This window comes from Streptomyces sp. NRRL S-455 (assembly GCF_000717875.1).
Classification (GTDB): Bacteria; Actinomycetota; Actinomycetes; order Streptomycetales; family Streptomycetaceae; genus Streptomyces.
This window is the reverse complement of sequence record NZ_JOCT01000026.1, coordinates 1-56,457: the sequence shown is the minus strand read 5'-3', so window position 1 is coordinate 56,457 and position 56,457 is coordinate 1. Positions and strand designations below refer to the sequence as shown.

At 71.9% G+C, this 56,457-nt stretch carries 52 protein-coding genes and 3 pseudogenes (1 of these 55 only partly in view); 26 read left to right on the top strand and 29 right to left on the bottom strand.

The annotated features are described in order from the left end of the window. The 3 genes from IE97_RS0129985 to IE97_RS0129975 all read left to right on the top strand — a co-directional run. On the top strand, positions 1-205 hold the end of the coding sequence (locus tag IE97_RS0129985; RefSeq protein ID WP_030247330.1) for an SCO0930 family lipoprotein. It extends 785 nt beyond the left edge of the window; the window shows 205 of its 990 coding nt (coding positions 786-990); its start codon lies off the left edge, out of view; it ends in the stop codon at positions 203-205. A 332-nt stretch (positions 206-537) separates the two neighbouring features. Further along, on the top strand, positions 538-1,350 hold the full coding sequence (locus IE97_RS0129980) for an SAM-dependent methyltransferase (protein ID WP_030247328.1): 813 nt from the start codon (positions 538-540) through the stop codon (positions 1,348-1,350). Next, entirely contained in the window at positions 1,347-3,491 is a 2,145-nt protein-coding gene (locus IE97_RS0129975; protein ID WP_030247326.1) for a putative bifunctional diguanylate cyclase/phosphodiesterase, read from the top strand. The genes IE97_RS0129980 and IE97_RS0129975 overlap by 4 nt, the downstream gene beginning before the upstream one ends. Before the next feature lie 238 nt (positions 3,492-3,729). Here the strand turns inward: IE97_RS0129975 and IE97_RS0129970 are convergent, their stop codons facing one another. After that, entirely contained in the window at positions 3,730-4,614 is an 885-nt protein-coding gene (locus IE97_RS0129970; RefSeq protein ID WP_030247323.1) for a LysR family transcriptional regulator, read from the bottom strand. A gap of 119 nt (positions 4,615-4,733) precedes the next feature. On the opposite strand from IE97_RS0129970, the gene IE97_RS0129965 reads away from it, so the two are divergent. The 5 genes from IE97_RS0129965 to IE97_RS0129945 all read left to right on the top strand — a co-directional run bounded on the left by IE97_RS0129965 (position 4,734) and on the right by IE97_RS0129945 (position 9,883). Next, positions 4,734-5,402 (top strand): succinate dehydrogenase, encoded by a 669-nt coding sequence (locus IE97_RS0129965; protein WP_030247321.1) that lies wholly within the window; start codon positions 4,734-4,736, stop codon positions 5,400-5,402. Between the two features lies 1 nt (position 5,403). Next, the gene (locus tag IE97_RS0129960) at positions 5,404-7,350 is read left to right on the top strand and encodes a fumarate reductase/succinate dehydrogenase flavoprotein subunit (protein ID WP_030247318.1); all 1,947 of its coding nucleotides are present in this window, start codon (positions 5,404-5,406) and stop codon (positions 7,348-7,350) included. Beyond that, complete coding sequence (locus tag IE97_RS0129955) at positions 7,347-8,096, top strand: succinate dehydrogenase/fumarate reductase iron-sulfur subunit (RefSeq protein ID WP_030247315.1); 750 nt, start codon at positions 7,347-7,349, stop codon at positions 8,094-8,096. Before IE97_RS0129960 ends, IE97_RS0129955 begins: the two co-directional genes overlap by 4 nt. Positions 8,097-8,303: 207 nt before the next feature. Further along, positions 8,304-9,071 (top strand): GNAT family N-acetyltransferase, encoded by a 768-nt coding sequence (locus IE97_RS0129950; RefSeq protein WP_030247311.1) that lies wholly within the window; start codon positions 8,304-8,306, stop codon positions 9,069-9,071. Then, a complete protein-coding gene (locus tag IE97_RS0129945; RefSeq protein ID WP_030247309.1) occupies positions 9,071-9,883 on the top strand; it encodes a lysophospholipid acyltransferase family protein in 813 nt (270 codons plus the stop codon). The genes IE97_RS0129950 and IE97_RS0129945 overlap by 1 nt, the downstream gene beginning before the upstream one ends. 235 nt (positions 9,884-10,118) lie before the next feature. On the opposite strand, the gene IE97_RS0129940 is transcribed toward IE97_RS0129945, so the two are convergent. Continuing rightward, positions 10,119-12,467 (bottom strand): ATP-binding cassette domain-containing protein, encoded by a 2,349-nt coding sequence (locus IE97_RS0129940; protein WP_030247308.1) that lies wholly within the window; start codon positions 12,465-12,467, stop codon positions 10,119-10,121. Positions 12,468-12,478: 11 nt separating this feature from the next. Further along, complete coding sequence (locus IE97_RS0129935; protein ID WP_030247305.1) at positions 12,479-13,465, bottom strand: LLM class flavin-dependent oxidoreductase; 987 nt, start codon at positions 13,463-13,465, stop codon at positions 12,479-12,481. Positions 13,466-13,596: 131 nt separating this feature from the next. Here IE97_RS0129935 and IE97_RS0129930 point away from each other — a divergent pair, with 131 nt between their 5' ends. Continuing rightward, positions 13,597-14,322 (top strand): DNA polymerase beta superfamily protein, encoded by a 726-nt coding sequence (locus IE97_RS0129930; protein ID WP_051705171.1) that lies wholly within the window; start codon positions 13,597-13,599, stop codon positions 14,320-14,322. Here the strand turns inward: IE97_RS0129930 and rpmF are convergent. From rpmF to IE97_RS0129915, 3 genes are all read right to left on the bottom strand, one after another. After that, entirely contained in the window at positions 14,289-14,459 is a 171-nt protein-coding gene (rpmF, locus tag IE97_RS0129925) for a 50S ribosomal protein L32 (RefSeq protein WP_030247300.1), read from the bottom strand. The genes IE97_RS0129930 and rpmF overlap by 34 nt on opposite strands. A 101-nt stretch (positions 14,460-14,560) precedes the next feature. Beyond that, positions 14,561-16,156 (bottom strand): cation acetate symporter, encoded by a 1,596-nt coding sequence (locus tag IE97_RS0129920; RefSeq protein ID WP_030247298.1) that lies wholly within the window; start codon positions 16,154-16,156, stop codon positions 14,561-14,563. Next, on the bottom strand, positions 16,150-16,596 hold the full coding sequence (locus IE97_RS0129915) for a DUF485 domain-containing protein (RefSeq protein WP_030247296.1): 447 nt from the start codon (positions 16,594-16,596) through the stop codon (positions 16,150-16,152). The genes IE97_RS0129920 and IE97_RS0129915 overlap by 7 nt, the downstream gene beginning before the upstream one ends. Before the next feature lie 515 nt (positions 16,597-17,111). Between IE97_RS0129915 and IE97_RS0129910 the strand changes: the two genes are divergently transcribed. After that, positions 17,112-17,606: a nucleotidase gene (locus tag IE97_RS0129910; protein WP_030247293.1), complete on the top strand. Its 495-nt coding sequence runs from the start codon at positions 17,112-17,114 to the stop codon at positions 17,604-17,606. An 11-nt stretch (positions 17,607-17,617) separates the two neighbouring features. Here the strand turns inward: IE97_RS0129910 and IE97_RS0129905 are convergent, their stop codons facing one another. The 5 genes from IE97_RS0129905 to egtA all read right to left on the bottom strand — a co-directional run bounded on the left by IE97_RS0129905 (position 17,618) and on the right by egtA (position 22,385). Then, positions 17,618-17,833, bottom strand: coding sequence for a dodecin (locus IE97_RS0129905; RefSeq protein WP_030247290.1), 216 nt, complete (start codon positions 17,831-17,833; stop codon positions 17,618-17,620). A 115-nt stretch (positions 17,834-17,948) separates the two neighbouring features. Then, entirely contained in the window at positions 17,949-18,911 is a 963-nt protein-coding gene (gene egtD, locus IE97_RS0129900; RefSeq protein WP_030247287.1) for an L-histidine N(alpha)-methyltransferase, read from the bottom strand. After that, positions 18,908-19,735, bottom strand: a complete 828-nt coding sequence (egtC, locus tag IE97_RS0129895; RefSeq protein ID WP_030247285.1) for an ergothioneine biosynthesis protein EgtC — start codon at positions 19,733-19,735, stop codon at positions 18,908-18,910. Before egtC ends, egtD begins: the two co-directional genes overlap by 4 nt. Continuing rightward, the gene (gene egtB, locus IE97_RS0129890) at positions 19,735-21,072 is read right to left on the bottom strand and encodes an ergothioneine biosynthesis protein EgtB (protein WP_030247283.1); all 1,338 of its coding nucleotides are present in this window, start codon (positions 21,070-21,072) and stop codon (positions 19,735-19,737) included. The genes egtC and egtB overlap by 1 nt, the downstream gene beginning before the upstream one ends. Beyond that, positions 21,069-22,385, bottom strand: coding sequence for an ergothioneine biosynthesis glutamate--cysteine ligase EgtA (egtA, locus tag IE97_RS0129885; protein ID WP_030247280.1), 1,317 nt, complete (start codon positions 22,383-22,385; stop codon positions 21,069-21,071). The genes egtB and egtA overlap by 4 nt, the downstream gene beginning before the upstream one ends. A gap of 291 nt (positions 22,386-22,676) precedes the next feature. Here egtA and IE97_RS0129880 point away from each other — a divergent pair, with 291 nt between their 5' ends. After that, on the top strand, positions 22,677-23,513 hold the full coding sequence (locus IE97_RS0129880; protein ID WP_030247277.1) for a TIGR02452 family protein: 837 nt from the start codon (positions 22,677-22,679) through the stop codon (positions 23,511-23,513). Here IE97_RS0129880 and IE97_RS0129875 read toward each other — a convergent pair. Next, a complete protein-coding gene (locus IE97_RS0129875; RefSeq protein WP_030247276.1) occupies positions 23,476-23,922 on the bottom strand; it encodes a type II toxin-antitoxin system PemK/MazF family toxin in 447 nt (148 codons plus the stop codon). The two genes, IE97_RS0129880 and IE97_RS0129875, sit on opposite strands and share 38 nt — an antisense overlap. Positions 23,923-24,022: 100 nt before the next feature. Next, on the bottom strand, positions 24,023-25,444 hold the full coding sequence (locus IE97_RS0129870) for an amidase (RefSeq protein WP_030247272.1): 1,422 nt from the start codon (positions 25,442-25,444) through the stop codon (positions 24,023-24,025). A gap of 285 nt (positions 25,445-25,729) precedes the next feature. Between IE97_RS0129870 and IE97_RS0129865 the strand changes: the two genes are divergently transcribed. The 4 genes from IE97_RS0129865 to IE97_RS0129850 all read left to right on the top strand — a co-directional run bounded on the left by IE97_RS0129865 (position 25,730) and on the right by IE97_RS0129850 (position 30,960). Continuing rightward, positions 25,730-27,070 (top strand): glycoside hydrolase family 43 protein, encoded by a 1,341-nt coding sequence (locus IE97_RS0129865; RefSeq protein WP_106975460.1) that lies wholly within the window; start codon positions 25,730-25,732, stop codon positions 27,068-27,070. Positions 27,071-27,247: 177 nt separating this feature from the next. Further along, positions 27,248-28,690, top strand: a complete 1,443-nt coding sequence (locus IE97_RS0129860) for an MFS transporter (RefSeq protein WP_037844991.1) — start codon at positions 27,248-27,250, stop codon at positions 28,688-28,690. 143 nt (positions 28,691-28,833) lie between these two features. Continuing rightward, positions 28,834-29,037, top strand: a complete 204-nt coding sequence (locus tag IE97_RS0129855; RefSeq protein WP_030247264.1) for a hypothetical protein — start codon at positions 28,834-28,836, stop codon at positions 29,035-29,037. A 342-nt stretch (positions 29,038-29,379) separates the two neighbouring features. Beyond that, positions 29,380-30,960, top strand: a complete 1,581-nt coding sequence (locus IE97_RS0129850) for a class I tRNA ligase family protein (RefSeq protein ID WP_030247260.1) — start codon at positions 29,380-29,382, stop codon at positions 30,958-30,960. 151 nt (positions 30,961-31,111) lie between these two features. Here the strand turns inward: IE97_RS0129850 and IE97_RS0129845 are convergent, their stop codons facing one another. From IE97_RS0129845 to IE97_RS0129825, 5 genes are all read right to left on the bottom strand, one after another. Then, positions 31,112-32,059, bottom strand: coding sequence for a helix-turn-helix transcriptional regulator (locus tag IE97_RS0129845; protein WP_234310571.1), 948 nt, complete (start codon positions 32,057-32,059; stop codon positions 31,112-31,114). 328 nt (positions 32,060-32,387) lie between these two features. Further along, the gene (locus tag IE97_RS0129840; RefSeq protein ID WP_234331872.1) at positions 32,388-33,374 is read right to left on the bottom strand and encodes a M56 family metallopeptidase; all 987 of its coding nucleotides are present in this window, start codon (positions 33,372-33,374) and stop codon (positions 32,388-32,390) included. After that, a complete protein-coding gene (locus IE97_RS0129835; protein WP_030247252.1) occupies positions 33,371-33,763 on the bottom strand; it encodes a BlaI/MecI/CopY family transcriptional regulator in 393 nt (130 codons plus the stop codon). The genes IE97_RS0129840 and IE97_RS0129835 overlap by 4 nt, the downstream gene beginning before the upstream one ends. Positions 33,764-34,115: 352 nt before the next feature. Beyond that, positions 34,116-36,392: a heavy metal translocating P-type ATPase gene (locus tag IE97_RS0129830; protein WP_030247249.1), complete on the bottom strand. Its 2,277-nt coding sequence runs from the start codon at positions 36,390-36,392 to the stop codon at positions 34,116-34,118. 92 nt (positions 36,393-36,484) lie between these two features. After that, complete coding sequence (locus tag IE97_RS0129825; RefSeq protein WP_030247247.1) at positions 36,485-36,757, bottom strand: heavy-metal-associated domain-containing protein; 273 nt, start codon at positions 36,755-36,757, stop codon at positions 36,485-36,487. A 172-nt stretch (positions 36,758-36,929) separates the two neighbouring features. On the opposite strand from IE97_RS0129825, the gene IE97_RS0129820 reads away from it, so the two are divergent. Both IE97_RS0129820 and IE97_RS0129815 read left to right on the top strand, forming a co-directional pair. After that, positions 36,930-37,919: a hypothetical protein gene (locus IE97_RS0129820; protein WP_030247244.1), complete on the top strand. Its 990-nt coding sequence runs from the start codon at positions 36,930-36,932 to the stop codon at positions 37,917-37,919. A gap of 204 nt (positions 37,920-38,123) precedes the next feature. After that, positions 38,124-39,491: an APC family permease gene (locus IE97_RS0129815; RefSeq protein ID WP_030247242.1), complete on the top strand. Its 1,368-nt coding sequence runs from the start codon at positions 38,124-38,126 to the stop codon at positions 39,489-39,491. Positions 39,492-39,576: 85 nt separating this feature from the next. Here IE97_RS0129815 and IE97_RS0129810 read toward each other — a convergent pair whose 3' ends face one another. Further along, positions 39,577-40,026: a hypothetical protein gene (locus IE97_RS0129810; protein WP_030247240.1), complete on the bottom strand. Its 450-nt coding sequence runs from the start codon at positions 40,024-40,026 to the stop codon at positions 39,577-39,579. Between the two features lie 370 nt (positions 40,027-40,396). Here IE97_RS0129810 and IE97_RS0129805 point away from each other — a divergent pair, with 370 nt between their 5' ends. The 5 genes from IE97_RS0129805 (at position 40,397) to IE97_RS0129785 (ending at position 45,211) form a co-directional block, all read left to right on the top strand. Then, the gene (locus tag IE97_RS0129805; RefSeq protein WP_030247239.1) at positions 40,397-41,317 is read left to right on the top strand and encodes an SCO2400 family protein; all 921 of its coding nucleotides are present in this window, start codon (positions 40,397-40,399) and stop codon (positions 41,315-41,317) included. A gap of 66 nt (positions 41,318-41,383) precedes the next feature. Continuing rightward, positions 41,384-42,124: a class I SAM-dependent methyltransferase gene (locus IE97_RS0129800; RefSeq protein WP_030247236.1), complete on the top strand. Its 741-nt coding sequence runs from the start codon at positions 41,384-41,386 to the stop codon at positions 42,122-42,124. A gap of 88 nt (positions 42,125-42,212) precedes the next feature. After that, the gene (locus IE97_RS0129795; protein WP_030247232.1) at positions 42,213-43,016 is read left to right on the top strand and encodes a hypothetical protein; all 804 of its coding nucleotides are present in this window, start codon (positions 42,213-42,215) and stop codon (positions 43,014-43,016) included. Then, positions 43,013-44,569 (top strand): serine/threonine-protein kinase, encoded by a 1,557-nt coding sequence (locus IE97_RS0129790; RefSeq protein ID WP_030247230.1) that lies wholly within the window; start codon positions 43,013-43,015, stop codon positions 44,567-44,569. Before IE97_RS0129795 ends, IE97_RS0129790 begins: the two co-directional genes overlap by 4 nt. 192 nt (positions 44,570-44,761) lie before the next feature. Beyond that, positions 44,762-45,211 carry a hypothetical protein gene (locus IE97_RS0129785; RefSeq protein ID WP_030247226.1) on the top strand — a complete coding sequence of 150 codons (450 nt, stop codon included), beginning with the start codon at positions 44,762-44,764 and terminating at the stop codon, positions 45,209-45,211. Between the two features lie 111 nt (positions 45,212-45,322). On the opposite strand, the gene IE97_RS0129780 is transcribed toward IE97_RS0129785, so the two are convergent. Both IE97_RS0129780 and IE97_RS0129775 read right to left on the bottom strand, forming a co-directional pair. Beyond that, complete coding sequence (locus IE97_RS0129780; RefSeq protein WP_030247223.1) at positions 45,323-45,700, bottom strand: hypothetical protein; 378 nt, start codon at positions 45,698-45,700, stop codon at positions 45,323-45,325. A 50-nt stretch (positions 45,701-45,750) separates the two neighbouring features. Beyond that, a complete protein-coding gene (locus IE97_RS0129775; protein WP_030247221.1) occupies positions 45,751-46,125 on the bottom strand; it encodes an SH3 domain-containing protein in 375 nt (124 codons plus the stop codon). Between the two features lie 258 nt (positions 46,126-46,383). On the opposite strand from IE97_RS0129775, the gene IE97_RS0129770 reads away from it, so the two are divergent. Beyond that, positions 46,384-46,812, top strand: a complete 429-nt coding sequence (locus IE97_RS0129770; protein ID WP_030247220.1) for a VOC family protein — start codon at positions 46,384-46,386, stop codon at positions 46,810-46,812. A 121-nt stretch (positions 46,813-46,933) separates the two neighbouring features. Here the strand turns inward: IE97_RS0129770 and IE97_RS0129765 are convergent, their stop codons facing one another. The 5 genes and pseudogenes from IE97_RS0129765 to IE97_RS40880 all read right to left on the bottom strand — a co-directional run. Then, on the bottom strand, positions 46,934-48,199 hold the full coding sequence (locus IE97_RS0129765; RefSeq protein WP_037844989.1) for an MFS transporter: 1,266 nt from the start codon (positions 48,197-48,199) through the stop codon (positions 46,934-46,936). A 161-nt stretch (positions 48,200-48,360) separates the two neighbouring features. After that, the gene (locus IE97_RS0129760) at positions 48,361-48,813 is read right to left on the bottom strand and encodes a YbhB/YbcL family Raf kinase inhibitor-like protein (protein WP_030247215.1); all 453 of its coding nucleotides are present in this window, start codon (positions 48,811-48,813) and stop codon (positions 48,361-48,363) included. A gap of 96 nt (positions 48,814-48,909) precedes the next feature. Continuing rightward, a complete protein-coding gene (locus tag IE97_RS0129755; protein ID WP_030247212.1) occupies positions 48,910-50,016 on the bottom strand; it encodes a CapA family protein in 1,107 nt (368 codons plus the stop codon). 39 nt (positions 50,017-50,055) lie between these two features. Then, positions 50,056-50,511 carry an archease gene (locus IE97_RS0129750; protein ID WP_030247209.1) on the bottom strand — a complete coding sequence of 152 codons (456 nt, stop codon included), beginning with the start codon at positions 50,509-50,511 and terminating at the stop codon, positions 50,056-50,058. Between the two features lie 58 nt (positions 50,512-50,569). Beyond that, positions 50,570-50,853 (bottom strand): annotated as a pseudogene (locus IE97_RS40880) (DJ-1/PfpI family protein); the annotation flags it as partial. Between the two features lie 88 nt (positions 50,854-50,941). Here IE97_RS40880 and IE97_RS0129745 point away from each other — a divergent pair. Next, complete coding sequence (locus IE97_RS0129745; protein ID WP_030247207.1) at positions 50,942-51,598, top strand: dienelactone hydrolase family protein; 657 nt, start codon at positions 50,942-50,944, stop codon at positions 51,596-51,598. Between the two features lie 222 nt (positions 51,599-51,820). Continuing rightward, positions 51,821-52,465, top strand: a complete 645-nt coding sequence (locus IE97_RS0129740; protein WP_030247204.1) for a phosphoribosyltransferase — start codon at positions 51,821-51,823, stop codon at positions 52,463-52,465. A 48-nt stretch (positions 52,466-52,513) separates the two neighbouring features. Here the strand turns inward: IE97_RS0129740 and IE97_RS0129735 are convergent, their stop codons facing one another. From IE97_RS0129735 to IE97_RS40875, 3 genes and pseudogenes are all read right to left on the bottom strand, one after another. Beyond that, positions 52,514-53,704: a CaiB/BaiF CoA transferase family protein gene (locus IE97_RS0129735; protein ID WP_030247202.1), complete on the bottom strand. Its 1,191-nt coding sequence runs from the start codon at positions 53,702-53,704 to the stop codon at positions 52,514-52,516. Positions 53,705-53,832: 128 nt separating this feature from the next. After that, a pseudogene (locus IE97_RS39425) lies at positions 53,833-54,207 on the bottom strand (helix-turn-helix domain-containing protein); the annotation flags it as partial. A gap of 44 nt (positions 54,208-54,251) precedes the next feature. Next, positions 54,252-54,926, bottom strand: a pseudogene (locus IE97_RS40875) (alpha/beta hydrolase fold domain-containing protein); the annotation flags it as partial. A 177-nt stretch (positions 54,927-55,103) separates the two neighbouring features. On the opposite strand from IE97_RS40875, the gene IE97_RS0129725 reads away from it, so the two are divergent. Beyond that, a partial coding sequence (locus IE97_RS0129725) for a serine/threonine-protein kinase (protein ID WP_030247198.1) occupies positions 55,104-56,457 on the top strand: 1,354 nt, incomplete at its 3' end.

Below are 56,457 nucleotides of genomic sequence, written 5' to 3'. Positions count from 1 at the left end.
CTTCGCCGACACCAAGGGCATCCAGGAGAAGGGCTACATGATCTTCGAGCGGACCGACGGGAAGGGCAAGCAGCAGACGATCAACTGCTCGCCCATCTACACCTTCGCCGGTGACAAGGCTCCCGGTGACACCAACGGCCAGGGCGTCGGCGGCACCTGGTACGCGGTCCGGCCCGACGGAAAGCTGGTCGGCGCGTCGGAGTAACAGAGAAACCTCCCCAGGGTTGATCATCTCGTCCACCGACGACGCCGACCCGGTCCGCCCCTCCGTGCCCCACGGAGGGGCGGACCGTTTGCCGTGCTTCACCTGAACTCATCGATTTCCTGACACTCCTCCCCTTGTGCTCCGGAACTCTCCGGAATGCATCGAACACAGCTCGTCATGTGTTCGAAGGTGATGCGGGCGGGTATCAATTCGGCACGTGCCGCAGGCAGTGACCGGGAACGGATGGTCAATTTCCGTTTCCGGTCGCTCCATTGGCGGGCGATCAGTAGCCTCTGCTCGAACACCGGATCGCCTACGCCTTGGAGAGATAGATGGAGCGTCCCGCCTGGGCTCCACGGAGCATCGACATCTCGGTGCCCAGCGTTTCCCGGATGTACGACCACTACCTGGGTGGATCGCACAACTTCGAGGTCGACCGGAAAGCGGCCCGCAGGGCCATGGAGTTCATGCCGGGACTCCCCAAGATCGCGCAGGCGAACCGGGCGTTCATGCGCCGGGCCGTGCGTTACGCGGTCGACCAGGGCATCTCCCAGTTCCTGGACATCGGCTCCGGCATCCCCACCTTCGGCAACGTGCACGAGGTGGCCCAGGCCGCCCGCCCCGGCGCGCGCGTGGTGTACGTCGACCACGACCCGGTGGCCGTCGCCCACAGCCAGGCGGTCCTGGAGGGCAACGACGACGCGGACGTCCTCGCGGCCGACCTCCGCAAGCCCCAGGACATCCTGGGCAGCACGCAGGTGGAGCGGCTGATCGACCTGAATCGGCCAGTGGCCCTGCTCCTCGTTGCCATACTGCACTTCGTGGAAGACGAGGACGACCCGTACGGCGCGGTGGCCGAGCTGGGCGAGGCACTCGCGCCCGGCAGCCTGCTCGTGCTCACCCATGCCTCCTACGAGGGCATCCCGCTGCCGCCCGAGCGGGCCGGGGGCGCGGTGAACGTGTACGAGGACATACGCAACCCGCTGATCATGCGCTCGCGCGAGGAGATCACGCGGTTCTTCGAGGGGTACGACATGGTGGAACCCGGACTGGTGGCGATGCCGCGCTGGCGGCCCGACACCGCACCGGAGGACGAGGATCCGTACGCGTTCTCCGGTTTCGCGGGCGTGGGGCGTACGGCGTGATCGCGGAACCGGACGGGCCGGAGGACAGACTGCGCCGGTTCGCGACGATCTGGAGCCGGGCGGTCTTCCCGGTGACCTCGACGTCGTCGACCCGGCTGGAGTTCGAGCAGCAACTGCTGCCCCTGGCCCGGCGGTTGAGTGAGGCGCTAGTGGCCCGGACCTTCGACGCCGAAGCGGGCAAGGCCGTCGGCGCCGCCCTCGTGGACGCCCACTGCACCGACCCGGAGGCGCTCAGCCGCACGCTGGACTGCGTGGACGCCTACCTGGTCCTGTACTGCGGCGGCGACGGCGACCAGGAGGGCCTGCGTGCCCGGTGCGCGCGACTGCAGCACGCGATGGCCGCCGGCTTCGCGCGGGCGCTGCGCGAGCGGACGCTGGCCGAGCAGGAGGCCATCGCCCAGGCCGCGCTGAAGGCACAGGGTGTGGTCGCGCAGGCCCTGCACGCGAGCGAGGCCCGCTTCCGCGCCGTTTTCGAGGGCGCGGCCATAGGCATCGGCATGGCCGACCTCGAGGGCAACATCCTCCAGGTCAACGGCGCGCTGCTGCGCATGTTCGGAATGTCCGAGCAGGCCCTGCGAAGCCGCAACGTCAGGGAGTGGACCCACCCCGACGACGCGCCGCAGACCTGGCGGCTCTACGACGAACTCGTACGCGGCGAGCGGGAGCACTACCACCTGGAGAAGGCGTTCTACCGCCCTGACGGAACGGTCCTGTGGACCAACCTGACGGTCTCCCTGCTGCGCGACGCCGACGGCAACCCGCAGTTCCAGCTGGCCCTGATGGAGGACACCACCGAGCGCCGCCTGCTCAACCTGCGGCTGCGCTACGAGGCCACGCACGACGCCCTCACCGGCCTGCCCAACCGCACCTTCTTCTTCGAGCGCCTGGAGAAGGCACTCGGCGCCGGAAAGGGCCAGCGGTTCGGGCTGTGCTACCTCGACCTGGACGGCTTCAAGACCATCAACGACAGCCTCGGTCACGCGGCCGGCGACCGGCTGCTGGTGGAGGTCGCCGACCGGCTCCAGTCCTGCGCCACCGTGCCCGGCGAGATGGTCGCCCGGCTCGGCGGCGACGAGTTCGTGGCCCTGACCACGGGGCCCGACACCCAGCGCGAGGTCGACGAGCTCGCCGCGCGCATCATGAACGCGCTGCTCGCCCCGGTCAGTGTCGACGGCCGGGAGCTGACCGTGCGCGGCAGCATCGGCATCGTCGAGGGCCCGGCCGGGGAGCGCAGCCCGGCGGAGGTGCTGCGCAGCGCCGACATCACGATGTACCGGGCCAAGTCGGCCGGCGGCAACCGCTTCGAACTCGCGGACCCGGAGGCGGACGCCCGCGCCATCACCCGGCATGGACTCACCACCGCGCTGCCGACGGCCCTGGAGCGGGGCGAGTTCTTCATCGAGTACCAGCCGCTGGTGCACCTCGGCGACGGCAGTGTGCGAGGCGCCGAGGCCCTGGTGCGCTGGCTGCACCCGCAGCACGGCGTCCTCGGCCCGGACCGGTTCATCCCGCTCGCCGAGCACACGGGCCTGATCGTGCCCCTGGGCCGCTGGGTGCTGGAACAGTCGGTACGCCAGGCCCGCGAGTGGCGGGAACTGCAGGGCGGTGCGGAGGCCGCGGGCCCCCTGCGGATCAACGTGAACCTCTCGCCCTGTCAGCTGACCCACCCGGGTCTGGTCCAGGACACCGTCGACATCCTGGAACGCACGGGCATCGAACCGGACGCGCTCTGCCTCGAGGTCACGGAGTCGGCCCTGATCGGCGCGGACGACGATCTGCTGAAGCCGCTGCGCCGGCTGGCGGAGATGGGCGTCGACATCGCCCTGGACGACTTCGGCACGGGCTACTCCAACCTCGCCAACCTCCGCCGGCTCCCCGTCAGCATCCTGAAGCTGGACCGCTCCTTCACCCAGAGCATGCAGCAGTTCCCGGTGGATCCGGTCGATCTGAAGATCGTCGAGGGAATCGTCTCCCTGGCCCACACGCTGGATCTCGCGGTGACGGTGGAGGGCGTGGAGACCGGGGCCCAGGCGGAACAACTCCGCATACTGGGCTGCGACACCGCCCAGGGCTGGTACTACGCCCGCCCGGGCCCGCCGGAGAGACTGCACGAACTGGCCCTGGCGGACGCGACGGGATGAGGGACGGGCCCGGGGAACCGTGAACGGGCCGGCCCCGGCCCGGCGGCGGGGCCCCGGTGCGACGAGCCGGCTGACGTCCACCGGCTCGCCTCCGGCAGGCCCGGCGGGGGCGCGGCTTCAGCCCGAGAAGCGTGCCGGGTACGCAGTGTTCCGGGAGTGGTCTTCGGTAACCTGAAAGTCCCCCTGCGGGCCCCTGATTGCCGCCAAGAGGGTACTGACCCCGGACGCCGGCCGCCGCTCACCGTTCCAGCAGCATGCGCTGGAGTTCTCTGGCCGCCCGGGGCGGCGCCACGTCGCTGCGGTGGGCCAGGGCGATCGTGCGATGCAGACCGGGCCGGGCCAGCGGGGTGACGCGCAGGCCGCTGCCCGATCTCGCCGCCACCATGCGCGGCACGACGGCCACCCCCAGCCCGGCCCGCACGAACCCCAGCACCGCGTCCATCTCCCCGCCCTCCACCGCGAAGTCCGGCTCGAACCCCTCCGTGCGGCACGCCGCCACGGTCAGCTCGCGCAGGTCGTAGCCGTGCCGGAACATCACCAGACGCTCGCCCTCCAGGTCGGCGATGCGTACGGTGCGCCGGCCCCGGCCGGGTCTCGGCGCGTCCGGTGAGGAGACCACGACCAGGTCCTCGCGCAGCAGCTCCACCGTCGTCAGCGCCGGGGACGGCGTCGGCAGGGGCAGTACCACGAGGGCGAGATCCAGCGCGCCGCGTGCCAGCTCCCGCACCAGGTCGTGCGAACCGCCCTCCTCGATCAGCAGCCGGATGCCCGGGTAGCGGTCGTGGAAGGCGCGCAGTACGTCCGGCAGCAGGCCCGTGCACAGGCTGGGCGTGGCACCGAGCCGCACCCGCCCTCGCCGTAGCTGCACCAGCTCCAGCACCTCGTGCCGGGCCGTGTCCGCGTCGGCCAGGATGCGCCGGGCCAGGGGGAGCAGGGCCTCCCCGGCGTCCGTGAGCGAGATGTTGCCCCGGGCCCGCAGGAACAGATCCGCGCCCAGCTCCCGCTCCAGCGCCTTGATCTGCTGCGACAGCGACGGCTGCGCGACATGGACCAGATCGGCGGCCCGGGTGAAGTGCCGGGTCTCGGCGACGGCCACGAAGTACTGGAGTTGCTGGAACTGCATGCTCGTACGATAGCCCCAGGCTATGGAATCAAGCTGGACCATGTCTTGGACCGATCGGCTCCGTGTCCGTAGCGTGCTGTGCCATGGCACTGGCAACGCGGACGGGCCGACGACCGTCCATGGCACGCACCGTGTGGGACTCCACCCTCGGCAAGAAGACCGTGATGGCGGTCAGCGGGCTGATCATGCTGCTGTACCTGGTCGTCCACATGATCGGTAACCTGAAGATCTTCTTCGGGGCCGGCGAGTTCAACCACTACGGCCACTGGCTGCGCACCGTCGGCGAGCCCTTCATGCACTACGAGTGGACGCTCTGGCTGGTCCGGATCGTGCTGGTGGCCGCCGTCGTCGCCCACGCCGTGTCCGCGTACCAGCTCAGCCGCCGCGACATCAGGGCACGGCCCAGCAAGTACGTGCACAAGAGGCCGCGGGCGAGCTACGCGACGCGGACCATGCGGTGGGGCGGGGTCATCCTCGGGCTGTTCATCGTCTGGCACATCCTGGACATCACGACCGGCACCGTGCACCCCGGCTTCCGGCCCGGACATCCCTACCAGAACGTCGTGGACACCTTCTCCACCTGGTACGGCAACGTCATCTACATCGTCGCGATGCTCGCGCTCGGCCTGCACGTACGGCACGGCTTCTGGAGCGCCGCCCAGACCCTCGGCGCCGGCAGCCGCACCCGCGACCGTGCCCTCAAGACCGTCGCCGACGTCCTCGCGCTGCTGCTCACGGCCGGGTTCATCGCCGTACCCGTGGGCGTCATGACCGGAGTGGTGAGCTGACATGACCTACACCGACTACGCGACCGGTGAACCGGTCGTCGACACCAAGGCCCCGAAGGGCCCCGTCCACGAGCGCTGGGACAAGCGCCGCTTCGAGGCCAAGCTGGTCAACCCCGCCAACCGGCGCAAGCACACCGTCATCGTTGTCGGTACCGGCCTGGCCGGCGGCTCCGCCGGAGCCACCCTCGCCGAACAGGGCTACCACGTCGTTCAGTTCTGCTACCAGGACTCCCCGCGCCGCGCCCACTCCATCGCCGCGCAGGGCGGCATCAACGCCGCGAAGAACTACCGCAACGACGGCGACTCCGTCCACCGGCTGTTCTACGACACCGTCAAGGGCGGCGACTTCCGGGCCCGCGAGTCCAACGTCCACCGCCTCGCACAGATCTCCGTCGAGATCATCGACCAGTGCGTGGCACAGGGCGTGCCGTTCGCCCGCGAGTACGGCGGTCTGCTCGACACCCGTTCCTTCGGCGGCGTCCAGGTGTCGCGGACCTTCTACGCCCGTGGCCAGACGGGACAGCAGCTGCTGCTCGGCGCCTACCAGGCCCTCAGCCGGCAGATCGCCGCGGGGAACATCGAGATGCACCCGCGTACGGAGATGCTCGACCTGATCGTCGTCGACGGGCGGGCGCGCGGGATCGTGGCCCGGGACCTCATCACCGGGAAGATCGACACGTACTTCGCGGACGCCGTCGTACTCGCCAGCGGCGGCTACGGCAACGTCTTCTACCTGTCGACGAACGCCATGAACTCCAACGCCACCGCGATCTGGCGGGCGCACCGGCGCGGCGCCTACTTCGCCAACCCCTGCTTCACGCAGATCCACCCCACCTGCATCCCGCGCACCGGGGAGCACCAGTCCAAGCTGACGCTGATGAGCGAGTCGCTGCGCAACGACGGTCGCATCTGGGTGCCGAAGGCCAAGGGCGACGACCGCCCGCCGAACGAGATCCCCGAGGACGAGCGCGACTACTACCTGGAGCGCATCTACCCGTCCTTCGGCAACCTGGTGCCGCGTGACATCGCCTCCCGCGCCGCGAAGAACGTCTGCGACGAGGGGCGGGGCGTCGGGCCCGGCGGGCAGGGCGTCTACCTCGACTTCGCCGACGCCATCAAGCGCATGGCCCGCGAGGCCGTCGAAGCCAAGTACGGCAACCTCTTCGACATGTACCAGCGGATCACCGACGAGGATCCGTACCGGGTACCCATGCGGATCTATCCCGCCGTGCACTACACGATGGGCGGCCTGTGGGTCGACTACGACCTCCAGACCACCATCCCCGGCCTGTTCGCGATCGGCGAGGCCAACTTCTCCGACCACGGGGCCAACCGGCTCGGCGCCTCCGCGCTGATGCAGGGACTGGCCGACGGCTACTTCGTGCTCCCGGCGACCATCAACGACTACCTCGCCCGCACCCCGCACGAGAACCAGGTCGAAGCGGGCCACCCGGTCGTCCAGGAGGTGCTGGCCGAGACCGAGGACCGGCTGAACCTGCTGCTGTCCGTCGACGGCGACCGCACGCCCGACTCCTTCCACCGCGAGGTGGGCGAGCTCATGTGGGAGTTCTGCGGCATGGCCCGCACCGACTCGGGGCTGCGCAAGGCGCTGGAGCGCATCCCGCAGATCCGTGAGGAGTTCTGGCGGCGCATCAAGGTGCCCGGCACCGGCGAGGAGTTCAACCAGTCGCTGGAGAAAGCCAATCGCATCGTCGACTACCTGGAGCTGGCCGAGCTGATGTGCCTCGACGCGCTGCACCGCAGCGAGTCCTGCGGCGGCCACTTCCGCGAGGAGTCCCAGACGCCCGACGGCGAGGCAGAGCGGAAGGACGAGGAGTTCGCGTACGCGGCCGCCTGGGAGTTCAACGGCACCGGCGAGGCTCCGACCCTGCACAAGGAAGACCTGGTCTTCGAGTACGTCCACCCCACCCAGCGGAGCTACGCATGAAGCTCACCCTGCGCGTCTGGCGGCAGAAGAACGCCGACGCCGAAGGCGCCATGTCCACGTACGAGGTGGACCGGATCTCCTCCGACATGTCGTTCCTGGAGATGCTCGACACCCTCAACGAGGAACTCATCCTCAAGGGCGAGGACCCGGTCGCCTTCGACCACGACTGCCGCGAGGGCATCTGCGGAGCGTGCTCGCTCGTGATCAACGGCGATGCGCACGGGCCCGAGCGGACGACCACGTGCCAGCTGCACATGAGGTCGTTCAAGGACGGCGACACGATCGACATCGAGCCGTGGCGGGCGTCCGCGTTCCCGGTGATCAAGGACCTGGTCGTCGACCGCTCGGCGTTCGACCGGATCATCCAGGCCGGCGGGTACATCACCGCGCCGACGGGTGCGGCTCCGGAAGCACATGCCACGCCGGTGCCGAAGCCGGATGCCGACTTCGCCTTCGAACACGCCGAGTGCATCGGATGCGGTGCATGTGTCGCCGCGTGCCCGAACGGGGCGGCGATGCTGTTCACGTCCGCCAAGATCAACCATCTGAACGTGCTGCCGCAGGGGGCGCCCGAGCGCGAGACGCGGGTGCTGGACATGGTGGCGCAGATGGACGAGGAGGGCTTCGGCGGATGCACCCTCACCGGAGAGTGCGCCACGGCCTGCCCCAAGGGCATTCCGCTCATGTCCATCACCGGCATGAACAAGGAGTGGCTGCGGGCCACGCGGAAGGTGAGCAAGCGGTAGGGCCGGGCAGGTAAAGCGTTCGCCGTCTCGTGCGGACGGGCGGGGCCGGTCGGTGCTCACCGGCCCCGTCTCGCTTTTCCGGGCCCCTGGCATTCAACATCCCGGCATCCACGCTCCTGGCACTGGTCACGCGAAGGTCAGGCGGCATGGGCACAACAGTGGCGGCGGCACCGCTCGCCGCCCCCGGCCCGTGACCAGGAGAGAGCCATGACCGGCGTACTGACCGTCGACCGCCCCGCGCAGCCCGCGGCCCCCACCCGCTACACCGTCGCCCTCGCCCGGAACGAGGAGGACGTGCGTGCCGCGCAGCGGCTGCGGCACGACGTCTTCGCCGGGGAGCTGGGCGCCCTGCTGGCCGGCTCGCAACCGGGGCTGGACGTCGACCCGTTCGACGCGTACTGCGACCACCTCCTCGTCCGCGAGGAGACGACCGGCCAGGTCGTCGGCACCTACCGGCTGCTGCCGCCGGAGCGCGCGGCGGTCGCCGGGCGGCTGTACTCCGAGAGCGAGTTCGACCTGAGCTCCCTCGCCGGAATCCGGCCCGAGCTCGTCGAGGTCGGCCGCTCCTGCGTGCACCCCGACCACCGCGACGGCGCGGTCATCAGCCTCATCTGGGCCGGTATCGCCCGCTACATGGTCGACCGGGGCCACGAGTGGCTCGCCGGCTGCTGCTCCGTCCCGCTCGCCGACGGCGGCACCCTGGCCTCCGCCACCTGGGACCGGGTGAGCGCCAAGCACCTGTCGCCGCAGGAGTACCGCGTCCAGCCGCTGCTGCCATGGGTCCCGGGCCCCGCGCCCGCCGCCCGCGTCGAACTGCCCGCCCTGCTTCGCGGCTACCTGCGCCTGGGCGCCTGGGTGTGCGGCGAACCGGCCCACGACCCGGACTTCGGCGTCGCCGACCTGTACGTGCTGCTGCCGATGAACCGGGTCAACGCGCGGTACCTGCGGCACTTCCTGTCCCTCGTCCCCGCCTGATGAGTGCCTGGCTGCCCACCGCGCCCTGCACGCCGCGGGCCTGTGTCGAGGCGTCGGCGGGGCTGAGAGCGCGGGCCGTGCCGCGTGCCGTGCTGCGGCTCACCGGGGTCTTCCTGCTGCTGCTCGCGGGGATCGCGCTGTCGCCGCTCGGCGCCCGGATACCGGCGTCCCCGATCCGGCGGTGGTGCCGGTGGATCGTGCGGGCCGCAGGGGTCCGGGTCCGCGTCACCGGCGCCGCCGTCCCCACCGGCGGACTGCTGCTCGTCGCCAACCACATCTCCTGGCTGGACATACCGCTGATCGCCGCCGTGCGCCCCGCCCGGATGCTGGCCAAGACCGAGGTACGGCGGTGGCCCGTCGCCGGGCCGCTGGCCGCCCGCGGCGCCCTTTTCATCGACCGGGACCGGCTGCGGGCGCTCCCGGACACCGTCGCCCTGATCGCCCGGGCCCTGCGCGAGGGCGCCGCCGTCGCGGCCTTTCCCGAGGGCAGCACCTGGTGCGGCCGGGCCCAGGGCACCTACCGTCGGGCCGTCTTCCAGGCCGCCCTCGACGCCGGGGTACCGGTCCAGCCGGTCCGGATCCGCTACCGGCTCACCGGCGGAACCACCACCACCGCCCCCGCGTTCGTCGGCGACGACACCCTGCTCGCCTCCCTGTGGCGGGTGGCGACGGCCCGCGGCCTGGTCGCCGAGGTCGAGGTACGGGACGCCATCTCCCCGGGCACCCACCCCGACCGCCGCGCCCTGGCGTGCGCCGCACAGCGCCAGGAGACGGCCGCGCCCGCTTGGACGCACACTCTGCTGGTGGCGTAGGGCGGTAGACGCACGGCGGGTGACGACACGGTGTGGTGCCCGGCGGAGGGCAGGACCGGGGGAGGGCAGGGGCGCCCGGGGCGGGGCCCGCCCCCCCTCACCGGCCCGCCATCGATACCCGGCTACGCGTGCCCGCCACGCCCCGGACCGCTCGCCGCTGCCTCGTGCGGGCGGCCCCCGGCCCCGCCTGCCGCCGGGCGGCCTGCCACGGACCGGCCGGCTCCACCGACCCGCCTCAGCCGTTCCCCGCCAGCGCGCGGGCGAGGTACGGCGCCGTCCGGCTCTCCGCCGAGCGCGCCACGTCCGCCGGCGGTCCTGCCGCCACGATCCGGCCGCCCGCGTCGCCGCCGCCCGGACCGAGGTCGACGACCCAGTCCGCGCCCGCGACGACGGACATGTCGTGCTCGACGACGATCACGGTGTGCCCGGCGTCGACGAGGCCGTGCAACTGGCGCATCAGGACGTCCACGTCGGCCGGGTGGAGGCCGGTCGTGGGTTCGTCGAGGAGGTAGAGCGTGTGGCCGCGCCGGCCGCGCTGGAGTTCGCTCGCCAGTTTGATGCGCTGGGCCTCGCCGCCGGAGAGTTCCGTCGCGGGCTGGCCGAGACGGAGGTAGCCCAGGCCGACGTCGAGCAGGGTGCCGAGGCTGCGGGCGACGGCCGGGGTGTCCGCGAAGAACGCCGCTGCGCTCTCCACCGTCAGATCCAGCACCTGCGCGATGCTCCGCCCCCGGTACGTCACCTCCAGGGTCTCCGGGTTGTACCGGGCCCCGCCGCAGTCCGGGCAGGGCGCGTACGTGCTCGGCAGGAACAGCAGCTCCACACTGACGAACCCCTCGCCCTGACAGGTCTCGCAGCGCCCGCCCGCCACGTTGAAGGAGAACCGGCCGACACCGAAGCCCCGCGCGCGTGCCCCGTCGGTGGCCGCGAACACCTTGCGCACGACATCGAAGAGACCGGTGTACGTCGCGAGGTTCGAGCGCGGAGTGCGCCCGATCGGCTTCTGGTCGACCGAGACCAGCCGGCCCACTCCGGCTGTGTCCTGTGTGATCTCCCCGATGAGCGTGGACTTGCCCGAGCCGGACACCCCGGTGACCGCGGTGAACACGCCGAGCGGGAACCCGGCGGTCACTCCGCGCAGGTTGTGCCGGGTGACCGGGCCGGTCTTCAGCCACCCGCTCGGTTCGCGCACCTCGCGGGCAGGGGCGGGGGAGTCGTCGAACAGGTAGCGGGCCGTCGCCGACTCCTCGACGGCGGCCAGCCCGGCGACCGGGCCGCTGTGCAGCACCCGCCCGCCGTGCTCGCCCGCCTGCGGACCCACGTCGACCAGCCAGTCGGCACCGCGTACGACATCGAGGTGGTGCTCCACCACGAACACCGAGTTCCCGGCCGCCTTCAGCCGCTCCAGCACGACGAGCAGCGCCTCGGTGTCCGCCGGGTGCAGCCCCGCCGACGGCTCGTCGAGGACGTAGACGACACCGAACAGGCCGGAGCGCAGCTGGGTGGCGAGGCGCAGGCGTTGCAGCTCGCCCGCGGAGAGGGTGGGGGTGGACCGGTCGAGGCTGAGGTAGCCGAGGCCGAGTTCGAGGACCGGCGCGATGCGTGAGGTGAGATCGGCGGTGAGGACCCGGGCGGTCTCCGACGTCGCGTGGAGCGCGGCAGCCAGCTCAACCAGCGGCAGCGCCGCCAGCTCGGCGATGGTCCGGCCGCCGAACGTCACCGCCAGCGCTTCGGGCCGCAGCCGGCTGCCACCGCAAGAGGGGCAGGGCGTGCTGGTGAGGAACCGCTCGGCCTTCGCTCGCAGGGTCGGGCTCTTGGAGTCCGAGAAGGTCTTCATCACGTACCGCCGGGCACTCATGTACGTGCCCTGGTACGGCCGCTGGATCCGGTCCGCGTCCCGCACCGGGTGCACGGTCACCACCGGCTGCTCGTCCGTGAACAGGATCCACTCACGCTCGCCGGCGGGCAGGTCCCGCCACGGCCGGTCCACCTCGTACCCGAGTGCGTCGAGGACGTCCCGCAGGTTCTTGCCCTGCCAGGCGCCCGGCCACGCGGCGATCGCGCCTCCGCGGATCGACAGTGACGGGTCGGGGACCAGCAGTTCCTCGGTCGTCCGGTGCACCTGTCCGAGCCCGTGGCACTCCGGGCAGGCCCCGGCCGCCGTGTTGGGCGAGAAGGCGTCGGAGTCGAGACGCTCGGCGCCGGGCGGGTAGGTGCCGGCTCGGGAGAACAGCATGCGCAGCGAGTTCGAGAGATTGGTGACGGTGCCGACCGAGGAGCGCGAGGTGGGAGCCGCCCGGCGCTGCTGGAGCGAGACGGCCGGCGGCAGACCGGTGATCTCCCCGACCTTCGGCGCGCCCACCTGGTGGATCAGCCGGCGCGCGTACGGCGCGACCGACTCGAAGTAGCGCCGCTGCGCCTCCGCGTAGATCGTGCCGAACGCCAGCGACGACTTGCCCGAGCCGGACACGCCGGTGAACACGGCCAGCACGTCCCGGGGAATGTCGACGTCGACGCCCTGGAGGTTGTGCTCGCGGGCACCGCGGACACGGACGTACGGGTCGTGGGGGCCGTGAGGGTCGTGCATGGGCAACGACTCTAACCGGAGGCGATCGTGGCCAGCCGCCGGTAGGAGTCCAGCAGTGCCTCGCGGTCGTACGTGCTGGTGGTGACCAGGACCTCCTGCGCGCCCGTCTCCTTCACCACCGTCTCCAGCTCGTGCGCGACCTGCTCCTCGGTGCCCGCGATGTGACCGGCGAGCCCGGACTCGTAGAAGCCGCGCTCCTTGCCGGTCATGGTGAGCGCCTCCACGCGCTCGGCGGGCGGCAGGGGCGGAAAGGTGCCGTGGGTACGCGAGTGGGCCATCGACCAGGCCTCGGGGATCAGCAGCCGCCGGGCCTCCTCGGGGGTCCCGGCCACCGCGACCGTGCCGGAGATGACGACGTAGGGTTCGCTCGCCCAGGCGGAGGGGCGGAAGTGCTCGCGGTAGTGGTCGATGCCGCGCCGCATCCTGTCCCGGTTCCGGAGGTCGCCGATGACCATGGGCAGCCCCAGCCGGGCCGCGATGCCGGCGCCCTCGCCCATGGCCAGGACGAACGGCGGCACGGTCAGGCCTTCCGCGGGACGGGCGTGTACTCCGGTGGGGGAGGTGCCCCGGAACCAGCCGAGCAGTTCCCGGACCTGGGCCTCGAAGTCCTCGGCGTCTCCCTTGTCGCGGCCCAGGGCCTTGCGCACCCCGTCCGTGAAGCCGACCGACCGGCCCAGCCCCATGTCGATGCGACCGGGGAACAGCGACTCCAGCACCCCGAACTGCTCGGCCACGACCAGTGGCCGGTGGTTGGGCAGCATCACCCCGCCCGTACCGACCCGGATCGTCCGGGTGGCGCCCGCGACGGCGGCGGCCAGCACGGTCGGCGCGGAGCCCGCGACCCCGGGGACGCCGTGGTGCTCCGACACCCAGAGCCGGTGGTATCCGAGCTGTTCCAGCTCTTGAGCCAGCCGCACCGTGTCGCGCAGCGCCTCGGGGTGGGTGTGCCCCTCGCGGGTGCGGGAGCGGTCGAGGACGGACAGGCGCACGGGTTCCATACGAGGTTCTACGCCGCACGGGGCCGCCGGTATTCCGCCGCCGCCCAGGAGGCACCGCCGGAAAACCGGATGCCCGCGTCGTCGCACGTCAGGACAATGTCCCGGTATCCAGAAGCGAAAGGCGGCCGACCGTGACCGTCCCCAACGTCCTGCTCTCCGGCATCGTCGGATCGACCGCGTACGGCCTCGCCCGCGAGGGCTCCGACATCGACCGCCTCGGGCTGTTCGCCGCTCCCACCGCGGAACTGCACGGACTGCGCCGACCCAAGGAGTCCCACGTCAGCACCGCACCGGACCGCACGCTGCACGAGGCCGCCAAGTGGTGCCGACTGGCCCTGGGCGGCAATCCGACCGTGATGGAGCTGGTGTGGCTCCCGGACGAGCTGTACGAGGTGCGGACCCCGCTCGGAGACGAACTCATCTCCATCCGGACGGCGTTCCTGAGCGCCCGGCGCGTCAGGGACGCCTATCTCGGCTACGCCACCCAGCAGTTCCGCCGGCTGGAGGCGCGCGGTGACCGTTCGTTCTCCGCGGACACCCGGGGACGCACCGCGAAGCACGCCCGGCATCTCAAACGGCTGTGTGCGCAGGGCCTGGAGCTGTACACCACGGGACGGCTGACGATCCGCGTCGAGGACCCGGAGGAGTATCACGCCTTCGGGGAGCGGGCCGCCGCCGACCCGTCGGCCGCGCTGCCCCTGCTCGGGCACTACGAGAAGGCCTTCGACTCGGGCCCCACGGTACTGCCGGACGAGCCCGACGAGGCACCGGTCGAGGCCTGGCTGCGCCGGGTCCGCGCGGACTTCTACACGGAGACCGTGAGTCAGCCCTCGGGGCGCAGCAGCCCGCGCTCGTAGGCCCTGACCAGGTGCTGCGGGACGAGCTGACGGACGCCGTCGACGGTGACGGGGACCAGCGCCGGCGTGGCGGCCTTCCACTGGGCGCGGCGGTGACGGGTGTTGCTGCGGGACATCTTCCGCTTCGGGACAGCCATGGGACTCCTCCTTGGTAGGCCGGTCACCGGGGACGCTACATGAAAATGGATCCCATTAACAATGTGCGTCCCCGGGGCCGGCCCGATGCGCGGAGGCCCCGTCAGTCGTCGGCGCCCACGAGCATCCGTACCTCGAACTCCTCGTGCACGCTGCTCTCCTCGGGCGGGTCCTTGTCCAGCACCGTGCCGAGCCAGCCGAGGAAGAAGCCCGCGGGGATGGAGACGATGCCGGGGTTCTGCAGCGGGAACCAGGCGAAGTCCGCGTCCGGGTAGATCGACACCGCGGTGGAGGAGACCACGGGCGAGAACACGACGAGCAGAATCGAGCACGCCAGGCCGCCGTAGAGGCTGAGCAGGGCCCCCTTCGCCGAGAAGCGCCGCCAGAACAGGGTGTAGATGATCGTCGGCAGGATCGCGGACGCCGCCATGGCGAAGGCGAGGAAGGCCAGCGTCGCGGTGTTCGCGCCCCAGGCGACGAGGGCGAGCAGGATACCGAGCACGCCGATGACCGCGCCGGACAGCCGGGCGACGGTCAGTTCCTCCGTCTCGCTCGCCCGGCCCTTGCGGATCACCTCGCCGTACAGGTCGTGAGCGAGCGACGAGGCGGCGGCCAGCGTGAGGCCGACGGCCACGGCGAGCAGCGTCAGGTAAGCCAGGCAGGTCAGCAGCGCGGTGAGCAGGCTGCCGCCCAGTGCTTGGGCGAGGAGCAGGACGGAGGCGTTGCCGGTGCGGTCCGTGCCGACGATGGTGTCCTGTCCGACGACCGCGGTGGCGCCGAGGCCGAGGATGCCGGCCCCGAAACAGACCGCGCCGACCAGGCCGATGGCCCACAGGACGGAGGAGCGCAGTACGCCGCTGCTGCGCGGGGCGAGCAGCCGCATCAGCACATGGGGGAGGGCGGCGAGGCCGAGGACGATGGCCAGTTCGAGGCTGAGGAAGTCCAGCTTGTTGCTGACGGTGCCGCCGTAGCGCAGCCCGGGCTCGAGGAACCGCGGTCCGCTTCCGCTGCGGTCGGCCGCCGCGGCGAGCAGGGCGTTGGGGTTCCAGTCGTAGTGGTGCAGCACCCAGCCCGCCGTGAACAGCACGCCCACCACCAGCATCACGGCCTTGATGATCTGGATGACCGTGGCCCCGGGCATGCCGCCGAGGGAGGCGTACAGGATCACGAACGTGCCGATCACGGCCACGCACAGGGTGCGTGTGGTGGCGCTCGGCACTCCGGTGAACTGCGTCAGCAGGGCCACGCCGCCGACGAGCTGGGCCACGAGGTACAGCGTCGCGATGGCCAGGACGCACACCGACAGGGCGAGCCGCACCGATCGCTGCCGCCGGGGCAGGCGCAGTGCGATCGTGTCGCCCAGCGTGAACTTGCCGGTGCGGTGCAGGGGTTCGGCGATCAGCAGCAGCACCATCATCCAGGCGACGGTGGTGCCGCCGAGGTACATCAGCCCGTCGTAGCCGGTCAGGGCGACCAGTCCGGTACTGCCCAGCAGTGTGGCGGCGGACAGGTAGTCACCGCACATGGCCAGGCCGTTGCGCAGGGGCGACATGGCACGGTTGCCGAGGTAGAACTCGCTGATCTCGTCGCGCTGGGGGGCCGTCAGCAGTGCCGTGAACAGGGTGATCACGACGACGGTCAGGAACAGCACGAACGTCAGCTGGAGGCTGCTGTCGTCGATGGCGGCGACGGTCACCACGCGCGGAACCCCCTCGCGCCCTGCTGGAAGAACTGACCGGCCTCGGACCGCGGCGCGGCCGGACGTGCGCGACGGCTCTCGTCCTCCCGCATCCGGACCCTGAGGCCGTGGGCGAGCGGATCGACCCGGGTGCGCATGTGCCGGACATAGCACCACGCGGTCACGCCCATGACGGCGAACTGTCCGAGTCCGAGGGTGAGTCCGATCGTGAGACGTCCGAACAGCGGCTGGTTCATCACCACGGGCGCGAAGAACGACAACAGCACATACAGCAGGAATCCGCCCACCGACAGGATCGTCGCCCGGATGCCGAAGCGGCGCTGCGCGCGGCGCAGCGACCGGAATTCGGCATGATGGGATATCCGGGACGGCTGGGTGTGTTCGATGTGCGGAAGCGGAAATGTGGGAGTGTCCTCCCGCCGTGGTGAAAATTCGGGCACAGTCGCACCTTCTTCGCTGCTTCGTGCCCCGCACTCGACCCCGTTGCGTCAAGGGCGCGTCCGGCGTTCGCGCAGGGTGGGGGACGCCGAAAACGCAGTGGGGGTGCGGGCTCTGTGGGGGCGCGTGAAACCGGAAAACTCGCTGCTCGGAATCACGCGGACGGCCTCGGGGCTCTGTGCGGAGATCCCCGACCAGCCCGGCCACGGGTGGTGGCGAGGCTGAATGCGGAGTATGTCAGTGCCGTGCTTGAGCCATCAACTGTAGTGGTGAACTGGCCGTTGCGTATGGCTCGTTCACGTCCCCGTGGAAGGGACGGCGGTGCGGCGGACGGCCTGCGTGAAAGCATCCGCCGGTGAAGAGTCCGGACCACTTCTCCGGCCGGGCTGTCTCAAAATGCGCGGCACCTCGCGACAGCCCGGTGCGCACGCGGTCTCCCGCCTCCGCCTGTACGGATGTCGCAGAGCAGTGGCCGCACGGGCGGTGAAGGTGGCCGGCAGGCCCTAATGTGGGCAGCGTGAGTGACGACCGCAGCAAGGCCCCGCTGGCCGTGTTCGACCTGGACAACACGCTCGCCGACACCGCGCACCGGCAGCGGTTCCTGGAGCGCAGGCCGCGCGACTGGGACGGCTTCTTCTCGGCGGCGCCGCAGGACCCGCCGCTCGCGGAGGGCATCGCGCTGGTCAAGGAGAGCGCCCGGGAGTGCGAGATCGTCTACCTCACCGGGCGTCCTGAGCGCTGCCGGCGGGACACACTCGACTGGCTGGCCGCGCAGGAGCTGCCCGAGGGGCGGGTGTACATGCGGCGCGATGCGGACCGTAGGCCCGCCAGGTTCACCAAGCTGGAGATTCTTCGACGGCTCGCCCGCACCCGCGAGATCCGCGTCCTCGTGGACGACGACGAACTGGTCTGCGAGGGCGCCCGGCGCGCGGGCTTCACCGTCCTGCGGGCCGACTGGGCGGCCGGGTCGGCCGAGCTGAAGGTGGCGCAGGAGCGCGAAGGGCGGACCTGAAGGCCCGCGCTCTACTCGGTCCCCTCCAGCCGGAAGCCCACCTTGAGCCCCACCTGCCAGTGTGCGATCACCCCGTTCTCCAACTGGCCGCGCACCTGGGTCACCTCGAACCAGTCCAGGTTGCGCAGGGTCTGCGAGGCCCGGTCGATGCCGTTGCGGATGGCCTGGTCGACGCCGTCGGGGGAGGTGCCGACAATCTCCGTGACCCGGTAGATGTGGTCCGACATGCCGCTGCTCCTGTTCAGGGACGGATGTGTCACGCGTTACTCCACCGTGCCCCAAGCGGCGGCGAAGCGCGAGACGTCGCCCCGCTCCTCGCCGCCGTCGAGGCACGCACCGGTGTCAGCGCGCCACGCTCAGCGACAGCGCGAACCGGCCCTCACTGTCCGTCCACCAGTGCGCCAGGTCCAGTCCCGCCGCGAACAGTTCGGCGCGCACGCCCTCCTGCCGGAACTTCGCCGACACCTCGGTGCGCAGCTCCTCGCCCGCCACGAAGTCGACGGCGAGGCCGAGCGCCGGAACCTTCACCGTTTGCGCCGTACGGGAGCGCAACCGCATCTCGATCCACTCGTGCCCGGCGTCCCACCGGGCCACGTGGTCGAAAGCGGAGGGCTCGAAGTCGGCGCCGAGCTCACGGTTGATCACGGTCAGTACGTTCTTGTTGAACGCGGCCGTCACCCCGGCCGCGTCGTCGTACGCCCGGACCAGCACCCCCTCGTCCTTGACCAGGTCCGTGCCCAGCAGCAGGGCGTCACCCTGGGCGAGCAGGGCACGCACCGAGGACAGGAACGCGGCCCGTTCGGCGGGCAGCAGGTTGCCGATCGTGCCGCCGAGGAACGCCACCAGCCGGGGCCCGGGCGTGTCCGGCAGCGTCAGTTCCGCGGTGAAGTCGGCGATCAGCGCGTGCACGTCGAGCCCCGGCCGCTCTGCCGCGAGCGCCTGACCGGCCTGCGTGAGGGCGCTCTCACTGACGTCGACGGGGACGTAGGTGTGCAGGTCCGTGAGGGCGTCGAGCAGGTGCCGGGTCTTCTCGGAGGAGCCGGAGCCGAGCTCCACCAGGGTGCGGGCCCGGGTCGCGGTGGCGATGTCGCCCGAGTGCGCGAGAAGAATCTCCCGCTCGGCGCGCGTGGGGTAGTACTCGGGCAGTTCGGTGATCTTCTCGAAGAGGTCGCTGCCGTGCGCGTCGTAGAACCACTTCGGCGGCAGCGTCTTGGGGTTGCCGGTCAGGCCCCGGTGGACGTCGGCGCGCAGCGCGGCGTCCGTGGCGTCCTCGGGCAGGGTGCGGGTGAGGTGGAACGGGCTCACGTACGGGGCTCCTTCGGCGATGGGGGTCCCCCCGCTCGAGCGGAGCCGGGAGTGGGGGAGGGAACGAAGGTGTCGGCCGGCTCCTTCAGCGGCGTCAGCAGCACGTCCGTGCGGCTCGCCGCCAGCAGGGTGCGGTCCGGGACTTCCTTCCAGTGCGGGTCGTCGTCGTAGGGCTCGGAGGCCACGACGGTGCCGCCGCCGGGCCGGGTGAGGTACCAGAGGGTGTCGCCCCAGGCGGTCGCGGTGATGGTGTCGCCGTCGGTGAGCAGGAGGTTGAGCCGCGAACCGGGTGCCGCGGCGGCGACCTCCAGGACGGTGTCGGCCATGGCCTGGCCCTGCTCGTCGCCGCTCCGCAGCCGGGCCAGGACCAGTGCCCACACGAGTGCCGAGTCGTTGCGGGCCTCCAGTGACAGCAGGTCCTCCGGCGGCAGGGTGCGGGACACCGGCGCGAGCGAGCCGGGCCAGCCCCTGACCGCGCCGTTGTGGCTGAACAGCCAGGTCCCCGCGGCGAACGGGGCGGCCGCGGCCTCCGCGTCCGCGCCCGACAGGGTCGCGTCCCGGACCGCGGCGAGCAGCGCGGTGGTGCGTACGACGCGGGCGAGGTCGGCGAAGGACAGGTCGGCCCAGATCGGCCCGGCCCTGCGGTAGCGGGCCGGCACCGGGTCGCCCTCGGCGTACCAGCCGACGCCGAACCCGTCGGCGTTGACGGTGCCGTACCGCTGCCGCCGGGGCGCCCACGACTGCCGGTACAGCCCGTGCGGGGGCTCCACGAGGAGCCCGCCGAGCGGCTCCCCGGGACCCACGTACGCCACATGACGGCACATCAGAGGTCCTCCGAGCGGGCCGTGCGGAACCCGGAGAAGATCTGCCGCCGGATCGGGTAGTCCCAGTTGCGGAACGTGCCCCGGCAGGCCACCGGGTCCACGGCGAACGAACCGCCGCGCAGCACCTTGTGGTCGGACCCGAAGAAGACCTCCGAGTACTCCTTGTACGGGAACGCCCTGAAGCCCGGGTAGGGCAGGAAGTCGCTGGCCGTCCACTCCCACACGTCGCCGATCAACTGCCGTACGCCGAGCGGTGACTCGCCGGCCGGATAGCTCCCGGCGGGCGCCGGACGCAGGTGCCGCTGGCCGAGGTTGGCGTGTTCGGGCCCCGGATCGGTGTCACCCCACGGGTAGCGCATCGAGCGGTCACCCGCCGGGTCGTACCGGGCGGCCTTCTCCCACTCGGTCTCGGTGGGCAGCCGGCGTCCGGCCCAGCGGGCGTAGGCGTCCGCCTCGTACCAGCACACGTGCAGTACCGGTTCGTTCCGCGGGACGACCTCGGTGACACCGAAGCGCCGCCGCAGCCACTGGCTGCCGTCCCGCCGCCAGAACAGCGGGTGCGCGATGGAGTTCCGGCGGATGTGGGCCCAGCCGTCCGGTGCCCACCAGCGTGGGTCGTCGTAGCCGCCGTCCTCGATGAACGCCTGGTACGCGCCGTTCGTCACCGGGGTGGTGTCGATCCAGAACGCCGGCACCTCACGCCGGTGCGCGGGGCGTTCGTTGTCCAGGGCCCACGGTTCGCCGGAGGTGCCCATGGTGAACGGGCCGCCCGGGACGAGGACTTCGGACGGACCGGTGAACAGCGGCGCCGGCTCCGGGTCCGGGGCGGTGAGCGCCTGCGGTCCCCGGCGCAGCTGATGAGTGATCAGCATGGTCTCGTCGTGCTGCTGTTCGTGCTGCGCGATCATCCCGAAGGCGAACCCGGCCTCCGTCAGCCGTGTCCCGTGGAACGAGGCCTTCTCCAGCACGTCCAGGGCCCGGCCGCGTACGTCGGCCGCGTAGCCGCGTGCCTCGGCGGGCGCCAGCAGGGGCAGCTTCGGGCGGTCGGCCCGCGGGTGCTCGAAGGCGTCGTAGAGGCTGTCGATCTCGGGCCGGATCGCCTCCTGCCCGTCGACGGCCCGCAGCAGCCACTGCTCCTCCTGGTTGCCGATGTGCGCGAGGTCCCACACCAGGGGCGACATCAGCGGTGAGTGCTGTGCGGTCAGGTCGGGGTCCTCGACGCAGCTCGTCAGCAGCGTGGTGCGGTCACGGGCGACGACCAGCGAGGCGACCGCGCGCTCGCGCAGAACCTCGGGGTCGGCGCTCCCGGTGTCGACGGCGGGGCTGGTCTCGGTCATGGGCGGATGTCCTTCCCGTGGGCGCGACCGTCCGTGGCGCGCTGCCGGTCGAGCAAGTCGTCCGCGGGGCAGCGGCCCCGGACGACGTAGCGGTCCAGATGGGCCGTGACCGCGGCCGTCACCTCGGGCGAGGCGCCGAGCCGCGGCAGGGCGTCCAGCGCGGCCGTGAAGCAGGAGACGGCCACCTCGCGCAGTTCGGTGTCGGCCAGGCCGGTGCGGGCCGCGTCGAGCCACAGCGGGTTGTGCGGCGCGGGCAGCCCCAGCGTGCGTTCGCTCAGCGGCTTCACGGCCCGGTAGGCGGTCTCGGTGGCCTCCGGGTCGTCGAACAGCGCCGCCGTCACGGCCAGCGGCACGATCCAGCCGTCGTCGCCGGGCTGCGCGTCGATCATGCGCAGTTCGAGGTGGCCGCGCGGCCTGACCGGCGGGAACAGCGTGGTGACGTGGTAGTCGAGGTCCTCGCGGGTGGGCGGCCTGGGGCGCCCCTTCCGGGTCCACTCCCGGAAGGTGAGCCCCTCCGGGACGTGCCAGGGCCCGTCGCCCTGCTGCCGTACGCACATCACGGGGGAGTCGAGCACATGCCGGGCCCAGGCGCCGCGCGGATCGGTGTCGAGGGGCGGCCCGCCCGCCCGGCCTGCGCCGATCCGCGTCCACAGCAGCTGCCGGGTGGACACCCAGCCGGTCGGCCGGTGACCGGCGAGGGGGGAGTTGGCGAACGCGGCCAGCAGGACCGGGCCCAGGTGATGGGCCAGCCACCAGCGCCGCACGAAGCCGAGGGGCCCCGGCTCCTCGTGGCCGGCGTCCAGGCACACCTGCACGGAGGCGGAGGTGCACATCATGGCGCGGCCGGCCGGGCCGGTGCGGTCCAGGCAGGTCTCCATGGCGTCGTAGCGCGGTTCGCGCAGGAACCGGCGGGGCTCGTGCCAGGGATCGTGGCCGAGGCCGACGAGCGTGAGGCCGTCGTCGCGCAGGGCGGCGCGGACGGCGTCGAGGTCGGCGGAGACGGTGGCGACGCATTCCGTCAGCGAGGCGGCGGGGGGCGAGCTCAGCTCCAGCTGGCCGCCGGGCTCCACGGTGAGCGCCGACCTCAGGGGCAGGGTCCGCAGTGCGGCATAGGCCGCTTCGAGTCGTTCGAGTGTGACGGGGAGCTGCGGTGCGCGCAGCTCGTGGACGAGCCATTCCACCTCGACGCCGATGCGGCGCGGAGGGCCGGTCTTGAAGCAGATGCCGCGTACCAGGGCCTCGACCTCGGCTTCGGACAGGGCGGTGTCTGGCTGGGTACAGCCACCCGCCGGGGCAGTGGACGCATCGGACATGTCTGGATCCTCCTGAGACTCCACCATGCCATCGGTCCGGGCTTCACGTCGGCCCGAGCCGGGATCACTCGTCCCACCCAAGTCCTTCGTGCGGCTCGGCACAAGGGGGCCAACCGGGACGTTCCGGGGCGGTCATCCGGGTCGGCCCGGCGTTTCCCCGCGCTTTCCCCGGTGTTCTCCGGCCGCGAAAACCCCGTTGCGCCGTGGATCCGGCATCACCCACGATGCCTGCGTGAGCACGACAAGAACGGCCGCGCGGCACGCGGTCACGGCGCACACGGGGGTGGCGCCGTGAGCGCGCGCCTGCGCGGTATCGCGCGGCAGACCGAGGAGATCGCGGCGGCGGGTGTCTACCGGGCCCCGGAGGGGCACGAGGTGTCGATCGCGGCGGCGCTGCGGGCGGCGCGCGAGGGCACCCGCGTGTACGGACCGCAACCGGTGCCGGTGTCCGCCGTACGGGTGACCGAGACGCTGGTCGAGGTCACGGGCGAGAGCAGCCTGGAGGCCGCCCGCCGGCTCGGCGGGAACGTGGCGGTGCTGAACTTCGCCTCCGCCCGGAATCCCGGCGGCGGTTACCTCAACGGCGCCCAGGCGCAGGAGGAAGCCCTGTGCCGGGCCTCGGCGCTGTACACCTGCCTGCGGGAGGCCCCCGGGTTCTACGCCCACCACCGTGCCCACCGCGACCCGTTCTACACCGACCGGGTCATCCACTCACCCGCCGTGCCCGTCTTCCGCGACGACCGGGGCCGCCTGCTCGCCGAGCCGTACACGGCCGGGTTCCTGACCTCGGCGGCACCCAACGCGGGTGTGGTGCTGCGCACGGCGCCGCAGCGGGCCGCCGAACTGCCCCGGGCGCTGGCAGCCCGGGCCGAGCGCGTGCTGGAGACGGCCACGGCCCACGGCTACCCGCGGCTGGTGCTGGGTGCCTGGGGGTGCGGCGTCTTCCGCAACGACCCGGCACAGGTGGCGGAGGCGTTCCGGGCGCTGCTGGGAGCCGGCGGACGGTTCGCGGGCGTCTTCGAGCACGTGGTGTTCGGGATCCTGGACCGGACGCCGGGCGGGGTGGTGCGGGGAGCCTTCGAGAGGGTCCTCAGCTCCAGCCGTACCGCTCCCGCAGCCGGTGCCTGACCGCGTTGAAGCGCATGCGGTCCAGCGCGCAGGCCTCCCGGCGCATGCCCTGTTCGTGCAGGCGCAGGACGCGGTCCACGGCGACCCACGAGTCGCGGCCCGACCGGTCCCACGGGCCGCTGCCGATCGGTACCCACTCCCGGTCGCCCACGTGGCTCTTGCTGGACAGCTGGACCGCGAGGAACGTACCGCCCGCCTCGCGTGCGACGACGAGCACCGGGCGGTCCTTGCCCCGGCCGTCGTTCTCCTCGAACGGCACCCACGTCCACACGATCTCCCCTGGGTCGGGATCGCCGTCGTGCGCGGGCGAGTACTCGGTGCGGACCCGGCCCACTTCGCACGGGTCGGCCTGGGTGGTGGCGGTGGGGCCGTACCGGCCCGGGACGTGTCCGTCGGCAATCGTGCTCACGGGGGCACCTTAGGGGGTGTCCCCGTGAGCCCCGTGCGAAGGGTCGCTCGCCGTCCGCCGGCACCTTCACGGCCCGGCCCGTGGGGCGGCGGGGTCTGTTTCAGGCGGCGGAACGGGCGGTGACCGGCGGCTCCGGCCACTTCTCGGACCAGCGCAGCTCGGACTCCAGCCGCGCGGCCACCTGCAGCAGCAGCGGCTCGCTGTTCGCCGGGCCGAGCAACTGCGCGCCGACCGGCAGGCCGTCCGTCGTGAAACCGGCGGGCACGTTGACGCCCGGCCAGCCCAGTACGTTCCACGGCCAGGCGTACGGGCAGGCGGCGATCATCGCCCGGTCGGTGGCGAATCCGCTGAGTTCGAGCAGGGCGCCGATCCGGGGCGGGGGAGCGGCGGTGGTGGGCGCGAGGACCACGTCGTACTTGGTGAAGAAGGCGCCGATACGGCGGTGCAGCACGGCCTCCGCCCGCCGGGCCACCCGCAGTGGCGCCCCGCCGAGCAGCCGGCCCAGCCGGGCCGCGTCCCGGGTGCGCCGGTCCAGCAGCGCCGGGAAGGGGGCCTCGTCCACCCGCTCGGCGATCCCGGCCGTCGCGCGGGGCACGAAGGTCAGCCCGATCTGTCCGTACGGCGGGTCCGCCTCCTCGACCGTGTGCCCCGCCGCCGCGAGGCGCTCGGCGAGCGCGACGACCCGGGCCCGCACCTCGGGCAGGAGCCGGGCGGGCACGGCGGTGAACGGCGGCTTGAGGGACAGCGCGATGCGCAGCCGCCCGGGGTCACGGCCGATGGCCGACAGCAGGTCGACGGCCGGGGGCCGGTGCGGATCCCGCGGGTGGTTGCCGCTCGCCGCGTCCAGCAGCAGGGCCGCGTCGGCGACCGTACGGGCCAGGGTGCCGTTGACGGTGATGCCCTGGAAGGACTCGCCGCGCGGCCAGGTGGAGATGCGGCCGCGCTGCGGTTTGACGCCGACCAGATGGGTCCAGGCGGCCGGGATCCGCACCGAGCCGGCCCCGTCCGAGCCGAGCGCGGCGGGTACCAGACCGGCGGCGACCGCGGCGGCCGAGCCGCCCGAGGATCCGCCGGGTGTGTGGTCCGTGCTCCACGGATTGCGGGTCGCCCCGAACGCGGGCCCCTCGGTGAAGGGCCACTGCCCGAACTCGCAGGTGTTGGTCTTGCCGATGATCACGGCACCGGCGGCGCGCAGCCGCCGTACCGCCTCGCCGTCCTCGGTGACCGGCGGGAACTCCCCGCAGCAGCCGAAAGCGGTCGGCTCGCCGGCCACGTCCATGTCGTCCTTCACCGCCACGGGCACCCCGAGCAGCGGCTTGCGCTCGCCCGCGGCCAGTTCGCGGTCGGCCGCCTCGGCCTCGGCGAGCGCCGCTTCGGCCCGGACGATCCGGAAGGCGTTGATGCTGTCCTGCGTGGCCTCGATCCGCGCCAGGGTCCGCTCGACCAGCACCCGGGACGTCACTTCCCCGGCGGCCAGCGCACGGGCGGTCTCCGCCAGGCCTGCCGAACGGTCGAGCGTCATACGGGCACCTCCGCGAGCAATTGTCTACCGAACGGTAACGTCCGGTGGCCGGTGACGGAACGCCTACGGCCCAAGTGGAAATTCACCCACTGCTCACCTTCTACCCCACTGGGCTCATCCGCTCCTGTTCAAACCATTGACGCCTCGCGGCCTCGCCCTTACTTTCTGTGCCCCACCGATGATCGGCTTTCCGAACCTCGTTCGGTATATCGATCCCGTGTCCCTGGAGAGACGCCCGTGACCCCACACCCCGCCGTCCCGTCCCGGCGTACCCTGCTGCGCGCCATGGCCGTCCTCCCCGCCTCGGTGGTGCTGCTGGGTGAAGCGCCCGGGCTGCTCGGCGGTGCCCTGGCCGCCGCACCCCCGAACGGCTCGGCCACCCGCTACACGATCGTGCCGTTCCTCAACAGCGACGACGGCACGGTCAACGTCTACCAGTCGGACGACGCCACCGACTTCCGGCTGGTACGGGCCTCTGCGTACACCCCGCCCGCGGGCCGGATCCGGGACGCGAGCATCCTCAGACACACCGACGGCTCCTACTACGTCACCTACACGACGCGCACCTGGCAGGACCCCAGCACGACCATCGGCTTCGCCCGCAGCTCCGACCGCGTCAACTGGACGTTCCTCTACGACTACACCGTCCCCGTCGCGAACCTCTCCCGCGCCTGGGCGCCGGAGTGGTTCGTCGACAGCGACGGCAGCGTCAACATCATCGTGTCCTGCTCCACCACGAACGACGAGTGGATCTTCACGCCGTACCGGCTGAGGGCCACCAACTCCGCCCTGACCGCGTGGAGTTCACCGGTGCCGCTGTCCGGTATCGGCGCCAACCACATCGACACGTTCATCGTGAAGACCGGCTCGACGTACCACGCCTTCCCGAAGAACGAGACGACGAAGTACATCGAGTACGCCACCGCCTCGAACCTCAACGGCCCATACACGATCCGCAGAACGGGCGACTGGGCGGGCTGGGGCAGCTACCGCGAGGGCCCCGCGCTGGTGCAGCTCGACAACGGCGGCTGGCGCATGTTCTTCGACGGCTACGGCGACGGGAACTACTACTACAGCGACAGCTACGACACCTTCGCCACCTGGTCCGCCCCGGCCGCGCTGCCCGCGATCTCCGGTACGGCACGGCACTTCACGGTGGTCAAGGAGACGGTGACGGGAGGCCCGAGCCTGGCGAGGAACGTCACCCGTTCCTTCCGCTCGGCCAACTACTCCACCCGCTACTGGCAGCAGCAGTCCGCTCTCCTCAACCTGCCCGTGGTCAGCGGCTCCAGCACCACCGCCGAGAAGCAGGCCGCCACCTTCACGGTCGTCGCCGGCCTGGCCGACGCGAACGGCTGCTCCTTCCGCGACGCGGCCGGCAACTACCTGCGCCACTGGGACTTCCGCGCCCGCTTCGACCCGAACGACGGCACGAGCACGTTCGCCAAGGACGCCACGTTCCTCCTCCGAGCCGGGGCGGCCTCGGGCTCCGTCCGCTTCGAGTCGTACAACTACCCCGGGTCCTACCTGCGCCACTACGCCTACCAGCTCCGCGTGGAGCGCTCCGACGGAACGGACCTCTTCCGGCAGGACAGCTCGTTCGTGCCGGTCACGTCCTGGGCCTGACACGCCGGACCTCGGTGCGCAGCCCCGTGCTCGGCTGCCCGCCGGCGTTACCCGGGGGTGGGGCGGCCACCCACACGCCAGCGATGCGGCACTTTCTCTCTTACATACCCCCCAGGGGTATGGTACCTTCGCAGCCGAAGGTACCCCCCTGGGGTATGTAAGAGGAGGGATGAACCCATGTCTGCCGTCAATCCCCGGCGCTGGTGGGCACTGGTCGTGCTCGCCGCCGCTCAGTTCATGGTCATCATGGACACGTCGATCATCGGGGTGGCGCTCCCCGAGATGCAGAAGGACCTCGGCTTCTCGCAGGGTGAGTTGCAGTGGGTCTTCAACGCGTACGTCATCGCCTTCGGCGGGCTGCTGCTCCTCGGCGGCCGCCTCTCCGACCTGATCGGTGCCCGCAAGATCTTCAACACCGGCTGGGTCGTGCTGATCGCCGGCTCGGTCGTCGCGGCCGCCGCGCAGACGGCGTGGGTGGAGGTCGTCGGCCGTGCCGTTCAGGGCGTGGGCGGCGCGCTGATCGCCCCGTCGGCCATGACGCTGCTGATGATGCTCTTCGCGCACGACCCGAAGGAGCTCGGCAAGGCGATGGCGCTCTACGGTGCCGCCGCCCCCGCGGGCGGCACGGCCGGTGTGTTCCTCGGCGGAGTGTTCACCGAGTGGCTGAGCTGGCCGTGGATCTTCATCATCTACGTCCCGATCGGCGTCGCCACGCTCTTGGCCACCAAGCTCCTGCCCGCCGTCGGCAGCCGTCGCGGTTCCGTCGACGTGCTGGGCGCGGCCGCGGTCACCGCCGGTCTGGCGCTCGCGGTCTTCGCCATCGTCCGCGCGCCGGAGGTCGGCTGGGCCTCCACCGGGACCGTGCTTCAGCTGGCCGGTGCCGTCGCGCTGCTCGTGCTGTTCTTCGTGATCCAGAAGACGGTGCGCGAGCCACTGATGCCGCTCGGCATCTGGCGTGTCCCGCGGCTCGGCTCGGCCAACCTCGCGATGACCCTGCTCGGCGCCGCGTGGATCCCCATGTGGTACTTCCTCAACCTGTACCTCCAGCAGGTCCTCGGCTACGGGGCGTTCGCGTCCGGTGCCGCGCTGCTGCCGATGACCGGTCTGCTGATGATCTTCATGACGGCGATCACGGCGAAGCTGATGGCCAGGTTCGGCGCCAAGTCGATGATCGGCGGTGGTCTGCTGGTCCTCGCCGCCGGACTGCTGTGGCTGTCCGCCGTCGAGCCCACCGGCACCTTCGTGGTGGACGTCCTGCCTGCCTCGCTGGTCGCCGCGCTCGGCATGTCGCTCGCCTACATCCCGGCGATGATGGCCGCCATGTCCGGGGCTCCGCAGGAGCAGGCGGGTCTGGCGTCCGGCATCGTCAACACCACCTACCAGGTGGGCTCCGCCCTGGGGCTCGCGGCGCTGACCGCGGTGGCCACGTCACAGGGCGCCGGCCAACTGGGCAACCTGCCCGCGCTGACGGACGGCTTCAGTGCCGCGTTCATCTGGGCCGCCGTCATCGCCGCTGCGGGCGGGCTGATCACTCTGCTGGTGATGCGCAGCGACAAGGCGGCTGCCGCACCGCAGGCCGACGCCGCCTCCGCGGCGCGGGGCGAGCGGGTCGGCGTCTAGCGGGCCGGCCGCTCAGTGGGCAGGTGGAGGAATCGCACAACGCCACCGTCCACCAGGACAGGAGAACCTCCGAAGGGCCGTCCGGCACCGGGCAACCGGGGCACCGGGCGGCCCTGAGTTCTGTGGAGAGAGGAGCTCCCACCTTGGACATGCAGACCCGTGCCGTGCACATCCTGAACGAGCCTCTGCCGGGCGGCAGTCAGCCCTTGAGCGTTCCCATCGTCCAGTCCTCGGCCTTCGCCTTGAACTGGCCTTGGCTGACCGGCCATCCGTCGTACGACCTGGCCCCGCAAGATGCTGCCGAACGCGCCGTGCCCCTTCCCTGGCGTATTCGCGTCACGGCGTGAACGCGCACCTGCTCAGGGGCTGGATGCGGGGTACCTCTCTGCCACCCTGGTGACCGGTCAGCAATTCCCGCCAGGCATTCCCGCCAGGACAAGGGGATTCTTCTCTGCTGTGTCCCGACCGGGGGGAGTGATCTCCAGGATGAAAACCGAGAATCCGCGTGTCGCGGTGACCGGGGCGTCCCGGTGTTTCGGGCGTGCGATCGCCATTGGGTCGCGCACCTGGGTGCCGAGGTGGGCCGGACTCGCCGACATTCTCGCGCGTCGACTCCACCCTTCCGGCGTGCGTGTCTTCTCCCTTTGTCCGCCGGCAGCGCTCACCTGACCGCCAAGGAGCCTTCGTCCATGAGCACCCCACTCTGGATCACCGCGACCCCGCCCGACAGCGACGGCGAGCTGCACATCGGGCACCTCGCCGGCCCGTACGTCGCCGCCGACGTGCTCAGCCGCCATCTGCGCGCCGACGGGCAGCCCGTGCTGTTCACCACCGGCACCGCCGATCACGCCGACTCGGTCGAGGTACGGGCGCTGCGCGGTGGACGCAAGCCCGAGGAGGTCGCGGAGGGCTTCCGCACGGCGATCACCGCCGACTGGCTGCGCTGCGGCGTCGAGTTCGACCACATTGTCCAGCCCCGTCGTGACCGTGGCTACCAGCGCTGGCTCCAGGAGCTGTTCCTGGACCTGTACGCACAGGACATCATCGCCCCCCGCACCCGGTTGCTGCCGTACTGCGAACCCTGTGACCGCTGGCTGTACGGCGCCCATGTCACCGGCGCCTGTCCGCACTGCGGCACGCGCGGTGACGGCGGCCTGTGCCACACCTGTGCCAGGCCGAACGACGGCGCCCTCATCGACCCGGTGTGCTCCCTGTGCGGCTCGCCGGGGCGGCCGCGCCGCTGCCGTCGCCTCTGTCTTCCCTTGGAGCCGCTGCGCGAACCGCTCGCCGACTATTGGGGCTCCGCCGGGCTGCCGCCGCGCCTGGCCGTGCTGTGCGAGAGCCTCCTCGAGGACGGCCTGCCGGACGTGGCCGTCGGCCATCCGGGGGACTGGGGTGTTCCGATCCCGGTGGACGGCTTCTCCGGGCACCGCATCGACGCCTGCTTCGAAGCCGCCGCGATGCACCTGTTCGGCTATGGCTACGACAAGAAGCCCCTGCCCGAACGCACCATCCACTTCTGCGGGTTCGGGCACTCCTTCTGCCACGCCGTCCTGCTGCCCGCGATCCTCGTGGCCCGCGGCGTCAAACTGCCGCAGGAGATCTACGTCAACGAGACCTACCGCATCGACGTCGAGGACGCGAGGGGGCCCGACGGCAAGCCCATGGTGTGGGCTCTCGACCTACTCACCGAGTTCGGTTCCGACACGCTGCGCCGTCACGTCCTTCAGGCCAGGCCGCTCGGCCGCCGCACCGACTTCCGCCGCGACGAGCTCGACCGCACCCGGCAGATGCTGCACGGCACCTGGAACAGCTGGCTCACCCGGTTGTTCGCCGCGGTACGCGAGGAATGCGCGGGGCGGGTGCCCGACGTGGAGCCGGGGGGCGACGGGTGGGAGGCGCTGCGGCGCCGGCTGCACCGGGCCGCGGAGGATGTGCGCGAAGCGTACGGCCCCGAGGCCTTCGATCCTCGCCGCGCGGTCGCGATCCTGGATGAAGTGGTGCGGTGCGCCACGGACTTCGGCTACGTCAACGTTTTCGAACGCCGCCGTCCGAGCGGAACCGGACGTCATCTGCCGCCCCTGATGGCTCAGTTGGCAGTGGCCTCGGCGCTGACGTCCTGGGCATGGCCCGTCATGCCCGAAGGTGCGGGGCGGCTGGCACAAGCCCTCCGGCTGTCACCCGGAGGGCCGGTGGTGCCGGAAGCGCTTGTCCCACCGGCTCCGGGTACGCGGCTGGCTCCGCCGTCCGGACCCGTCTTCGGCTTCTGATCACCCGGCAAGCCGTCTCCGTGCCGTGCCCACGACCGCCATGCCGGTCGACAACTCCGTCTCGCAACAACTGCCCGACGACTCATACCTCTTGCCCCCACCGGACTGCAGAGGGCCGACACCTTGCTCCGGGGGTAGCCGCTTGCGGCGGTCAGTCGAGCCAGCCCAGCCGGGTGGCGCGCACTCCTGCTTCAAAACGGCTGGACGCGCCCAGCTCTTGCATCAACTCGGAGATCATCCTGCTGACGGTGCGCAGGGAGACGCCGAGGCTGCGGGCGACCTTCTCGTCCTTCATGCCCGAGGCGAGCAGGCGCAGGGCCGCTCGCTGCTGTTCCGTGAGTCCGTCGCCCCCGCACGCGGGCTGAACCTGCTCGCCGTACGGGGTCGCGGTGTGCCAGCAGTGCTCGAACAGAGTCAGGTAAGAGCGTACGAGGGCAGGGCCGCGGGCCAGGATGGCCCCCGCTGAACCGTCCTCGGGATCTGCCGGGAGCAGGGCGAACTGCTCATCGGCGATGATCATGTTCATGGGTACGACCGGAGAGAGGCGTACTTCGACTCCCAACTTGGCCTTCATCCTCAGGTGTTCGGCGTCTTCGGGAACCGATGTAAGGCGCTGATTGAAGATGGAACGAACCTGAACGCCGTTCTCGATCTGACGCCGGTCGCGGTCCAGTGCTCGCTCGGGGATCTCTCTGCCGCGCGCGATGGGATGCATCGAGGCGAGGCGGTGCTGCACGGTGTCCGTGATGTCCTCGAGCACCTGCTGGATGCGGCGGTAGTCGCTGATGATCTCGATCTCCACGCCGGCTGCCTGGGCCAGGGTCTCGGTGCGCAGGAAGTTGCCGGCCAGGGTCTGCAGAGTGTGATGGGCCTGGTCGGCCTGATCGAGGTGGTTGCGCAGCCGGGTGCGCTCCCGTTCCAGGAGCCTGATCAAAGCGATCTCGGGTGCTATGACGGTGACCGAGTCGCTTTCCGCCTCCGACGCCTTGCCCGCGTCCAGCTCCAGGCGGTTGTCGTGGAGTCGCCCCGTCGGGACGACCAGGCCGAGGCCGAGCAGCTCGTTGCGACATCGATCACGTTCGTCGCTCGATAAGTCCATCTCGGATGCGACTTCCCGGAAGCTGGACGCCCCTCGTGCCCGCAGTCTCCGGTAGAGGGCGAGGGCCAGATCAGTGGATTGAGTTCCCGTTCTGCCACTGCCGTAGACCACTGCGAAGCGCCCCCTCGTGATTCTTCGATATGCCCCGACCGCACCTCGGGAACTCCGAGTTACCTTAGTAGTGTGACGGGCGTCACTTGGTGGGGTGTCATACCAGGAGGACGCTGTGAGCCCACTCGTCGAGCCACTGCTGGGCCCCAGCAGGGCCCAGCCACAGTTGCTCCTCGGTGCGGGGGGCGAGTCGGGGAAAGCGCGTCTACGTATTCGGTCAGTCGATCGTGATACCCGGAACGGAACAACAAGCCAGGACGAGCGGAGTCAGGGCTGCCGCTGCGGTAAGTGCCACAAACACTGTGCGCAAGGGCGGAGAGCACGCGGTGTGCGGCGTGAGGATGCGGCGCATGCGCAGCACCGCCGACGGTCCGCCCGCCGCGAAGGCTGCGTGGGGCGCCTGACCGGAGGCCACCGCGTACAGGGCGGTGGCGAGTGCTTCTCGTGAACACCGGCGCAACGCCCGGTCGTCGGCTGCCATCTCGAGCAACAGCGGTACCTCGGTGCGGGCGAGCCGGGTCAAGGGCAGTCCACGGAAAACGGCGGCGAGGGCCCCGGCCGCGGCCACCAGCAGATGGTGGCGCCCGGCGATGTGCGCCCGCTCGTGTTCCAGCACCGCTGTCACTTGCTGCCCGGTAAGGACCCGAAGGGCCCCCGAACTGACCACGACTTGAGGTGCGCGGCCCGGCAGGCAGTACACGGCCGGGGTGTCATGCTCCAGCACCGTGGCACCCAACCCGGGTCGTGTGCGGCCGACGAGGCGCAGTACTTGCGCGTGACGTACCCGCAGACGCCTCGCGCTCAGGAGTTCACATACGAGGGCGACAGCGAAAACCGCGGGCACGGCGGTCGCCGCCAACAGGGCCGCCCCTACGCGGGTGTCCATGCCTGCCGAGCCGTCCGGGAGGAGAGGCCCGCAATCCGCGCCGCCGGAGACGACGCAGGCCTCGGTGAAGCGGGACAGGCGGTGGCTGCCTGCTGTGGGAAGCAGGAGTTGCAGGGCCGTCAGGGACACGGAGGCGATGAGGGTCAGCCCGAGCAGGGCCCACACCGTGAGAGCCAGACGGGGTGCTCGGTGCGCCCAGCGGCTGCGGGCAAGGGCCCTCGGCAGCAGCACCCCGGCCATCAGGGCGATGGTCAGGGGCGGCAGCACATGATGGGCGGGAACGAGGAACCTGCCTGAGTAACCGAGGAGTTCGGTCACGAGGGTGCTCCGGGCTCCTCGGCGCCGCCGGGAGTGCGGCCCGTCGCGCGCAGTGCGGCAGCCAGGGCGGATACGTCCTCCGGCGACATGTGCTCCACGAATCGCTGCAGCGCGGCCTGGCGGTCCTCGGTGTTGCCGAGCGCGTCCTGCATGAGGGCGGCGGTGTATTCCTCACGGCTGCGCTCGGGTTCGTACAGCCAGGCGCGCCCGGTCTTCTCGCGGCGCAGCAGGCCCTTGCGGTGGAGGATGTCCGCGACCGTCATCACCGTCGTGTAGGCGACGGGACGTATGTGATTGATGTCGTCGACGATCTCCCGAACCGTCGCGGGCCGGCCCCAGCGCCAGAGCCGGTCCATGATTTCGGCTTCCAGGTCACCCAGCCGTCGCACCCTTCCCCCTCTTCTTCCCCGCCACCGAGGTGCCTTACATCGTATGGCACCCCTCTGCTCCGGAGGATGGTCACACAGGCGTCACGCATACGGGTGGGGGGTATGTTGCCTTCATGTTCTCACTCAGCAGGGAAATCGCCGTGTGCCTGCGCCTCAGCCTCAAGCTGAGCACCGGCTGCCCCGCGGGCAAAGGGGCCTGAGCAGCTCCGGGCCCGGGCGGTGGAACCGCCCGGGCCCGGGACCTGGAGGTCACGCCCGTACGAGCCGGGCGATTGCCCTGGACGCCTCGTTGACCTTGGTTCTGGCCTGCTCTCCGGCCACGGCGGCCTCCTTCCTGTCCTGGTCGGCCGCTTCAGCGGTCGGCGGGCTGGAAGCCGCGCAGCCGCAGGCTGTTGCCGACCACGAAGACCGAGGAGAAGGCCATGGCCGCTCCGGCGATCATCGGGTTGAGCAGACCGGCGGCCGCGAGCGGCAGCGCGGCGACGTTGTAGGCGAAGGCCCAGAAGAGGTTGGACTTGATGGTGCCCAGCGTCTTGCGGGACAGGCGGATGGCGTCCGCCGCGGCCCTCAGGTCGCCCCGCACGAGCGTCAGGTCGCCCGCCTCGATCGCGGCGTCCGTACCCGTTCCCATCGCCAGGCCCAGGTCGGCCTGAGCCAGTGCGGCCGCGTCGTTGACACCGTCTCCGACCATCGCGACCGAACGGCCCTCGCCCTGCAGGCGCTTGACGACATCGACCTTGTCCTGCGGCATGACCTCGGCGATCACGTGCTCGGGCGCGATGCCCACCTCCGCGGCGACCGCCTCGGCGACCGCCTTGTTGTCACCCGTCAGCAGGATCGGGGTCAGGCCGAGCCCGCGCAGCCGCTCGATGGCCTCCGGGCTGGTCTCCTTGATGGCATCGGCGACCTCCAGCACCGCGCGGGCCTCGCCGTCCCAGGCGACCGCGATGGCGGTACGCCCGGCCGCCTCGGCCTCGGCCTTGGCACGCCGCAGCTCCTCCGGCAGGGACATGGCCCACTCGTCCAGCAGCTTCTCGCGGCCGACCAGGACCGCGTGGCCCTCGACGATGCCCTGGACGCCGAGGCCGGCGATGTTCGCGAAGTCCTCCGGAGCGGGCAGCGTGCTGCCGACCCGGGCGGCGGCTCCGGAGGCGACGGCCTGGGCGATGGGGTGCTCGGAGGAGTGCTCCAGGGCGCCCGCCAGGCGCAGGACCTCGTCCTCGTCCGTGTGGTCGACCGTGTGCACGGCGAGCAGGGTCATCTTGCCGGTGGTGACGGTGCCGGTCTTGTCCAGCACGATGGTGTCGACCTTGCGCGTCGTCTCCAGGACCTCGGGGCCCTTGATGAGGATGCCGAGCTGGGCGCCGCGCCCGGTGCCGACCAAGAGGGCGGTCGGGGTGGCCAGGCCCAGGGCGCAGGGGCAGGCGATGATCAGGACGGCGACCGCGGCGGTGAAGGCGGCGGTCAGTCCGGCGCCGTTGCCGAGCCAGAAGCCCAGGGTGCCGAGCGCCAGGGCGATCACGACCGGCACGAAGACCGCGGAGATCTTGTCGGCGAGCCGCTGGGCGGCGGCCTTGCCGTTCTGCGCGTCCTCCACCAGCTTGGCCATGCGGGCGAGTTGGGTGTCGGCGCCGACCCGGGTGGCCTCGACGACCAGGCGGCCGCCGGCGTTCAGCGTGGCCCCGGTGACGGCGTCCCCGGTGCCGACCTCGACCGGCACCGACTCGCCGGTGAGCATGGAGGCGTCCACGGCGGACGACCCTTCGACGACCACACCGTCGGTGGCGATCTTCTCACCGGGGCGTACGAGGAACCGGTCGCCGACCTTCAGCTCGCCGACGGGAATGAGCTCTTCCCTGCCGCCACGCACGACCGTGACTTCCTTGGCGCCGAGCTCCAGAAGTGCCTTGAGCGCCGCCCCCGCCTTCCGCTTGGAGCGCGCCTCGAAATAGCGCCCGGCCAGGATGAAGGCGGTCACACCCGCCGCGGCCTCGAGGTAGATGTTCCCGGCGCCGTCGGTGCGGGCGATGGTGAGCTCGAAGGGGTGCGTCATGCCGGGCGTGCCCGCCGTGCCGAAGAACAGCGCCCACAGAGACCACAGGAACGCCGCCGAGGTGCCGACGGAGATCAGCGTGTCCATCGTGGCGGCACCGTGCCTGGCGTTCGTCCAGGCGGCCTTGTGGAACGGCCAGGCGGCATACGTCACCACGGGTGCCGCCAACGTCAGCGACAGCCACTGCCAGTACTCGAACTGCAGCGCCGGGACCATGGCCATCGCGATCACGGGGACGGCGAGCGCCACGGCGGCGGTCAGCCGCTGGCGCAGCGGCCGCAGCTCGTCGCTCTCTTCCTGGGCCGGGCCCTCACCGGACGCCGAGTCGTCGGAGCGGGCGGTCTCGGGCCGTGGCTCCCGCGCGGTGTAGCCGGTGGCCTCGACCGTCGCGATCAGGTCCGAGACGGTCACGTCCTCGCGGAAGGTGACCTTCGCCTTCTCGGTGGCGTAGTTGACGGTGGCCTCGACGCCTTCGAGGCGGTTGAGCTTCTTCTCGATCCGGGCGGCGCACGAGGCGCAGGTCATGCCGCCGATGGCGAGTTCGACCTCGGCGGCGCCGGGCGTGGTGGTGGTCATGTCTGCTCCTCGGAGCTCACGAACGCGAAGTGCGAAAGAAGACAGGGAGGACGGGGACCGCCGAGTTTCGCGGCCCCCGCCCGGTTCGTTGGTCAGGCGGCCACGCGGCCGGCGAAGTGGTAACCGGCCTCGTCGACGGTCTTGGCGATCAGCGCGTCGAGCGCCTCGTCGGGCTCGGCGGCGGTCGTCACCGTGACCAGGCCGGTGCCGATCCCGACCTCGACCGCGGTGACCTCGTCCAGACCGCCCACCGCCTTGGCGACGACGCCCTGGCAGTGGGCACTGCCGACGCCTTCGACCTTGTAGGTGGTCTTGGACTCCGCCGGGGTGTGGCAGCTTCCGTCGGTGGTGCAGCAGTTCGACACGGGTCCTCCGTACGTAGGGGTCATACCCCTAGGGGGTATCTGCGACGGCTCCATGTATACCCCCCTCCCGTATTTAGTGGCAAGTCTCGACCCGACTTGACTTGGTACCCCCTGGGGGTATGTTGAGGATGTCGGCCGCACGCAGGAGCGGTCAGGAGATGAGGAGTTGTCGATGAACACCGGACTGCGGATCACCGTCTTCGCCGCCGCGCTCGCCGCGACCTTCGGTGCCGCCTACGGCGTGGGCGGCGCAGTCAGCCCGATCTCGCCCGAGCCGAAGAGTGCCACGCACAGTGGTTCCGAAGGCCACGCGGCCGCGGGGCACAAGGGAAAGACGGCCGGGCATCGCGAAGCGAATGGCGGCGGTCACGAAACGGAACCGCCGGGCGGCCTCGAGATCTCCAGGAGCGGCTACACGCTCGACCTGAAGACCCCGCGTATCGAGGCCGGCAAGAAGACCGACCTGCGCTTCGCCGTGGTTCAGGACCGGACCGGGCGCAAGGTCACCGCGTACCAGCGCGAACACGGCAAGGATCTGCACCTGATCGTCGCCTCACGTGACCTGACCGTCTACCGTCACCTGCACCCGACCCGGGCCGCGGACCGCACCTGGTCGACGCCCGTGAAGCTGCCCGAGGCCGGCGGCTACCGCGTCTTCGCCGACTTCAAGCCGAAGGGCGGCGAAGCGCTCACCCTCGGTGCCGACCTCGCGGCATCCGGGCGGTACGAGCCCGGCGAGCTGCCCGAGCACAACACCACGGCGAAGGTCGACGGCTACGAGGTGAAGCTGCGAGGCGCGCTGACCCCCGGCAAGGCCGGCGAACTCACCCTGACGGTGGCAAGGGACGGCAAGCCGGTCCGGAACCTCCAGCCCTACCTGGGCGCGTACGGCCACCTGGTTGCCCTGCGCTCCGGTGACCTCGCCTACCTGCACGTCCACCCCAACGGGGAGCCCGGCGACGGCAGGACCAAGCCCGGTCCGGAGGTCTCCTTCACGGCGACGGCGCCCAGCGCCGGCGCGTACCGCCTGTTCCTGGACTTCCAGCACGAGGGCAAGGTCCGTACCGCCGCCTTCACCGTGCATGCGGGCGGCGCGGTGGACGAGGCCGAGAAGTCCTCGCAGACCAGGCCTGCCGAGGGAGAGGCCGGACACGCGCACTGAGCCGCGAGGCCCGCACCTGACTCCGAGATGCGGGCCGCAGACGATGCGGCGGCCCAACCGAGCGGGGGGCACTTCGCTCATGGGCCGGACGAGAACCTCGGTGCAGCGCGTGGCGCCGGTCAGGACGAGCCGAGGCATCATCACCGCGTCCGCCGGGCAAGGGAGACGTACTTTCATCACTGCCGAACGTCTCAGGGAGCCTTCGTGTCCAAGACCGACAGGGACGCGGCCGCCGCGCCGCGGGGAGGGGACGACGACACCCCGCTGCGGCGCGCCATCGGGCCCAGACTGCTCATCCTTTTCGTGATCGGCGACATCCTCGGCACCGGCATCTACGCCACCACCGGTCAGGTCGCCGGCAAGGTCGGCGGAGCACTGTGGCTGCCGTTCGTCATCGGATTCGTCGTGGCCGTCCTGACGGCCGCCTCGTACGTCGAACTCGTCGGCAAGTACCCGAAGGCGGCCGGAGCCGCGCTCTACACGCAGAAGGCGTTCCAGGTCCCCTTCCTCACCTTCATCATCGCCTTCATGGTCATGTGCTCGGGCCTCTCCTCGGCGAGCGCGGCGGCCCGCGCCTTCAGCGGGGACTACCTGTCGGAGTTCACGGACTTCTTCCCGCCCACCCTCATCGCGATCCTGTTCATCCTCGCCCTGGCGGCGCTGAACCTGCGTGGCGTGTCGGAGTCCGTGAAGACCAACGTGGTCCTCACCCTGGTCGAGCTGACCGGTCTGCTGGTCATTCTCACGATCGGGGCCTGGGCCGTCCTGACCGGCGACGGTGAACCTTCACGGCTCGGCGAGTTCCAGGCGGAGGGCACCGGCTTCGCGCTGTTCACCAGCGTGCTGGGGGCGACGGCACTCGGCTTCTTCGCCTTCGTGGGGTTCGAGGACTCCGTCAACATGGCCGAGGAGACCAAGGACCCGGTGCGGACGTTCCCGCGCGCCATCTTCATCGGTGTGGCCGTCACCGGCACCCTCTACGTCCTGGTCGCCCTGGTCTCCTCGCTGCTCGTCGACTACCGCGTGCTGGAGGAGTCCAGCGGCCCGCTGCTGGAGGTCGTCAAGGCCGGCGGGCTCGACTTCCCGCCCAAGCTCTTCGCCCTGATCGCGCTGTTCGCGGTCACCAACTCGGCACTGATCAACATCATGATGGCGTCCCGCCTGTGCTACGGCATGGCGAACGAACGCATCCTGCCCCCTGCCCTGGGCCGTGTCCTGCCCCGGCGCCGCACCCCGGTCGTCGGCATCGTCTTCGTCTCGCTCCTCGCCATCGGACTGGTCTCCACCGGGGAGATCGAGGGCCTCGGGGACACCACGTCCTTCCTGCTCCTGTGTGTCTTCGCCGTCGTCAACATCACCGTCCTCGTGCTGCGTCGCGACCGCGTCGCACACAAGCACTTCCGTACGCCCACCGCTCTGCCGGTCATCGGCGCGGTCACCGCCCTGATCCTGGCCAGCCCGCTGTCCGACCGGCCGGCGGACGTCTACATCCGGGCGGGCGTGCTGCTGGCCGTCGGAATCGGGCTGTGGGCGCTCAACAAGACGGTGATGAAGGTGCGCGGAGAGGCGTGAACGGCACCGGGCCACCGCCTTCCCGCACGGCGGCGGGAAGGTGATGGCCCGGCAGGAGGGTGTTCCAGGGTGATTCAGAGGTGGGTCAGCGGGTGAACGTGACCCGGTGTTCCTTCAGGGCACCGCAGTTGGAGCCGTACACCTGCACGTGCGTGCCGGCGATGCTGCCGCCCCAGTCCACGCAGTGGCCCTTGCCGTAGACGTACGTGGGACCGGCGTACGACGAGTACAGCCCCTCGTCGTAGTCGTGCCCCTCGGTGTCCGGGACGTAGATCCAGGCGGACACGTTCACCGCGTTGCCCGGGTTGTTGCGGATGGTCGCGACGCAGTTGTGGCCGCTGGAGGCGTTGTAGGTCAGATAGACCGTCCCCAGCGAGCCGACGGCCGCCGAGTTGACCGTCTTGTAGCCACTTCCGCAGACCTTCTGCGGGGTGGTGTTGGGCGCGGCGGAAGCGGGCGACGCCAGGGCGGTCATGGTCCCCAGCGACAGGGCCGCCGTGGCCGACGCGGCCAGGACGGAACGGGTGAATCTCATATTTCCCCCTTGCAACTCTTCGAGGTGGTTGCTCCTGCATGGTGTGACCCGCCGGACGCCCAAAGGGTTGTGCGTCAGCTCGCGGACATATCAAGGGAGTTGGCGGCTCTCCCCGTGCCCGTCGAGGTCTCCTGGGGCCGCCGCCGAGGCGGTGGGCGGAGGGTGCCCGAGCATGCCCACGCCCCGCCGCTTCTACTCGCGAGTCACTCAGGGCGCACGCGACATCCAGAGGATCTGCTCAGGGGTGTCACACGGACTGCACATCCCCCTTCCAAAGTCTCGTTAGCGTTACGGCTCGATCCCACGTACGGACGTCACCAGGCCGCGTCCGGCGAGCCAGCCGAACAGTCAGATCGGGAAGACCACACACATGGACTACTGCTCCTCGTGCCGTCGGCACCTCAACGGCGCCTTGGTCTGCCCGGGGTGCGGCGCCTACGCCCCGGACATAGACCCTTCCGCCGACCCCGGTGCGCGGCGCGACCACAGCGCGTCGCGGGGCGACAACGTGTGGGACGACCGGAGCGTGTGGGAGGAAACCCACACCGGCACGCGGGAACTGCATCTCGCGTACACCGGGTCGGCCGTCGGCTCCGCGGCCCCCGCCACGGACGCGTCGGGCGACTCCGAGCACACGGACACCGGCGAGGCCACGACGGACGGCTACGCGGCCCCGCAGCAGGGGCGCGCCGCGCGGCGGCGTCAGATGGCCCGCTGGAAGAAGAACCAGCGCCGGGCCGTCGTCGCGACCGCCTTCGCGCTCGTCGGGGGCGGACTGACCGTCGCGGGCATGAACGGGAACGCCACGAACACGAAGCAGTCGGCCACGGCGCCGGGCGACACGGCCATGGGCGGCACCGAAGGCCAGGCTCCGACGTACACCGAACCGACGTCGACCCGGCGCGACGCCCCGCGTTCCTCGCCCGCCACCGCGCCGGACACCGGCTCCGCCTCGCAGCGCGAGCGGTCGCGGGCCGCCGCGCCCCGCACCACACCGGCGGACACACGGACCGACTCGGGCTCCGCGCCCCGTGCCCTGCCGAAGACGACACAGCCGAAGACCACCGTCCCGGACACCGCCGACTCCGTCACCGGCAGCACCGGCGAGTCCACGTCGACGGCGACCGAGCGGACGACACCACCCGCCGCCGACAGCGGCAACGACAGCCAGCAGTCATCGGACTCCGCGCCGCCCCCGCCCGCCGCGAGCCCCACTCCTGCCGAGACGCCTCCCGCCAACGGGACCTCGAACTCGAAGGAACTGTGCCTGCTCGTCGTCTGCCTCGGCTGAGAGGTGCCAGGGCGGCCGCCGAAAACCGGTGGCCGCCCCACGCCGCCGCTTCGTACCGTCGGCCGCATGGCTGATGAGTGCTTCCGGCATCCGAGGCTCGCCGCGGTCTACGACCCGCTCGACCCCGAGCGCGTCGACCTCGACCCGTACCTGCGGATGGCGCAGGAGTTCGGGGCGAGCCGGGTGCTCGACCTCGGATGCGGGACAGGGGTGTTCGCGCTGCTGCTGGCCGAACGCGGCTTCGATGTCGTCGGTGTCGATCCCGCCCGGGCGTCCCTGGACGTGGCCCGGGGCAAGCCGGGCAGCGAGCGGGTCCGGTGGATCCACGGCGATGCGACGACCCTGCCGCCGGCCGAGGGCGCGGACCTTGTGACCATGACGGGAAACGCCGCCCAGGAGATCGTCGATCCCGAGGAGTGGCGAAGCACCCTGCGAACAGTCCGCGAGGCACTGCGGCCCGGCGGACGCCTGGTGTTCGAGACCAGGAACCCTGCCCGTCGCGCCTGGGAGGAGTGGAACCGCGAGACCACGCATGCCGCGGCGGACGTCCCCGGCGTCGGAACGGTCGAGTACTGGATCGATCTCCTCGACGTGAGCCGACCGCTGGTGACGTTCCGTCAGACCTATGTGTTCGCCTCGGACGGGGAGGTGCTGACGTCGGAGTCGACCCTGCGGTTCCGCGAGCGGCCGGAAGTCGAGGCCGAACTGCTCGCGCAGGGCTATGTGGTGGACGACGTGCGCGAGGCACCCGACCGGCCGGGCCGGGAGTTCGTGTTCGTCGCGCGGCGTGCGAGAACAGTGGCCTGACACCGGCCCTGCCGCCTCCGCGGCAAGCGGAATCCGCCCGTACAATCCTCGCGACCAAATCGGGGGCGTCGGCAGCGGGGGAGTCCGCGTGGAAACGATTATCGTTCAGTTGCCCGGACCCGCACCGTGGGGTGTGGTCGAGACGGGCAGGCCCGAACTGATCCATCTGGGGCCCGGGGACATCGCCGACTTCGGCCGCGGCACGTCCGGCGACGCGCAGGTGCGCATCCTCCTCACCGACCCGGGAGTCTCACGCCGCGCCGGGCAACTGGAAGCGGCCGGGGACTACTGGCGGCTGTCCAACTTCAGCCGCAGCGTGTCGTACGTGGTGGAGAACCTGGAGGGAGCCGGTGAGTACCTCACCGTCGCCCCCGGGCGGCTCGGCGCGCCCGTTCCGTTCGAGTTCTCGCGCGTCGTGCTCCCCGCCCTGTCCGGCACCGCCACGTTCAAGGTGTTCGCACCCCAGCACGCCTACCTCGGCGAGCAGGCCGCGCCGGGCGGCGGCGAGCAGACCGTGCACCCCTTCGCCCTGGACCCGACGTCGAAGTACTTCCTCGTCCTGGTGGCCCTGTGCGAACCCCGGCTCCGGGACCCCTCCGACTCGGCGCTGCCCGGCGCCGGACAGATCGCGGAACGGCTGCGGCAGCTGGAGACCTGCCGGGACCTGACCCGCTCGGCGGTCAACTACCACATCGACTACCTCGCCTTCGCGAAACTGCGCCTGGACCTGGGCGAGGAGACCGCGACCGGTACCGACGGCGGCCGCACCGGCGCCAAGCGCACCCGGCTCGCCTCCGTCGCCCTGCGCTTCGGCCTGGTACGCGAGGAGCACCTCAGCCTGCTGCCGCCGCGTGGCGCGGGCCGCCTCGCCCCGCAGGGGGCCGGCGCATGACCGGATCCGGCGGAGGCGACGACCTGGAGACACCCGGACCGCCCCGCCTCCCGGAGGGGTTCCGCATCGACGGCTGGGAGGTGGGCGCGGTCATCGGCTCCGGCGGCTGGGGGACGGTGTACGAGGCCCGCGGGTGCGAGGACGGCGCGCCCGTGGCGGTGAAGGTGCTCCCGACCGGTGCTCTGGGCCCCGGGCAGCGTGCCGCGCTCGGGGAACTCGTGGCGCGCGAGGTCCGGTTCAGCGCGGAGGCCGACCACCCGCACCTCGTCCGGACCCACGCCGTGCGCACCGTGGAGGCACCGGAGCTGCCCACGCTGGACGGCGCCATCGCGCTGGTGATGGACCGTGCCGAGGCCAGCCTGAAGGACGTACTGGACGACGCCGCGGCCGGCCGGCCGATCGACGGCGCCGACCGGATCCTGCGCGGAGTCGCCGCCGGACTCGCCCACATGCACGCCGCCGGCTGGGTGCACGGCGACCTCAAACCCGCCAACGTCCTGCTGGGCCCGGGCAGGCAGGTGCGGCTGGCGGACTTCGGGCTGGCCGCCGAACTCGACGGCACCCACGCCCATCTGCCGCCGCTCGGCACCCTGGACCACCTGCCGCCCGAGTGGTGGTCGCAGCGCACCGGCACCCGGGGCGCCGTGGTCCGGCCCACCGCCGACATCTGGGCCTTCGGCGTCCTCGCCCACCAGGTCCTCACCGGCGGACTGCATCCCTTCCCGGGCGCGACGGCGCGGGCCCGTTCGCTCGCCGCCCAGGCCTACGCCCGCGGCACCGCGCCCCTCCGGCTCGACGCGGGCCTCGACGACGGCCCGCGCCGGCTGATCGCCGACTGCCTGGCACCGGACCACACCACCCGCCTCCCGCACACCGCCCGCGATGTGGCGGCCCGGCTCGAGGAACTCACCGGCGGTCCGCGCCGCCGCCGTCGACGCCTGCTGCCGGCCGCGGCGGCAGCAGGCATCGCCGCCCTGACCGCCGCCGCACTCGCCGGGGCGGCACTCCTCGGCGGAGTCGTCGACACCCGGGACGACGACCGCGACCGCGGCGCCCCCGCCGCCGTCACCGGCGCGCACACCCCGGCACCCGGGGAGATCCCCGAGGACTCCGACGTACCCGAGGCACTGCGCCCCGTCATCACCCGCGCCGCCCACCGCTGCACCGACGAGGAGATCACCCCCGCCCTGCTCGCCGCGCTGCTCAAGGCGGAGAGCGGCTTCGACGCGGACGCCGCCCGCCCCGAGAGCGAGGAGTACGGCATCGCCATGTGGACACCCTCGGTGTTCCGGGCCTGGGCGGTGGACGGGGACGGCGACGGCGACAAGGACCACATGTCGCCGCCGGACGCGATCGCCACCATGAGCCTGTACGTGTGCTGGCTCGACCAGCGCTTCAAGCAGGCGGGACTGCCGAAGAAGGATCTGCCCGCGCTGGTCGCGGCCGGCTACCGCACCAGCGACCGCGCCGTCATCGAGGAGGGCGGCGTCCCCGCACGGGTACGGCCGCACGTGGACAAGGTGCTGCGCTACCTCGCCGCGTACGAAAACTGACCCCCGGTGTGCGCGAGGGGTGGGCCGGCAGGGTCGCGAGCGGTGGCGCCGCGCAGGAGCACGCGCATGGTCGCGCGCCCCCTCTGTGGGGCGCTCGACCCTGATAAGTGTCAGGTGTCGCCGACGCGGTGACGGCTCCTACGGTCGGCACAGCACGACCAGAACACCCGCCGACCACATGAAAGAGGACTCATGAGCCGCCGATCGCTCAGGACACTGCTGGCCGCCGGGGGCGCCGCCGCGGTGATGGCGCTCCTCCCCACCTCCGCCCAGGCCGCGCCGCACTCGGGCGGCAACTACGGGGCCTACGGCATGGAGGGGCAGTACCCCACCACCTCCTTCTGCTCGGGCACGTTCCGGCAGATCGGGGCCACCCAGTACGCCCAGGGAATGGCCCTGAAGTACTTCTACTCCGACAAGTGCGGCTCGTTCGCCCGGATCGAGAACTCCCGGGCCAACTGCGCCGCCGTGCTGCAACGCTCCAACAGCGGCGTGGGACGCGTCGACGGCTGGGTCTCCGAGACCGTCGACCCGGGCCTCACCTACGCCTACACGCAGATGGGCAACAACCTCAACGGCCGTGTCTCGCGCGCCGTGCTCTCGTGCGACGGCCACGACCTGGCGGTGACCGGCTGGTACTGAGCCGCACGCGCGCGACCACGGCCCGATGGGCCGCTGAGTCCGACCACCAGAAGCCCGCGGCGGGTCACCGGAGGACCGGTGACCCGCCGCGGGGAGTGTGGCAGGGGTGCGTCAGCAGTCCCGGACGCCGGCGATCTTCTCGCCACCCCGGATGTACAGGTTGTTCACCCAGGCGATGTCGCTGCCGGCGAACTCCTGGACAGCGGTCCACCAGCTGTTGCTGCCGACGGCCGGGTCGTGCACCATCTGGCCCTGTGTCTGGCACACGGCGTCCGCCCACCACTGCGAACGGACCGCGAGACGAGGCGAGTCGGTGGTCGGCTGCTGGCGCAGATTGACGTCGGTGGCCCAGACGTAGACGTCGGTCAGGGTCGGGTCACCGTGGTTGGCCGGGGCCGCCGGAGCGGCCTGGGCGGTGGTCGCCAGGCCGCCGACGGCGAGCGCGGCCACGGCCAGGCCCATGGCGGTACGGCTGATCAGTCGCTGCATGTCTGTCCCCCGTAGGACGTTGGTGTGGATGGCCGGTGTCGTGCCGTGGGTCAGCAGCTCGCCGAGGCGGGCAGGTCGCCGTACTCGTCGCCCTTGAGGTAGACGGCGCTGACGTAGCCCTCGGCGAGCTTGACCCAGACGTTGTTGGTGATGCCGTAGTCCCTGACGGTCTCGCCGCGCTCCCAGCAGTAGGCGCCGCGCGGCTGGCCCGCCGGCACGGTGCCGACCGTGGGGAAGGCACGGGCCGGTCCGGAGCGGACGTTGACGGTCTCGTACGGCACGACCGCGTACGGCGCGGCCATGACGCGGGCGGTGCCCTGCCCGCCGGCGGAGGACGCGGCGGCGGTCCCCGCGGTGAGCGGGCCGAGCAGAGCGAGCGCCCCGGCGCCGACGAGCGCGGCCCTGGCGAAGATGCGAGTGGTCATGTCGAGTTCCCCCTGAACGGTGTGGCCGACGCTCAGAACTGTAGGGAGACCCGGGTCGACGCGGTCCTGACAATTGTCAGGGTCGTCCGGAACGGCGGGGGCGGTGGGCGGGGCCGGCGGACGCGCCATGACACGGCCGAAAACCGCTCGACGGCCACGGCCGCCCCTGTCTACCATCCACGGCGCGGCATCGCGTGTCGGTCACCGGCCGGGTGAGGCATGGAGGCGCCGCGAAGATGCCCGTGGAGGCATTCAACCGTGTCTGTCGAGTTCAATCACACCATCGTCCTGTCCCGTGACCGGGAGAAGTCCGCTCACTTCCTCGCGGAGATCCTGGGACTGGAGGTCGGGGCACCGACCGGGGTGTTCCTGCCCGTGACGACCGCCAACGGCGTCACCCTGGACTTCCTCACCATCGACGCCGACATTCCCATGCAGCACTACGCGTTCCTCGTCTCCGAGGACGAGTTCGACGAGGCCCTCGCACGTCTCGTCGCGGCCCGCGTCCCGATCCAGGCCGACCCGCACGGCAACCACCCGCGCCGGATCAACCGCCACGACGGAGGCCGGGGCGTCTACTTCCTCGACCCGGCCGGCCACGGCCTGGAGATCATCACCCGCCCGTACGGCACCGACCCGTCCTCCCCGCTGAACGGCGTCACGGAGGACGTGCCCGGAGCGGTCTGAGCCGACCACCGGCCGGGGACGGGAGCAAGGCCGTCCCCGGCCGAACGGCCAGCCGGCGGACGACAGTTGTCAGTGGCCGCAGACGACACCGGCGACCTGACGGATCCGGCCCTCGGCCCGGTCAGCCACCGTCCGTCCTCAGCCCCACGGGAGCCGGCTCCGGGCCGGTGTCCGGCGTGCGGTCAAGGCGGGGGAGCAGGAGCGGGGTGGTGAGGAGAAGAGCACCGGCGAGCGCGATGGCCGTGCGCGGGCCGGTCAGGCCGGCCAGCACGCCCCACAGGGCGGTCACCGCCGCGGTGGTGACCTTGCCGGTGGCCGACCAGGCCGCCAGGGTGCGGGTGACCCGGTCCGCGGGCGTCCGCTCGAGCCGGTACGTCGCGAACACCGGGTTGAACACGCCGCAGCAGGCGATCAGCCCGAACTCGACCACCATGACCAGCACCAGCCCGGCCGTGCCGGGGCCGACGAAGGCCGGCCCGCAGGACCAGCACGCCCGCAGCACCCCCGAGACGAGCAGCACCCGGTGCCGGCCGAACCGTGTGACGAGCCGTGGGGCCAGCCGTGCGCCGAGCAGGCCACCGGTGCAGGGAACCGCGAAGGCGAGGGCGTACTGCCAGGGCTCGAACCGCAGTTGGCCGACCATCAGCACCAGGAGCGGCGGCGCGGCCGCCATGATCAGGGCGTTGTTCAGGACCGTGTTGAAGAACAGCGGGCGCAGCCCCGGATCGGCCAGGATGTGACGCCACCCGTCGAGCAGGTCGCCGCGCCCGGGCCGGGCCTCCGCGGGAACAGCACGTGAAGGGCGCTTGTCATGGCCCCCGATCGCCCGGACTCCGAACGCCGAGAGCAGATAGCTCACCGCGTCCGCCACCACGGTCGTCACCGGACCGAACAGCCCGATCGCCGCCCCGCCCAGCGGCGGCCCCACCATGCTGGCCGTCCAGTTCGTCGCCTCGAACCGCCCGTTCGCGAGAAGCAGGTCCCGCCCTGGCACCAGGCCCTTCAGGAACGCCCCGGCCGCGGCGTTGAAGGTGATGTCCGCCGCCGCGACCACGATCGACACCAGCAGCAACTGACCGAAGCACAGCCGGCCCAGGACGTACGCCACGGGGATGCTCAGCAGCACCGCGCAGCGGACCAGGTCCGCAGCGATCATCACCGGGCGTTTGCGGCGGACCTCCACCCACGGTCCGAGCGGCACCGACACCACCGCGCCGACCGCCGGCCCGACCGCCGCCAGCAGCGACACCTGCGCCGGCCCGGCGTCCAGCACCAGCACCGCGATCAGCGCGAACGCGTCGAAAGCGAGCCACGTGCCGGCCGTGCTGACCGCGTACGCGCCCCACAACCACCCGAACCGCCGCCCCAACGACCGTCTGCCCACCACGCCCCGCGCACACTCCCAGCTCACGCGGACAACCCGCTGCCGACCGGGAGTCATCCAAGCGAGAACCGGGCCGTTCGGGCAAACAACCGTCCGTCCGCCGAGCCACAACCATCCGTTGTGGCACGGCGCCACGGGCCGGTACCGGTCGGCCCGTCACTGTGTCAGCGCTGGTACAGCCCCACCAGCGTCCCGTCCGCGAGGCGGCGCTTCTCGACCTCCGCGTGCACCTGGTTCGCATCCGGCGCGTCGGGCAGGACGCACGGTTCGGACAGGGCGTAGAGGCGGAAGAAGTAGTGGTGCGCGTCATCCCCGGGCGGGGGATGCGGCCCGCCCCAGCCGTGCTGCCCGTAGCCGTTGACGAGCTCCGTGCCGCCGGGTGGGCAGTGCCCGGCCTCGACGCCGTCGCTGTGCGGGTCGATGCCGACCACGACCCAGTGCGCGAAGGTGCCCGACGGGGCGTCGGGGTCCTCGCAGAGCAGGACCAGTTCGGCCGCGTCGTCCGGTACGCCGCTCCAGGTCAGCGGCGGAGAGACGTTCGGTCCCTCGTACGCGTACCGGCGCGCGATGAAGGAGTGGTCGTTGAACGCGTTGCTGCGCAGTTCGATGCCGGTCATGTGCCCCGGTGTACCCCTGCGGGACCCGGACATGCGGTCCGGGCCCGATCACCTCGGGTACCCGTGATCCCTCCGGAGCGCACAAGCCCGTCCGGTTCATCCGCCCGCCAGCGCCAGCGAACCGTCGGCCTCCAGCCTCACCCGCACGCCGCGGCTGATCCCGTCGAGCGTCGTACGCAGCCACACACGGTCCGCCCGGGACGCCGGCTCCAGGCGCAGCCGCCGCGCCCGCAGCGGCACCATGCGCAGCCCCGCCAGCCGGCCGCCGCCGGCGTCCAGGGAGACGAGGTACGCCAGCCGCAGGTCGTCGCGGTACTCCTCGTAACCGGGGATGCCCTCGTAGTCGTCGACGAAGTCGCCGCAGCCGTACAGGATCAGCCGGTCCCGGTACACCTCCAGCGGGCGGGGATGGTGCGAGGAGTGCCCGTGGACGACGTCGACACCCCCGTCCACGAGCGCGTGCGCGAAGCGGACCTGCTCCCTGGGCACGTGAAACCCCCAGTTCGAGCCCCAGTGCACGGACACGACGGTCAGATCACCGGCCCGTCCGGCCCGCCGGACGTGCCGTACCACCGCTTCGGCCACGCCGCGCGAGAGCTCGGGCACGTACGCCACACCGGGCCGCTCCGCCGTCGCCGCCCACCCGGACGGGATGCCGCTGGAGCGTGCCCCGAGGGCGAGCACCAGCAGCCGGCGGCCACCGGGGAGGGGGACGGGGACGGGCGCGAACGCCTCCTCGGCATTGCGGCCCGCGCCCGCGGTACGCAGGCCCGCCCGCCCCAGCACGTCCAGCGTCTCCAGCAGACCGGCCCGGCCGAAGTCCAGCACGTGGTTGTTGGCGACGACGGTCACGTCCGGCCGCGCCACCGCCAGGGCGGGCAGGTTGGCCGGGTGCATCCGGTAGTGGATCTCCTTGTCGGGTGCGAACGTGCCGCCGCACGTCACCGACGTCTCCAGGTTCACGATCCGCGCGTCCGGCGCGGCCTCGTCCAGCACCCGCAGCGCCGCACCCCACGGCCAGGACGGACCGACGGGCGCCGGCACCGGTCCGTGCAGCGACTCCGACAGCCGGACGTAGGACCGGGCGTCCCCGACGTACGCCTCCCGCAGTGCCGGATCACCGGGGTGCGCCAGGATCTGGTCGACACCGCGCCCGAGCATCACATCACCGCACAGGAACAGCGTCACGACGCCGCCGCCCACACCTCCACGGTAGGACGGCCACGTGGCACCGCCGGAACCTCAGGCGTCGACCCTCACCGCGCACGACCACCCGTACGGATCCGGCCCGATCCGCAGCTCGTCCCACGCCACCGCCGTCGGGACCGCCCCGGTGATCGCGACGTCCGCCAGGGCGGTCGTCGCCAGCCGGACGTCCAGGCCGCCGTCGGCCTCGTCCGCCTCCACGTCCACGGGCACCTGGCCGTACACCTGCAGCCGGAAGATCACCTCGTCCAGCAGCGTGGCGAGCAGGTCGTAGTCGCTGGCCTCGCCCAGCCGGATCCGGTCCACGGCGGTGGGACGGACCCCGGAGAGGTCCGCGAAGCACTCCACCATCCCCAGGACGGCCTCCGCCAGACAGTGCTCCCGGCACGCCGCCCACGCCTCGATCCGGATGTCGCCCGGGCGCGGCACCGTCCGGTGCCCCCAATCGCCCGGCTGCCTTACCTGCCCGCCGTCATCCGTGTCACCGCCCATGAGACATCGACTGCCCGACGCACGCGTACCCATGCGGTGCCGGTCCCCGCCATCCGGGTCAAAGGGGCTCGTCCGCGAGATACGGCGGTGCCGGATCGTACTGGCTGCGGCGGCGCACGGCCCGCGCGTGGTCACGGCCGTGCAGCCGCCCGACGAGCCACAGCGCGCTGTCGATACCGGCCGGAGACGCCCTGGCTGGTGACCAGGCCACCGTCCACGACATACCGGACGTCCCGGACGACCGTCACGTCGCCGCGGGGCCTGGAGGGCGTCCTCGTAACTCCAGTGCGTGGTCACCCGGCGCCCGCATGCCGGGCCGGCGGCGTGCAGTCGGATCGCGCCACGCGGGACGCGGGACGCCCGCCGCGGCGTGGGTAGGCGGACGGAAGAGACGACATGTGACGGGGACCGGGGGAGAGGAGGCCCCACGATGAACTCCCAGACGGTCACCTTGCCCGCCGGTGGCGCCAGGCTCACCGGTGATCTGATCGTGCCGCCCGGCGCCCGGGCGGTCGTGCTGTTCGCGCACGGCAGCGGCAGCTCCCGGCACAGTCCCCGCAACCGCGAGGTCGCCGCCGGTCTGCGCACCGCCGGACTCGGCACCCTGCTGATCGACCTGCTCACCGAGGAGGAGGAACGGCTGGACATGATCACCGCCGAACTCCGCTTCGACATCCCCCTGCTGGGTCGCCGGCTGGTGGCCGCCGTCGACTGGCTTGCCCGGTCGCCCGGCACCCGCCACCTGCCCGTCGTCCTGTTCGGCGCCAGCACCGGCGCGGGCGCGGCCCTGGTCGCCGCCGCCGAGCGGCCGGGCAGAGTGTCGGCGGTCGTCTCCCGCGGCGGCCGGCCCGACCTGGCGGGCGACGCCCTGGAATCCGTCCGGGCCCCGGTGCTGCTGATCGTGGGCGGCCGGGACGAGCAGGTGCTGCGGCTCAACCAGGAGGCGGCCCGGCGGCTGCACGTCCCGCACACCCTCCATGTCGTGCCCGGCGCCACCCACCTGTTCGAGGAGCCGGGCGCGCTCGGCCAGGTCACCGAGGCGGCCCGCCAGTGGTGCCACGAGCAGCTGAGGACCACGGCGGGCTGACGGCGGCCCGAGTCACCCACCCGCGGGTCGATGCGCGACCGGGCACCTGGCGCAGTTGCTCCCCTGCGGCGGAACGGCGTGGGAGCTGCCCGTGGGCACCCCCTCCGGCACCGTTCACGAGCCACGGACGTCCGCGAGGCGCGCATCGACCGGTGGGCAGCGGGTACGCGGGTGCCGGACCGGCCGAGGGCCCTCTCCGTGCGGGAAGCAGAGGTGACCGTCATGCGGTTCCGTGATCGCCGCCAGGCCGGCGGGGAACTGGCCGAGATTCTGCGGACCCGGCAGGCCGAGGGGGCCCTGTCCGACCCTCTCGTCCTCGCCCTGCCACGTGGTGGTGTCGCGGTGGCGCGCGAGGTCGCCCGAGTTCTGGACGCCCCGCTCGACGTGGTCGTGGTACGGAAGATCGGGGCGCCCTTCCAGGAGGAGCTCGGCGTCGGTGCGATGGCCGGGGACGAGGTGCCGCTCCTCGACGAGGACGCCCTGCGGCACCTGGGCATCGGCGAGGCCGCGCTGGCCTCCGTCATCGAACGGGAGCGGGTGGAGCTGCGCCGCCGTGAGCGGCTCTACCGGCAGGGCCGCCCCGCCCCCGACCTGCGGGGACACACCGTGATCGTGGTCGACGACGGACTGGCGACCGGCTCCACCGCCCGGGCCGCCCTGCGGTTCGTACGCCGCCACGAGCCCGCACGGGTGGTGCTGGCCGTGCCGGTGGGCTCCCCGGAGGCGGCCGAGGCGATGCGGGCCGAGGCCGACGAGGTGGTCTGCCTGCACCGGCCCGCCGCCTTCATGGCCGTGGGCCTGTGGTACGAGAACTTCGACCAGCTGACGGACCGGGACGTTCTGGAAGCGCTCCACGCGCGGCTCTGACCCATGCGCGGGAGCAGGCAGGGCAGCGGGCCGGATCCCGCCGGGCGCTCAGACGACGCCGTCCACGCGCAGGGCCGCCACCTCCTCCTCGGTGCGGCCCAGTTCGCCGAGGATCGCCTCGGTGTGCTCGCCCACCGCCGGCACCGGGTCCATGCGCGCCGGCAGCCCCGCGAGGTCGGCCGGCGGGAGCAGCGCCTCCACCGTGGCGCCGGGCACCGCGACCTCGGTCCAGCGGCCCCGGGCAGCCAGCACCGGGTGGTCCAGGAACGCGGCGACGTCGTTGACCCCGGCGCAGGCGATGCCGAGGGCCTCCAGATCCTTGAGGATCTCGTCGGATCCGGAGCGGGCGAAGCGGGCGGCGACGATGGCGTTGAGCTCCTCGCGGTGGGTGACGCGGTCGGAGGCGGTGGCGAAGCGCGGATCGTCGACGAGCTCCGGCCGGCCGAGGAACCCGGTGCACAGGGCCGCCCACTCGCGCTCGTTCTGAATGGAGAACAGCACCTCCTTGCCGTCCGCGGCCGGGTACGTCCCGTACGGGGCGATGGTGGCGTGCTGGGTGCCGATGCGTGGGGGCGGGGTGCCGCCGTGCCGCGTGTAGTAGGCGGGCTGGCCCATCCACTCCGCGAGCGCCTCGAACAGGGATACCTCCACCGGGTGCGCCTCACCGGTGACGGCCCGGGTGTACAGGGCGGTGAGGACGCCGCTGTAGGCGTACATCCCGGCCGCGATGTCGGCGACGGAGATCCCGGTCCGGGCGGTACCCTCCGGGGTCCCCGTCAGGGACACCAGCCCGGTCTGGCACTGTACGAGCAGGTCGTACGCCTTGCGGCCGGCCCAGGGGCCGGTCGTGCCGTACCCGGATATCGTGCACGGGATCAGGCGGGGGCGGCGGTCGGTGAGGGTGGCGACGTCCAGGCCGAGCCGGTCGGCGGCGCCCGGGGCGAGGTTCTGCACGAACACGTCGGCGCTGTCGAGCAACTCGTGCAGGATCTCGCGTCCCCGCGAGTCCTTCAGGTCCAGCGTGAGGGACTCCTTGGAGCGGTTGAGCCACACGAAATAGCTGGAGTGGCCGTGCACGGTCGTGTCGTAACGCCGGGCGAAGTCGCCGCCGCCCGGCCGCTCCACCTTGATCACGCGGGCACCGAGGTCGGCGAGCTGGCGGGTGGCATAGGGCGCGGCCACGGCCTGCTCCAGGCTGACCACCGTGACCCCGGACAGGGGATACCGCTGCACGCTCATGCCTCAAGCTCCTGAACCTCGTACCGACCGGCCCCGCCAGTGTCTCCCAGGGGGACGGCGGCGGCATGGGCCCTTCGGACGCGATCCGGATCACGGGGCACGGCGGCGGGAGCGGGACCGCACGGGCGCTATGGCCGGGCGAGGCGCCGCATGGCCAGGGCCAGCTGCAGCCGCAGCCGGCCCTGCGGGGTGCGCACCGGCCAGCCGAGCAGGTGCTCGGCGTGGGCCAGCCGGTCCTGGAGCGTGGAGTGGTGGACGTTGATCTCCGCGGCGGCCGCCCGCAGGCTCGCCGTCGAGGTGACGGCGTGCAGCGTGGCCGGCAGCCAGGGAGTGGTCGCCGCGGCGGCGTCCAGGGCCCGGACGTCGGGCGGCGGTTCGGCACCCGGTGCGACGAGGGAGGCGAGGAGGGCGATACCGCCCAGCTCGTCGGCGTACACGACCCGCGGCCCGGGGTCCTGCGCGGTGCCCTCGGCGGTGAAACGCAGCGCGGTACGGGCGGCGGCACCGCGGAACTCGCCGGCCGCCGACGCGCCCGGTGCCGGCACCCGCCCAGCAGCCTCCGCAGCCAGTCCAGATGCGCCGCCCGTGCCGACCGGGAGACCGCCGCCTGGGGTGCGAAGCCGTCGAATCCGTGGCAGCCGCCGGGCCAGACGAGCAGTTCGGCCACGCCACCGGCCTGCCAGATGCGCGAGGCGTACGCGACGACCTCGTCGCGGAAGGTCTCCGCGGAGCCGACGTCGAGGAAGGCCGGCGGCAGCCCGGACAGGTCCTCGGCGCGGGCCGGCGCCGCATACGCCGGCACGTCGGGCCCGCCGCGCCGCTCGCCCAGCAGCGCGGTCCAGCCGGTCTCGTTGGCGGTGCGGTCCCACACCCCCAGCCCGGCCATCTGATACGCCGACGGCGTGTCGTTGCGGTCGTCGAGCATCGGGCACAACAGGACCTGCCCGATCGGCTGCGGCCCCTTGCGGTCCCGGGTCAGCAGCGCCAGGGCCGCGCACAGCCCACCGCCCGCGCCGGCCCCCGCGATGACGATCCGCTCGGGGTCGGCTCCGAGCTCGGCGGCGTGGTCGGCCGTCCACAACAGCCCGGCGTACACGTCCTCGATCGGCGCGGGATACGGATGCTCCGGAGCCAGCCGGTGCTCCACCGACACGACGACCGCGTCCAGCGCCTCGGCCCACGCCAAGGGGCCGTCGACGCCGACCCGGTTGTTCCCGATGACGCGTGTACTCCTCCCCGCACACGGCCGACGCGGAGGCGACTGAGTCCGTCCGCGCCAGGTCTGTCACAGTCCGGGCACGCCTCAGGAATGCTTCTGGCCACGCAACCGGAGTGGCCGAAAGATGTGTCTCCGAGCGTGTGGCCGACCGCTGGGGAGCGGCGGCCCTGGGGGGCTGGAATGAACACATGGGCGGTGCCCGGATACACCGAGTCACACGAACTCGGGTCGGGGGCGAGCGGGCGGGTCGTACTCGCCGTGCACCGGGAGACCGGCGTGCCGGTGGCGGTGAAGTACCTCAGCGAGTCCCTGCGGACCCGGCCGGGATTCGTGCACGGCTTCCGGGCGGAGGCCCGGCTCCTCGGCGGGCTGGAGAGCCCGTACGTCGCGGGCCTGTACGAGTACGTGGAGAGCCCGGACGGCGCCGCCATCGTGATGGAGCTGGTCGACGGCGTCTCGCTGCGCACGCTGCTGAGGCGGGAGGGCCCGCTCGATCCCGAGGCCGCGCTCGTCCTCCTCAAGGGATCGCTGCTCGGCCTGGCCGACGCGCACGGCGTCGGCGTCGTACACCGCGACTACAAGCCGGAGAACGTCCTGGTCGGGCCGGACGGATCGTCCAGGCTCGTCGACTTCGGGATCGCGGTGGACGCGGGCACCGACGCGGGTGTCGCGGGGACCCCGTCGTACATGGCCCCGGAACAGTGGACCGGCGCCCCCGCCTCTCCCGCCGCCGACGTGTACGCGGCCACGGCCACCTTCTTCGAGTGCCTGACGGGCCACAAGCCGTACGCGGGGGACAACCTCGCGGAACTCGCGCTGCAGCACGTGGACGCGCCCGTCCCCGCCGAGGAGGCCCCCGAGGCGGTGCGGGAGCTGGTGCGCCGTGGTCTGGCCAAGGATCCGGCGGAACGTCCCGCACCGGCCGAGGCGTTCGTCAGGGAGCTGGAAGCGGCCGCCGGCGCCGCCTACGGCCCCGACTGGGAGGAGCGCGGCCGGGACCGGCTCGCCGCGCTGGTGGCACTGCTGCCGCTGCTGTCGCCCAGGGGCCGCAGCGCCCCCCGGAGCACCACGGACACCGCCCGCACGGTTCTGGGCCGGCGGCCGGGCCGCGGCCGGGCACAGTCGTGGCTGCCGGGCCGGGCCGGACTGCTCGTGTCGGGTACCGCCCTCCTCCTCGGTGCCCTCCTGGCCCATGGATCCGGATTCCCGTACGACCCGGGGGCCGCCGCGCAGCGGACGGCGCGGGCCCTTGCCACCACCAGTGCCCAGCCCGGCGCGGCATCGCCGGCGGCCCCCGCCCCCGCCCCGTCCCCGCCCTCGTCCGCCACACCCACGAACGCAGCCGGCCTGTCGCCGTCGCCCACCCTGTCGCCCGCGGGCCCGGCCCCCTCCGGTGCCGGTGAACCCTCGGCCTCCGCCACCCTGCCCGGCGGTCAGGAGACGACCGCGCCCGGCGGGGCGGCCACTGAGACGACCCCGACGACCGTCGCCCCCACCTCGCCTGCCCCGCCCACCTCGCCCGCCCCGCCCACTG

Bases quoted from the DNA above. Each gene is read 5' to 3' on its own strand.
- IE97_RS0129740 (WP_030247204.1), top strand. From the start codon at position 51,821: ATGCGGTTCCGTGATCGCCGCCAGGCCGGCGGGGAACTGGCCGAGATT.
- IE97_RS0129780 (WP_030247223.1), bottom strand. From the start codon at position 45,700: ATGCAGCGACTGATCAGCCGTACCGCCATGGGCCTGGCCGTGGCCGCG.
- IE97_RS0129860 (WP_037844991.1), top strand. From the start codon at position 27,248: ATGTCTGCCGTCAATCCCCGGCGCTGGTGGGCACTGGTCGTGCTCGCC.
- IE97_RS0129785 (WP_030247226.1), top strand. From the start codon at position 44,762: ATGAGCCGCCGATCGCTCAGGACACTGCTGGCCGCCGGGGGCGCCGCC.
- IE97_RS0129775 (WP_030247221.1), bottom strand. From the start codon at position 46,125: ATGACCACTCGCATCTTCGCCAGGGCCGCGCTCGTCGGCGCCGGGGCG.
- IE97_RS0129790 (WP_030247230.1), top strand. From the start codon at position 43,013: ATGACCGGATCCGGCGGAGGCGACGACCTGGAGACACCCGGACCGCCC.
- IE97_RS0129905 (WP_030247290.1), bottom strand. From the start codon at position 17,833: ATGTCGGACCACATCTACCGGGTCACGGAGATTGTCGGCACCTCCCCC.
- IE97_RS0129805 (WP_030247239.1), top strand. From the start codon at position 40,397: ATGGACTACTGCTCCTCGTGCCGTCGGCACCTCAACGGCGCCTTGGTC.
- IE97_RS0129935 (WP_030247305.1), bottom strand. From the start codon at position 13,465: ATGGAACCCGTGCGCCTGTCCGTCCTCGACCGCTCCCGCACCCGCGAG.
- egtC (WP_030247285.1), bottom strand. From the start codon at position 19,735: ATGTGCCGTCATGTGGCGTACGTGGGTCCCGGGGAGCCGCTCGGCGGG.
- IE97_RS0129960 (WP_030247318.1), top strand. From the start codon at position 5,404: ATGACCTACACCGACTACGCGACCGGTGAACCGGTCGTCGACACCAAG.
- IE97_RS0129750 (WP_030247209.1), bottom strand. From the start codon at position 50,511: ATGGGCGGTGACACGGATGACGGCGGGCAGGTAAGGCAGCCGGGCGAT.
- IE97_RS0129760 (WP_030247215.1), bottom strand. From the start codon at position 48,813: ATGACCGGCATCGAACTGCGCAGCAACGCGTTCAACGACCACTCCTTC.
- IE97_RS0129735 (WP_030247202.1), bottom strand. From the start codon at position 53,704: ATGAGCGTGCAGCGGTATCCCCTGTCCGGGGTCACGGTGGTCAGCCTG.
- egtB (WP_030247283.1), bottom strand. From the start codon at position 21,072: ATGACCGAGACCAGCCCCGCCGTCGACACCGGGAGCGCCGACCCCGAG.
- IE97_RS0129945 (WP_030247309.1), top strand. From the start codon at position 9,071: ATGAGTGCCTGGCTGCCCACCGCGCCCTGCACGCCGCGGGCCTGTGTC.
- IE97_RS0129830 (WP_030247249.1), bottom strand. From the start codon at position 36,392: ATGACCACCACCACGCCCGGCGCCGCCGAGGTCGAACTCGCCATCGGC.
- rpmF (WP_030247300.1), bottom strand. From the start codon at position 14,459: ATGGCTGTCCCGAAGCGGAAGATGTCCCGCAGCAACACCCGTCACCGC.
- egtA (WP_030247280.1), bottom strand. From the start codon at position 22,385: ATGTCCGATGCGTCCACTGCCCCGGCGGGTGGCTGTACCCAGCCAGAC.
- IE97_RS0129940 (WP_030247308.1), bottom strand. From the start codon at position 12,467: ATGCACGACCCTCACGGCCCCCACGACCCGTACGTCCGTGTCCGCGGT.
- IE97_RS0129845 (WP_234310571.1), bottom strand. From the start codon at position 32,059: ATGGACTTATCGAGCGACGAACGTGATCGATGTCGCAACGAGCTGCTC.
- IE97_RS0129970 (WP_030247323.1), bottom strand. From the start codon at position 4,614: ATGCAGTTCCAGCAACTCCAGTACTTCGTGGCCGTCGCCGAGACCCGG.
- IE97_RS0129810 (WP_030247240.1), bottom strand. From the start codon at position 40,026: ATGAGATTCACCCGTTCCGTCCTGGCCGCGTCGGCCACGGCGGCCCTG.
- IE97_RS0129870 (WP_030247272.1), bottom strand. From the start codon at position 25,444: ATGACGCTCGACCGTTCGGCAGGCCTGGCGGAGACCGCCCGTGCGCTG.
- IE97_RS0129820 (WP_030247244.1), top strand. From the start codon at position 36,930: ATGAACACCGGACTGCGGATCACCGTCTTCGCCGCCGCGCTCGCCGCG.
- IE97_RS0129950 (WP_030247311.1), top strand. From the start codon at position 8,304: ATGACCGGCGTACTGACCGTCGACCGCCCCGCGCAGCCCGCGGCCCCC.
- IE97_RS0129865 (WP_106975460.1), top strand. From the start codon at position 25,730: ATGGCCGTCCTCCCCGCCTCGGTGGTGCTGCTGGGTGAAGCGCCCGGG.
- IE97_RS0129955 (WP_030247315.1), top strand. From the start codon at position 7,347: ATGAAGCTCACCCTGCGCGTCTGGCGGCAGAAGAACGCCGACGCCGAA.
- IE97_RS0129800 (WP_030247236.1), top strand. From the start codon at position 41,384: ATGGCTGATGAGTGCTTCCGGCATCCGAGGCTCGCCGCGGTCTACGAC.
- IE97_RS0129745 (WP_030247207.1), top strand. From the start codon at position 50,942: ATGAACTCCCAGACGGTCACCTTGCCCGCCGGTGGCGCCAGGCTCACC.
- IE97_RS0129965 (WP_030247321.1), top strand. From the start codon at position 4,734: ATGGCACGCACCGTGTGGGACTCCACCCTCGGCAAGAAGACCGTGATG.
- IE97_RS0129850 (WP_030247260.1), top strand. From the start codon at position 29,380: ATGAGCACCCCACTCTGGATCACCGCGACCCCGCCCGACAGCGACGGC.
- IE97_RS0129980 (WP_030247328.1), top strand. From the start codon at position 538: ATGGAGCGTCCCGCCTGGGCTCCACGGAGCATCGACATCTCGGTGCCC.